General features: G+C 44.2%; 47 protein-coding genes and 2 pseudogenes (1 of these 49 cut by a window edge). 23 read left to right on the forward strand and 26 right to left on the reverse strand.

What is annotated here, in order from left to right; genetic code table 11:
• Positions 1–22 precede the first annotated feature (22 nt).
• Positions 23–346, forward strand: coding sequence for a DUF4144 domain-containing protein (locus tag Q5H80_RS20360; protein ID WP_304569952.1), 324 nt, complete (start codon positions 23–25; stop codon positions 344–346).
• Between the two features lie 442 nt (positions 347–788).
• The gene (locus tag Q5H80_RS20365; protein WP_304569953.1) at positions 789–2,627 is read left to right on the forward strand and encodes a hypothetical protein; all 1,839 of its coding nucleotides are present in this window, start codon (positions 789–791) and stop codon (positions 2,625–2,627) included.
• Between the two features lie 310 nt (positions 2,628–2,937).
• Here Q5H80_RS20365 and Q5H80_RS20370 read toward each other — a convergent pair whose 3' ends face one another.
• A complete protein-coding gene (locus Q5H80_RS20370) occupies positions 2,938–4,266 on the reverse strand; it encodes an anaerobic C4-dicarboxylate transporter (RefSeq protein WP_304569954.1) in 1,329 nt (442 codons plus the stop codon).
• Between the two features lie 411 nt (positions 4,267–4,677).
• On the opposite strand from Q5H80_RS20370, the gene Q5H80_RS20375 reads away from it, so the two are divergent.
• From Q5H80_RS20375 to Q5H80_RS20395, 5 genes are all read left to right on the forward strand, one after another.
• Positions 4,678–5,337 carry an HAD family phosphatase gene (locus tag Q5H80_RS20375; protein WP_304569955.1) on the forward strand — a complete coding sequence of 220 codons (660 nt, stop codon included), beginning with the start codon at positions 4,678–4,680 and terminating at the stop codon, positions 5,335–5,337.
• A gap of 195 nt (positions 5,338–5,532) precedes the next feature.
• Positions 5,533–6,159, forward strand: a complete 627-nt coding sequence (locus Q5H80_RS20380; RefSeq protein WP_304569956.1) for an HD domain-containing protein — start codon at positions 5,533–5,535, stop codon at positions 6,157–6,159.
• A gap of 42 nt (positions 6,160–6,201) precedes the next feature.
• On the forward strand, positions 6,202–6,699 hold the full coding sequence (locus Q5H80_RS20385) for an N-acetyltransferase (protein WP_304569957.1): 498 nt from the start codon (positions 6,202–6,204) through the stop codon (positions 6,697–6,699).
• An 88-nt stretch (positions 6,700–6,787) separates the two neighbouring features.
• Positions 6,788–7,474, forward strand: a complete 687-nt coding sequence (locus tag Q5H80_RS20390) for a DNA-3-methyladenine glycosylase I (protein WP_304569958.1) — start codon at positions 6,788–6,790, stop codon at positions 7,472–7,474.
• Between the two features lie 258 nt (positions 7,475–7,732).
• A complete protein-coding gene (locus tag Q5H80_RS20395) occupies positions 7,733–8,614 on the forward strand; it encodes an AEC family transporter (protein WP_304569959.1) in 882 nt (293 codons plus the stop codon).
• Between the two features lie 17 nt (positions 8,615–8,631).
• Here the strand turns inward: Q5H80_RS20395 and Q5H80_RS20400 are convergent, their stop codons facing one another.
• From Q5H80_RS20400 to Q5H80_RS20410, 3 genes are all read right to left on the reverse strand, one after another.
• On the reverse strand, positions 8,632–9,051 hold the full coding sequence (locus Q5H80_RS20400; protein WP_304569960.1) for a nuclear transport factor 2 family protein: 420 nt from the start codon (positions 9,049–9,051) through the stop codon (positions 8,632–8,634).
• Positions 9,052–9,233: 182 nt separating this feature from the next.
• Positions 9,234–10,487, reverse strand: a complete 1,254-nt coding sequence (locus Q5H80_RS20405; RefSeq protein ID WP_304569961.1) for a hypothetical protein — start codon at positions 10,485–10,487, stop codon at positions 9,234–9,236.
• 19 nt (positions 10,488–10,506) lie between these two features.
• On the reverse strand, positions 10,507–10,722 hold the full coding sequence (locus Q5H80_RS20410) for a hypothetical protein (protein ID WP_304569962.1): 216 nt from the start codon (positions 10,720–10,722) through the stop codon (positions 10,507–10,509).
• A gap of 304 nt (positions 10,723–11,026) precedes the next feature.
• Here Q5H80_RS20410 and Q5H80_RS20415 point away from each other — a divergent pair, with 304 nt between their 5' ends.
• Positions 11,027–11,554: a hypothetical protein gene (locus tag Q5H80_RS20415; RefSeq protein ID WP_304569963.1), complete on the forward strand. Its 528-nt coding sequence runs from the start codon at positions 11,027–11,029 to the stop codon at positions 11,552–11,554.
• A gap of 195 nt (positions 11,555–11,749) precedes the next feature.
• On the opposite strand, the gene Q5H80_RS20420 is transcribed toward Q5H80_RS20415, so the two are convergent.
• The 3 genes from Q5H80_RS20420 to Q5H80_RS20430 form a co-directional block, all read right to left on the reverse strand.
• Positions 11,750–12,268 (reverse strand): hypothetical protein, encoded by a 519-nt coding sequence (locus Q5H80_RS20420; RefSeq protein ID WP_086051367.1) that lies wholly within the window; start codon positions 12,266–12,268, stop codon positions 11,750–11,752.
• Between the two features lie 337 nt (positions 12,269–12,605).
• Positions 12,606–13,007, reverse strand: coding sequence for a hypothetical protein (locus Q5H80_RS20425; RefSeq protein ID WP_304569964.1), 402 nt, complete (start codon positions 13,005–13,007; stop codon positions 12,606–12,608).
• A 28-nt stretch (positions 13,008–13,035) separates the two neighbouring features.
• Positions 13,036–13,518: a MarR family winged helix-turn-helix transcriptional regulator gene (locus tag Q5H80_RS20430; protein ID WP_017103478.1), complete on the reverse strand. Its 483-nt coding sequence runs from the start codon at positions 13,516–13,518 to the stop codon at positions 13,036–13,038.
• A 124-nt stretch (positions 13,519–13,642) separates the two neighbouring features.
• Here Q5H80_RS20430 and Q5H80_RS20435 point away from each other — a divergent pair, with 124 nt between their 5' ends.
• Together Q5H80_RS20435 and Q5H80_RS20440 are read left to right on the forward strand one after the other, a co-directional pair.
• A complete protein-coding gene (locus Q5H80_RS20435; protein WP_304569965.1) occupies positions 13,643–14,548 on the forward strand; it encodes a DMT family transporter in 906 nt (301 codons plus the stop codon).
• A 207-nt stretch (positions 14,549–14,755) separates the two neighbouring features.
• Positions 14,756–16,273, forward strand: coding sequence for a DUF1254 domain-containing protein (locus Q5H80_RS20440; protein ID WP_304569966.1), 1,518 nt, complete (start codon positions 14,756–14,758; stop codon positions 16,271–16,273).
• A gap of 213 nt (positions 16,274–16,486) precedes the next feature.
• Here Q5H80_RS20440 and Q5H80_RS20445 read toward each other — a convergent pair whose 3' ends face one another.
• The gene (locus Q5H80_RS20445; RefSeq protein ID WP_304569967.1) at positions 16,487–17,395 is read right to left on the reverse strand and encodes a LysR family transcriptional regulator; all 909 of its coding nucleotides are present in this window, start codon (positions 17,393–17,395) and stop codon (positions 16,487–16,489) included.
• Positions 17,396–17,766: 371 nt separating this feature from the next.
• Between Q5H80_RS20445 and Q5H80_RS20450 the strand changes: the two genes are divergently transcribed.
• Positions 17,767–18,681, forward strand: coding sequence for a DMT family transporter (locus Q5H80_RS20450; protein WP_304569968.1), 915 nt, complete (start codon positions 17,767–17,769; stop codon positions 18,679–18,681).
• 108 nt (positions 18,682–18,789) lie between these two features.
• Here Q5H80_RS20450 and Q5H80_RS20455 read toward each other — a convergent pair whose 3' ends face one another.
• The 3 genes from Q5H80_RS20455 to Q5H80_RS20465 are packed head-to-tail and all read right to left on the reverse strand — an operon-like array spanning position 18,790 to position 21,401.
• Positions 18,790–19,971 carry an MFS transporter gene (locus Q5H80_RS20455; RefSeq protein WP_304569969.1) on the reverse strand — a complete coding sequence of 394 codons (1,182 nt, stop codon included), beginning with the start codon at positions 19,969–19,971 and terminating at the stop codon, positions 18,790–18,792.
• Positions 19,961–21,106: a phosphotransferase gene (locus Q5H80_RS20460; RefSeq protein WP_304569970.1), complete on the reverse strand. Its 1,146-nt coding sequence runs from the start codon at positions 21,104–21,106 to the stop codon at positions 19,961–19,963. The genes Q5H80_RS20455 and Q5H80_RS20460 overlap by 11 nt, the downstream gene beginning before the upstream one ends.
• A gap of 10 nt (positions 21,107–21,116) precedes the next feature.
• Positions 21,117–21,401 (reverse strand): GNAT family N-acetyltransferase, encoded by a 285-nt coding sequence (locus tag Q5H80_RS20465; protein ID WP_304569971.1) that lies wholly within the window; start codon positions 21,399–21,401, stop codon positions 21,117–21,119.
• A gap of 315 nt (positions 21,402–21,716) precedes the next feature.
• Here Q5H80_RS20465 and Q5H80_RS20470 point away from each other — a divergent pair, with 315 nt between their 5' ends.
• Positions 21,717–22,463: a flagellar brake protein gene (locus Q5H80_RS20470; RefSeq protein ID WP_304569972.1), complete on the forward strand. Its 747-nt coding sequence runs from the start codon at positions 21,717–21,719 to the stop codon at positions 22,461–22,463.
• A 187-nt stretch (positions 22,464–22,650) separates the two neighbouring features.
• Here the strand turns inward: Q5H80_RS20470 and Q5H80_RS20475 are convergent, their stop codons facing one another.
• Entirely contained in the window at positions 22,651–25,011 is a 2,361-nt protein-coding gene (locus tag Q5H80_RS20475) for a Lon protease family protein (RefSeq protein ID WP_304569973.1), read from the reverse strand.
• Positions 25,012–25,251: 240 nt separating this feature from the next.
• Here Q5H80_RS20475 and Q5H80_RS20480 point away from each other — a divergent pair, with 240 nt between their 5' ends.
• Positions 25,252–25,746 carry a hypothetical protein gene (locus tag Q5H80_RS20480; protein WP_009846166.1) on the forward strand — a complete coding sequence of 165 codons (495 nt, stop codon included), beginning with the start codon at positions 25,252–25,254 and terminating at the stop codon, positions 25,744–25,746.
• A 12-nt stretch (positions 25,747–25,758) separates the two neighbouring features.
• Entirely contained in the window at positions 25,759–27,387 is a 1,629-nt protein-coding gene (locus Q5H80_RS20485; RefSeq protein ID WP_304569974.1) for an ABC transporter ATP-binding protein, read from the forward strand.
• Positions 27,388–27,855: 468 nt separating this feature from the next.
• On the opposite strand, the gene Q5H80_RS20490 is transcribed toward Q5H80_RS20485, so the two are convergent.
• The 4 genes from Q5H80_RS20490 to Q5H80_RS20505 form a co-directional block, all read right to left on the reverse strand.
• Positions 27,856–28,938 (reverse strand): DUF2971 domain-containing protein, encoded by a 1,083-nt coding sequence (locus tag Q5H80_RS20490; protein WP_304569975.1) that lies wholly within the window; start codon positions 28,936–28,938, stop codon positions 27,856–27,858.
• Positions 28,939–29,221: 283 nt separating this feature from the next.
• On the reverse strand, positions 29,222–29,941 hold the full coding sequence (locus Q5H80_RS20495) for a hypothetical protein (protein ID WP_304569976.1): 720 nt from the start codon (positions 29,939–29,941) through the stop codon (positions 29,222–29,224).
• 225 nt (positions 29,942–30,166) lie between these two features.
• Positions 30,167–32,215 carry a prolyl oligopeptidase family protein gene (locus Q5H80_RS20500; RefSeq protein WP_304569977.1) on the reverse strand — a complete coding sequence of 683 codons (2,049 nt, stop codon included), beginning with the start codon at positions 32,213–32,215 and terminating at the stop codon, positions 30,167–30,169.
• 11 nt (positions 32,216–32,226) lie between these two features.
• Complete coding sequence (locus Q5H80_RS20505; RefSeq protein WP_304569978.1) at positions 32,227–33,144, reverse strand: LysR family transcriptional regulator; 918 nt, start codon at positions 33,142–33,144, stop codon at positions 32,227–32,229.
• A gap of 247 nt (positions 33,145–33,391) precedes the next feature.
• Between Q5H80_RS20505 and Q5H80_RS20510 the strand changes: the two genes are divergently transcribed.
• From Q5H80_RS20510 to Q5H80_RS20520, 3 genes are all read left to right on the forward strand, one after another.
• Entirely contained in the window at positions 33,392–35,098 is a 1,707-nt protein-coding gene (locus tag Q5H80_RS20510; protein WP_304569979.1) for an L-lactate permease, read from the forward strand.
• 345 nt (positions 35,099–35,443) lie between these two features.
• Positions 35,444–36,583, forward strand: a complete 1,140-nt coding sequence (lldD, locus tag Q5H80_RS20515; protein ID WP_050620158.1) for an FMN-dependent L-lactate dehydrogenase LldD — start codon at positions 35,444–35,446, stop codon at positions 36,581–36,583.
• A gap of 441 nt (positions 36,584–37,024) precedes the next feature.
• A complete protein-coding gene (locus tag Q5H80_RS20520) occupies positions 37,025–39,880 on the forward strand; it encodes an FAD-binding and (Fe-S)-binding domain-containing protein (RefSeq protein ID WP_304569981.1) in 2,856 nt (951 codons plus the stop codon).
• 179 nt (positions 39,881–40,059) lie between these two features.
• Here the strand turns inward: Q5H80_RS20520 and Q5H80_RS20525 are convergent, their stop codons facing one another.
• A complete protein-coding gene (locus Q5H80_RS20525; protein ID WP_304569982.1) occupies positions 40,060–40,302 on the reverse strand; it encodes a hypothetical protein in 243 nt (80 codons plus the stop codon).
• Between the two features lie 24 nt (positions 40,303–40,326).
• A complete protein-coding gene (locus tag Q5H80_RS20530; protein ID WP_086714550.1) occupies positions 40,327–41,196 on the reverse strand; it encodes a GyrI-like domain-containing protein in 870 nt (289 codons plus the stop codon).
• 115 nt (positions 41,197–41,311) lie between these two features.
• Between Q5H80_RS20530 and Q5H80_RS20535 the strand changes: the two genes are divergently transcribed.
• The 4 genes and pseudogenes from Q5H80_RS20535 to Q5H80_RS20550 all read left to right on the forward strand — a co-directional run bounded on the left by Q5H80_RS20535 (position 41,312) and on the right by Q5H80_RS20550 (position 44,779).
• Positions 41,312–42,460 carry a PLP-dependent aminotransferase family protein gene (locus Q5H80_RS20535; protein WP_304569983.1) on the forward strand — a complete coding sequence of 383 codons (1,149 nt, stop codon included), beginning with the start codon at positions 41,312–41,314 and terminating at the stop codon, positions 42,458–42,460.
• Positions 42,461–42,773: 313 nt separating this feature from the next.
• Positions 42,774–43,763: a rhodanese-related sulfurtransferase gene (locus Q5H80_RS20540; RefSeq protein ID WP_304569984.1), complete on the forward strand. Its 990-nt coding sequence runs from the start codon at positions 42,774–42,776 to the stop codon at positions 43,761–43,763.
• 156 nt (positions 43,764–43,919) lie between these two features.
• A complete protein-coding gene (locus tag Q5H80_RS20545; protein ID WP_009846137.1) occupies positions 43,920–44,177 on the forward strand; it encodes a YdcH family protein in 258 nt (85 codons plus the stop codon).
• A 96-nt stretch (positions 44,178–44,273) separates the two neighbouring features.
• Positions 44,274–44,779 (forward strand): annotated as a pseudogene (locus Q5H80_RS20550) (GNAT family N-acetyltransferase).
• A gap of 11 nt (positions 44,780–44,790) precedes the next feature.
• Here the strand turns inward: Q5H80_RS20550 and manA are convergent.
• From manA to Q5H80_RS20585, 7 genes and pseudogenes are all read right to left on the reverse strand, one after another.
• Positions 44,791–45,977: pseudogene (gene manA, locus Q5H80_RS20555) on the reverse strand (mannose-6-phosphate isomerase, class I).
• 234 nt (positions 45,978–46,211) lie between these two features.
• A complete protein-coding gene (locus tag Q5H80_RS20560) occupies positions 46,212–47,552 on the reverse strand; it encodes an MFS transporter (RefSeq protein ID WP_304569986.1) in 1,341 nt (446 codons plus the stop codon).
• A gap of 8 nt (positions 47,553–47,560) precedes the next feature.
• Positions 47,561–49,018 (reverse strand): signal transduction histidine-protein kinase/phosphatase UhpB, encoded by a 1,458-nt coding sequence (uhpB, locus tag Q5H80_RS20565; protein WP_304569987.1) that lies wholly within the window; start codon positions 49,016–49,018, stop codon positions 47,561–47,563.
• 38 nt (positions 49,019–49,056) lie between these two features.
• Positions 49,057–49,665 carry a transcriptional regulator UhpA gene (uhpA, locus tag Q5H80_RS20570; RefSeq protein WP_304569988.1) on the reverse strand — a complete coding sequence of 203 codons (609 nt, stop codon included), beginning with the start codon at positions 49,663–49,665 and terminating at the stop codon, positions 49,057–49,059.
• 202 nt (positions 49,666–49,867) lie between these two features.
• Entirely contained in the window at positions 49,868–51,262 is a 1,395-nt protein-coding gene (gene uhpT, locus Q5H80_RS20575) for a hexose-6-phosphate:phosphate antiporter (RefSeq protein ID WP_009846131.1), read from the reverse strand.
• 365 nt (positions 51,263–51,627) lie between these two features.
• On the reverse strand, positions 51,628–54,543 hold the full coding sequence (locus Q5H80_RS20580) for an alkaline phosphatase family protein (RefSeq protein ID WP_304569990.1): 2,916 nt from the start codon (positions 54,541–54,543) through the stop codon (positions 51,628–51,630).
• A gap of 113 nt (positions 54,544–54,656) precedes the next feature.
• Positions 54,657–54,992, reverse strand: a complete 336-nt coding sequence (locus tag Q5H80_RS20585) for a DUF1840 domain-containing protein (protein WP_304569992.1) — start codon at positions 54,990–54,992, stop codon at positions 54,657–54,659.
• Between the two features lie 334 nt (positions 54,993–55,326).
• Between Q5H80_RS20585 and Q5H80_RS20590 the strand changes: the two genes are divergently transcribed.
• Positions 55,327–56,517, forward strand: coding sequence for a GGDEF domain-containing protein (locus Q5H80_RS20590; protein ID WP_304570741.1), 1,191 nt, complete (start codon positions 55,327–55,329; stop codon positions 56,515–56,517).
• On the opposite strand, the gene Q5H80_RS20595 is transcribed toward Q5H80_RS20590, so the two are convergent.
• Complete coding sequence (locus Q5H80_RS20595) at positions 56,514–56,795, reverse strand: hypothetical protein (RefSeq protein WP_135381936.1); 282 nt, start codon at positions 56,793–56,795, stop codon at positions 56,514–56,516. The two genes, Q5H80_RS20590 and Q5H80_RS20595, sit on opposite strands and share 4 nt — an antisense overlap.
• A gap of 158 nt (positions 56,796–56,953) precedes the next feature.
• On the opposite strand from Q5H80_RS20595, the gene Q5H80_RS20600 reads away from it, so the two are divergent.
• Positions 56,954–57,671: the 5' portion of a pirin family protein gene (locus Q5H80_RS20600; protein ID WP_304569995.1), read on the forward strand. It continues 155 nt past the right edge of the window; the window shows 718 of its 873 coding nt (coding positions 1–718); the start codon lies at positions 56,954–56,956; the stop codon falls past the right edge of the window.

A 57,671-nucleotide genomic window follows, 5' to 3' on the forward strand; every position in this document is an offset into this window, starting at 1 on the left:
CATCCATAATTGAAAGGCAGTAATGATCAGTTGGCCATCTTTGGTAAAACTCGACGGTGACGATGAACTTATTTACGTCGCATCCGAACAAGAATTTCAAGCGGAATGCTCAGAGATGATCTTAGGCGAAGATGATTACCTCATTGATTCTGAAGGCGATAGCTACTCGCTAGAATCAAGATCAAATCAACTGTCTCTCGCGAAACAACCTGAGCAGTATTCAGTTGAAAGCGTGACCAACCTGATTCGAAATCACGAGTTCCAGAAGGCTGAAGTGTGCTTGATGAAGATCCACTTCCTAACTATCGAAGAAGCGATTCAGTCACTCGCCTTTGAGCCTCGTTAATACGTCCAAACAGAACAAATAGAAACAGCGCCAAATTAGGCGCTGTTTCTATTTCTTGCCTCGTTATCACAAAGCTGGATTTATCTTCGTTTAGATAACTTCTTTTGAAGTATCCGTGATGATAAAGTTATCGATATACCCAATAACATTGACCTCATCCTAGGTAATGTCCGGGGGTTTAACCGCTTTATCTAAGCCAATTAAGGTGTGAATGAGTATTGTAGGCGAGATAATCCCCTCTTTTGGCGTACCTACTTGAATTAAGTGGAACTCTACTTTTCTGTATGTACCGAAATTCTAATGACTTCCTAAGGATTACTCTATCCATTGGAGCATGTTTAAGAAGCCATGAGTGCGAGATGTCATCAAAGCAAGACTTTATATCTTCCTCGAAGATCCATTTCGCCGCGCTCACCGATCAACCCTAGTTTAGGAGTTTAAAATGGCAAATCCTTTAGAACTCAATATCGATTATATTTTAAAACCCAACGGCAGCTTTCAGCCGCCAAGCGCCTGTGACATCGAATTTAAAAGATGGACAGGTAATCTTTATATGGCTTTTAAAAGCAATAAGGTAAAAGCGATACCTTACCTGCAGAGAGGTATTGATGCCGTTTATTCTCATCTTGAAGCGATGAAATATAGACACCATAAGAAGCTAAGTAGCAGTTATGGTTTTGGTGCCTCAGATGTGACAAATGATCCGGTGTGGATGGTTCTGTGCAGTCAGATTAGAGTACATTTCAAAAAAATAATAAGAGAAGTTCGCCCAAGTAAAACGCCACTGGAAAATATTCGCTTTAAATGTATTAACCGCACTACCTATAATTTTTTGCTACAGCAGATAAAACTCATTGAATCACTTAGAACAAATATTGTAAGAAACGGTGAGCTAGGACGTATACAGCTTGAAGTGATTGATGCACAACTTGATAGCCTGAAAAGTTTGTACGATCAGAAAGAGAACATTGATAATAAAGTCTGGCAAATTCTCAATGATCAGAACAAACGCACTGCATACACTACAATCCGCCAAAAAGGTAAAGGCGTAAAAACCGGTTATGAAGATAAAGCATCTGCAAAAGACGGTGAGCTGAGTACTACAAATACTCTGGATCTTTTTGCTGAAGCCAAAATTGAAATAAAACGTACTTGGGATTTTAAAAATATAGTCCGTAACCAAGTTTCCGCTAAGGCAACGGGAGGAGGCCGAGTTAAAATAAAAAGTGACTTGCATGCAAACTTCGGCAGCAACGGCGGTGCGGGTTTTATAAAGGGGCGGGCTGGCGCCCCGGAAGTCGGCATAGCAAGCAATGCCGGTGTTGACCAAAAATTAGGGAAAATAACCAATTTTTCAAAGGATGAACTTGCAGGACGTAATGGTTTTGCACCAATGCAGTTGATCCCAGGCATAGATATCGGTGTAAACGCTGAACTGGCGGCAAGGTTTGGTTTAACGCTTGAAGTCACTCATGAACTGAGTATCGGGCAGCTATTTGATCTAAAGAGCGAAGCATCTTTATTTGTCGGTGCGGAAGTTAAAGCGAAGATAGACGGAGCATTCAACAGCAGCAATATCCTCGGGGCTGATGAATTTATTGTCGGGGCCATCGGTGGTAGTGCTTTTATCGGTGCTAAAGCTAAGGGGGCGGCCACAGCTACTTTTAAGGCGCGCAGCATTGATGCTGCACGTTTTAAAATTGAAGCAGGGGTAAGTGCCGGCGCTGGAATAAACGCGGGGGTTGAGGCTGTTGTCCGCGGCGGCGGCGATGTTAAAGTAAGAGCGGCTGCAGGCTTAACAGCAGGTATCGGTACCGATGTAGAGATGGATACTATGGTTAACCCTCTTCTCCTAAAGGTTTTGCTATGGGACAAATTAGCTATTCATTTAACCTCAAAAGCTTATCAAAAACGTAAAAATGAGAAGTTTGACCGTAGTGTCAACATGATTGCACTTGATCGCTGTAAGAATAAAGCCCGCACTTATATGATTTTATTAGATCAAAGCTATAAGTTGCTTGCTGAAGAATTATGGCGAATTTCAGTTATCACAGACTTTACTGAATCTGACATTGATGGAATGAGGGGGACTCTTCCGAATTTGTTCAGACCACCGGAACTTGAAGCCGCCTATTTAAGCTCAACGGATAACAGTGACGACGCATTGACCAATGCCCAGCTAGGGGTTGAAATAGCAGCTAATGCACGCTTTAAAGACAGGAAGAAAACAAAAAAACACGCACAGAAGGGCAGCTTGCTGATCTTAGAACCTCAAGTTTAGCCTTCAAAAATTACGCTTCTGTTGCGAATAGTAAATTGGATATTGCCCGAGAGGGTGAGCTGTAGTTATAGCTGTGGTGGTAATTATAGTTATAGTTATAGTTGTAGCGGTAACAGTCGTTGTAACAGTAACTGGCGAGAGAAGAAGCGATTCAATCACTCGCCTTTGAGCCTCGTTAATATTGGTTATTAATTCGAAACCTAGGTTCATATCAAAACTTCCAAACAGTAAAAACAAAAACAGCGCCAAATCAGGCGCTGTTTTTCGTTTCTGATCTCGTTATCGCTTGATTAAGCGATAAAAAGTAAGCCTAAGCGATGAAAATCTGTGCGAGAGCGTAGCCTAAGCAACATGCACCGACTACACCGATTAAACCAACCGACATGAATGAGTGGTTGAAGTACCACTTACCAATCTTAGTGGTGCCAGAGACATCGAAGTTCACCGTTGCGATGTCTGATGGGTAGTTCGGGATGAAGAAGTAGCCGTACACCGCTGGCATCAAGCCGATTAGCAAGGCTGGGTCTAACCCTAGACCGAGGCCAACAGGTAGCATCATACGTGCAGTAGCAGCTTGAGAGTTCACCACAACCGATACGATGAATAGCGCTAGAGCAAACGTCCACGGGTAGTTGGTCACCATTTCCACGATGCCCGACTTGAACTGAGGCATTGCGTATTGGAAGTAAGTATCCGACATCCATGCAATACCGAAGATAGCAATCGCTGCCACCATACCCGATTTAAATACCACGCCATTTGGCACGTCACGTGGGTCGGTTTTCGTTGCCAGCAAGATGATACCGCCGAAACAGAGCATCATCATTTGGATGATCACCGACATTTTGATTGGCTTGTCGCCGTCTACGATGGTTCTGATCTCAGGTACCATCGCCACGATAACAATCACCACAATCGACAATAGGAAAATCAAAACCGCATTACGAGCCGAAGTTGGAAGTACTTCATCCAAAGATGTCGCAGTGGTGCTCTCAATGCGCTTTTTCCACTCAGGATCTTTTAGACGCACTTGGTATTCAGGATCGTCGTTCAGTTCTTTACCACGTTTCAAGCTATACAGAGAAAGCAAAAGTGTACCGAACAGCGTTGCAGGAACCGTCACCATCAAAATAGAAAGCAGAGTAATAGAGTGTTGGATATCAGAAAGTTGCGCGAGGTAATAGACCACTGCTGCCGAGATTGGAGATGCAGTAATCGCCAGTTGAGACGCAACAGATGCAGCCGCCATTGGGCGTTCAGGACGAATACCATTCTTTAGCGCAACATCGCCGATGATAGGCATGATGGAGTAAACCGCATGGCCAGTGCCCAATAGGAAAGTCATCGAGTAAGTCACGAACGGTGCTATCAAGGTGACGCGTTTCGGGTTCTTTCTTAACACCCTTTCCGCCACTTGCAGCATGTATTTCAAGCCACCAGCAGCTTCAAGAATAGAAGCACAGGTAACAACGGCGAGGATGATCAGCATTACGGTGACAGGTGGAGACGTTGGTGGCATCTTGAAGACAAACACCTCGATAACCAAACCAATACCAGAAACAACACCTAAGCCAATACCGCCATACCGAGACCCGATATAAAGTACGACTAATAAAAATAGAAACTCAAAATACAACATAAGCAACCCTGCTAAAAATGTGGACTAATGATATTTTGTCCCTAAGTTCCGCCATTTACTTATTGCTTGGTCACACTATGATTGCGGACTCTCGCAAATTGTTTTTTCTAAGATTATGGTCACGCTAACTGAACCGTAAGTTTATGAAATGTAATAGGAAGACAGACTCTAAATCTAAATTTGTTATGTACGATAACCATTATTGTGACTGTTAGATCTGTATGGCCTATAACGTGCTAGATTCATAACTTAATGATATTATTTCATTCATAATCAATCATATACAAAGCCCTTCAAAAGCATATTTCCGATCTAACTAAGCATATTCTTACTGAACACTGACTCGCCTATCTCGAGACACTATGTCAAAATACTCGCCCTCACGATGACAACACATAAAGAACCACGGATATGAATTTTCAAGCTGCTATTTTTGATATGGATGGACTGTTACTCGACACCGAGCGACTTTGTATGCAGATTTTTGAAGAAGCATGTCACGCGCAAGATGTTCCGTTCTTGCAAGATGTTTACTTAGGCATCATTGGTTGTAACGCAAAAACCATCGAACAGATTTTTAGAAAGGGCTACGGCGAAGGGTTAGATTACCCGGCGCTGAACACCGAATGGCGCACTCGCTACAATGCGGTTGTTAAGCACCAAGCAATCCCAGTTAAAGATGGTGTTATCGAACTACTTGAATGGCTTAAATCAAACGACATTCCAATCGCGGTAGCGACCTCGACTCAGCTTGATATCGCGAAAAAAAAGCTTGAACTGGCTGGCCTAGATTCTTACTTCGCTTCGTTAAGCACAGGCTGTGAAGTCACCAACGGTAAGCCTCACCCAGAGATCTACTTACTAGCGGCAGAGCGCTTAGGTGTTGAACCTGAAAATTGCCTAGCGTTTGAAGATTCAAACAACGGTATTCGCGCATCTATGGCAGCGAACATGATCAGTTTCCAGATCCCAGATTTGGTAGAACCATGTGACGAAGTGAAAGCACTTGGTCACACGATCAGCCCCTCCCTACATCATGTGTTAGCGCAGCTTCAGCAAGCCGTCGCTTAAGCTCTAATTTCCGTTGATAATGCTTTAATCAACGTAGAAGAGCCTCTCTATTAAACCGACTCACTGAGTCGGTTTTTTTGTTTATATTCCTTTTATAAAAGATAAAACATCGCGCAAGAAACTGTTACAGTCGATATGAAACGATACTAATCGATAAGCAACATTGATAACGTCTACAGATGGAGAAAGGGACGCGTGATTAAAAGATTTGAAAGCCAACTGCTTGATTTTGCTCAGCAAGAGATGACACAGGATGCCGCGCACGACATCAGCCATATCAAGCGAGTAGTCAAAACGGCTGAGGTTTTGTGTACTCAAGAACAGGCTAAGCTTGAGGTCGTTCTTCCTGCCGCTTACCTTCATGATTGTTTCACCTTTCCTAAGAACCACCCAGACAGAGCCCAAAGCTCACAAATGGCAGCTGACAAGGCGGTCTCTTTTCTCAAATCTATCGAGTATCCCGCGTCCTACCTCGACGAGATTCATCACGCCATTGTCACTCACAGTTACAGCGCCAACATCACACCAAAAACCTTGGAAGCTCAGATTGTTCAAGATGCGGATCGCCTAGATTCTCTCGGTGCGATTGGCATTGCTCGCTGCCTATACGTTGGTCAGAGCTTTAACGCAGAGCTCTATAACAACCAAGACCCATTCGCGAAGCAGCGTGACTTGGATGACAAGCATTACAGTGTCGACCATTTCTACGTGAAACTGTTTAAGCTCGCTGAAACCATGAATACAGAATCCGCCAAATTAGAAGCCAACAAGCGCACCGACTACATGCGTGGCTTTCTTGATCAGTTGGGCGGAGAAGTTTAACGGCTTAGAAAAAGAGACACGCGATAAGGAAGAGAGAAATATATGGAAATAAACCGCTTTAAAGCATCCGACGCCGAAGAGATCGTCACTTGGTTTACATCCCAAGAAGACTACATTCTATGGGGCGGACGAACCTTTGGCTGGCCATTGGAAGCCACTTCGATCATCGAACGATCTCAAGAATCACATGTCGAGCTTTACACATTCTCCACGCCTAGCACTAACTCGAATACCAATGGCTTGCTTGGCTTTATGGAGTTTCAACGCATGTCAGACAATGAACTTCGTTTCTGCCGAGTTGCGATTCACCCAAACCAACGAGGCAAAGGATTAGGGCAATTGATGCTTGAAACGGCCTTAGAGGCGGCGAAAGAAATCCCAAATATCACCACCATCACCTTGGCCGTATTTAAGCAAAACCACGGGGCAACGCGCTGCTACGACAAAGCGGGATTTCAGGTAGTCGACAAAGAGCCGAGCGTGAAAGAGTTCAATGGCAAAACCTGGCCCTTGTATCAGATGGAATTAAAGCTAGGCTAATATGTTTTGATCAACAGACTGGTTTCAATTGCCAGATTCAACCCCATATCATTTAGCATTGGCTACACAGATGTAATTTGGAACCTTCATGACCCAAGAAAAATTCGACACCATTTATCAACGTGCGGCTCACCGTAAAGGCGGAGCAGCCGAACTCGAAAAAATTGTTCGTGCGCCCCTTTCCCAAGCCGAGTTATCGCAAATCACCGACGACCGTTGGCTAGCAGCCTTTACCGAAAAGGTATTCCAGTGTGGTATTTCATGGAATGTGGTGAGAAAGAAATGGCCGCAATTTGAAGAAGTGTTTTTTGAATTCAATATCGAAAAAATGCTGATGCTGCCGAATGAAATGTGGGAACAGAAAGCGCAAGACCCGCGCATTATTCGTCACCTTACTAAGGTGATGACCATCCCTGCCAATGCCACCATGATCCACAACGCCAAGCGTGAAGCCGATTCATTCTCGCAAATGGTTGCCGACTGGCCATCAGAACGTATCACTGAACTTTGGGATTACCTAAAAAAACACGGCAAGCGACTTGGTGGTAATACTGGAGCCTACACTCTGCGTCAAATGGGTAAAGACACCTTCATCCTGTCATCCGATGTTGAAGCGCACCTGCGCAGCACCGATGTGGTCGATAGCGGCCGTAACACCAAGCGAGCACAAGTCGCGGCAAGTAAGGCTTTCAACGAGTGGCAGCAGCAATCAGGTCGTAACCTGAGCGAAATTAGCCAGATCGTTGCCTACAGCTGTGGTGATAATCGCGTCTAGTGGTCACCGTAGTTAATTAAAGAACCCATCCAGATTTATCTAGCCTTTAAAGACCAGTTTCTGATGCCACTGGTCTTTTTTGTGCTTCATTCAAAGAAATATAAATTAACCGCTCACAGACAACGATCTTCGGTGACGCCAACTCATTATATTGATAGGTTAATACTTATACATTTCGACTTCATACTTCACTTTAGCGTCTCTCTCGAACATTCGTTTCTCCGCTAAATGGATGTACTAAACCTAGAAAGGAATTCTATGTTCGAACAGGTCATCAGCATTCTGTTTCCCGTTTTTGCTTTAGCCAGTGCTGGCTTTGCGGTCGGTCGTTGGCTCAAGCCCGATTTCAAACCGATCAATCGCATCAACATGGATGTGTGTATCCCTGCGCTAGTGTTTGCATCGCTGACCACCATGCCTCTCGACACTGAGCAATTGCCACTCATAACCGCTTCTTTGGTCGCAGTGTTAGTGCCTGCATTGTTGATGGTTCCGATCTGTAAGATCTTTAAGCTCAATTTCAAAGCTTGGGCTCCGCCACACATGTTCCGTAATAGTGGCAACCTAGCAATTCCTCTATTCACCTATGCCTTTGGCGAGAGCGCATTAGCCCCAGCGGTATTACTATTTGTGGTATCAGCATGTGTCCATATTAGTGTCGGCTTAGCGCTATTGAGCGACGGTAATCCGATCAAACAGATCTTCAAGATGCCGATATTCTTGGCGGCTGCTCTAGCAATGACGCTCAATCTATCTGGGATTGGTGTATGGAATCCAATATATGAAGCCACATCACTGCTTGGGCAAGCTGCTGTTCCTATCATGCTGCTGTCGTTGGGTTCACAAATGGTCAACTTGAGACTGAGCGGATTAAAAGTTGGCTTGTTGTGTACGGCTCAATCCCTATTTACTGGGGCTATCGCTTTTACCATCATCTACTTATTTATCCCATTGCCTACGCTGCATCTTCAGATGATGGTGCTGTTCACCATGCTGCCACCCGCTGTGATGAACTACCTGTTTGCAGAAAGGTTCAATGTAGAGCCACCCAAGGTCGCATCAATGGTTTTATTCGGTAACTTCCTGAGCGTAGTAACACTACCGATATTGCTATCATTTGCGTTATCGTTGTCGACCTGAAGGCCGTAAACCTTTTACTATCGAGTCGGATAAGCCTTCCCTTCCCCCTGAGAAGACGCGGCCGATGAAGCGTGTCTGTGCAGCCACACCCAGCGGTCCGTTTTCTTGAGCATCACGCTCCAACGAACAGGGATAGACAAAAACGACCCACCCGCATTCAAATGGATCGTTAAACATTGTGAAACCACAGCATGTTCCCCCGATATCACAGTATCTGACCAACCCCATTCAAATCTCATCGCTGTGGCTTCAGAAAAATTTCTCAGAAATAGCCGCTTTACTGATTCTGCACCTGAACACAACTCATCTTCACCCGTCCCTATCACTGAAATGTGGCCACTCACATCAAATACACGCATCAGTGCTTCAATATCTTTTGCACAATACGCATCTGCGTAATCATTTAACGTAGCCATAATGTCGTCGAGATCTTTCATTAGACACTCCTTGGTTACCATGAAGTGTAGACCAACGCTTTAAAAGCATTCGATCCAAATCAAGGCTGTCACCTACTCTGTAGTGTCATCAGAAAAGAGGGAGTCACGAAGAGAGTTAGAAGGGAAAAATAAAAAATGGGCAGATAAACTGCCCATTTTTGAATTCAAAAAGTTAGGATTAACTACTTCCAGAATTGAATGCTATTAAAGTCTTTGTATTGCTTCGTCGCCGCATCATATTTTGCTTTCATTGCAGCAAACTCAGCATCCGTTAAATCAGAAGCTGATGTAGAGTCGAGCTCCACTGCCTGAAGAATGTCTGAAGCACTTTTTTGCAAGCTAGCAACCGACACTTTCTTACTGCCATCATTTGTAAGAGTAGAAGTGGTCACTTTCTTTTTACCAGCAATATCAGCCGCTGTTGCTGAGCAATCCTTTCCTCGATTCAATCCAGTGTACCAAGTTACCGTCGTTTTCCCGTCAGCAATTTGCTTAATCGTACAAGCGTCAGGGCTTAGACCTACCAATTTATTAGCATTATTGAAATTGTAGGCAATTAAATCTGACGGTGCTTGTTTAGAGTACATATCCTTCTGTGTGATCTTGTTATCCACCGAGCGAGCTAGACGACTAACAACTGAAGAAAAATAAAAGTCCCCGTTGGCATTTGAAGGTGATACATAATCCTTTATCGCCCAGTGAAACGGTGTCTTCTGCTTTTTCAATTCTACGGTAGAGCCATATTGATATGACAAAGAATTAATAGTTACTTTCTGACCGTCTGAGAAGTCGTTAGCCCATTGATAAGCTCTATAACCGATCTTAGTGCCATCTTCTGGACCTGAATCAACGTAATGCTCAATAGTGTACTTACCAGCTGAATCTTTCTTAACCTTCGCAATATCACCTAACAATTTACCCTTAGATGTATACAAGAACGTATTAGAAACTTCTTGGCCATTGAGACTAATTTTATCAATCGTATATTGAGTATCATTTCCGGTTCCGTAACGTTTAAAGAAAATAAGTTCTTTAGACGTTTTAGCCATTGCTTTATGTACTTTATTCAAATCAAAATTACATGTAGCAACACCATCGGCTTCATAAGCAATCGTAGCGCCATCTTTAGAGATCACGCAGACTTTATTGTTCAATTTAAACTCTTTCGCTTTTGCCAAAAATACATCGGCATGAACGGATTTACCATTAGCGAGATCATCAATAGAAGCTAGAGTTTGTGGAGACGACCCTGGAATAAGAGAGAACGCCTCATCTAAGTTCATAAATTCAATTTTGTTTTGCTGAATTTTATCTACAGCAAACTTAATCGCGGCTTTAGACTTATAGTAACCTTGTAGATTAATATTTTCGTTTGCATGAGCTATCGTTGTAATTGAAGACACGCCTAGCACTAGAGGTAAAAGTATCTTTGTCATATTTATGTTCCTTCTAGTTTTATTTAGACTGACTTGGAGCTTCAAAACCAGTAATTTTTGCCGAAGAAAACTCGACTGCACTCAATTTCTTTACATCAATACTACTTAGCTTGATAGCTGTACGCTGAGCTGTTTGTTTCGAAGCTACGGTACCAGTAGTTTTACCGCCACCACCGCCACCGCCACCGCATGCTGTAAGTGAAGCTAACAAGATTAAACCGACGATTTTCTTCATAATACATTTGTTCCTAAAACTAAATTTAGACCGTTTGTCTGTTTTCAATTAATCCAAGAGAGAATCAGAACACAGAGCGGAACAAAAAAAAATTAAAATCATTGTTGGTTATGACAGTTATGTTTAATATACAAATATCAAGGTAAAAATCTGCGTATCAGCACCCTGAACAGAACGACCAAGATGGACAACAAATACACATTTTCTTTGGATTGGGTTTCGAAGAATTTCATCGCTTTGGCGTGACAAGACATAAAGTACGACCAAACGCCTTACTCCACTATTACTATCTTTTGTAAGTCATATGAAAATAAAAAATGTAATACCTCTACTGCTATGCCTTTTCTCTCATCAAGCAATATCTGCGGCGAATTTCACAACTGACTTTGTAGAGCTTGGGATGCAAGCAAAGCCTATGGGGTTAAGCGTGGATGCTGGACGCGACATCAACGATAGCTTAGCAATTTTAGGTGGCCTTAGTACCAACACAGCCCAAGATGAAAGTAACTTTGATGCGTACATCGGCCCTCAAGTTTATGGTCCAATAACTCAAGCGATCGACTTAAATACACAGCTGCTACTCCATTTCAACAAAAACTCATACGCAGCCGGAGAAACTAAAGCTTATGTCGAATTCAATGCGGGTATTCGAGCGTGGATCACTCAGAGAGTAGAAGCCCACGTACTTGCGGGCTCTAACGGAGAACACTCAATCTTTACGTTTGGAGCTAGGTTCCATGCCACAGATAAAGCCGTGTTTGCAGTTGCTTCCAAAAACAACGGTCTTTACGGCCCTCAATTACAACTTTCGGTTAGATACCAATTTAAGTAGCCACCTTTATAAACAACTTTCCGCTACTGTTGGATCCAACATAAAAATAGCGTCAGTAATTCAATACTGACGCTATTTTTTTCTTCTCTCTAATTCAGACACATCCTATTAGTTATACGCTTGCCTAAAGTTATACGCTTGCCTAGCTATTGAGTTATCCATTGATATAGAAATGAGCAGCGAACATTCAGTGAACTATGAGCATTTATCCAACTTGAGCTCTGCTGTCACCTTAGTAAGACGTAGTGCAATCGCGAAACACACTAAGTAAGGACTCACATACCAAAAGATACTTTCTAGCGGCTGCTTCACCTGCGCTTCTCTGGTTTTTATATATTGGTTTTTCTGCTTTTCATACTGACTCAGCATACCATCCACCCACACCGCATCACTTTCAACTAACGACACGCTAGGCGCAGGAACCGTAAAATCCGATGCATTGGGTAGCAAGGTGAAATCGACATCTTTAAACGTAATCGCCGTATTCAAGTACCACAAACACGCGTCGTGGTGCTGAGCGTGATTATCTAAAGATGGCTGACCTGTACAGGTATCACTTCTCAGCTTATCCAAAGAGAACTGCTGAACAGATTCTAAAATCGCCACCGCTCTGGTTTGTTCGGTTTCAACCCAATCACCCGCCACCTTCGCTCGAATCTCAGACACGGCACCAAGCATTCCGATACCCGCTAAAAACGGCCATAAATAATCCATACGCTTCCATTTTCGCCGGCTCAGGTTGAATCCACACCAAATTGGAATATGTAAGAGGAGCGTTAGTCCAAGTGACAGCAGAACGAAGTTCAAGGAGCTAGAGAGCATGAGCTCGCTATCGAAAAAGTTCTTCATAATGAGAAGCTTGCCTGTATAACCAAGAGAAATTTGATACTAGGTTCGATATAAGAAAAGTGTGTAAGAGGAAAGTAAAAACAGCACTAAGAATTGGTGTTAACGCTGTTTATTTTGGCATATAACCACCGATGGCAGGGCTTAACCACTCGTTACTCAGAAATGGCTCAGTTGTTCACGATACACAAGATGCTAAAGGTTCTTACGCGCCAGACTTGAGGTAGACACCTACTTCTCTTAGCTGTGCTTTAATGTCTAACATTTGGACGTGAGATAGCACTAATTGGATCAAATTGAATATTGCTCCAGCGAACATCAAACCCGCGACATAACCAGACCATGCTTGGTGATCAACTTGATACAGAGTATTGAACGAAAGAACGAAGAAGATGAGACTGGAAAAACCAATAGCATACTCATTACAGTTGTAGACGTATGAATTCGTCGCGTAATCGTATTTGATTTTTACCTTTCCACCCGCTCTGCCTAGCTTAAGATTAAGAACATTTCCGCTAACCTCATATTCCAATCCATTAATTGATACAACGTGCTCAACTTTCTCAAGCATATCTGTTTTTTCCGTATTATTTTGAATACTGTCCATAGTCACACCCTACTCCGTCACCTAAAAATTATTCGTAAGCACTCAACCATGCTTTCAGAAGTTGGTTAGTGTTCTTCTTCTGGCTCGCAGACAATGACTTAACCAGTTTTTTCTGCATTTCGACATGTTCAGTCATCATTTGGTCAATCAGAATAAGACCATCTTTGGTTAGCTGAACACTCACGCTGCGTCTGTCTTCTTTGCTGTGCTCACGACTGATCAGCCCTTTAGCTTCTAATTTATCAAGCCGATTGGTCATTGCACCTGATGTCAGCATCATAGATCCGATCAGTTCTGATGGCGTCAGTTGATAAGGCTTCCCAGAACGTCGCAACGTTGCCAACACATCAAACTCACCAAGTTTCATGTCGTAATTTTTATGAAGCTCGGCAACTTGCGTCTCCATATACTTGGCAATACGCATAATCCGGCCCATCATTGCCATTGGCTCAGTTTCTAATTCAGGCTTTTCCTTTGCCCATTGCTCTACTACGCGGTCGATAGCATCCATTTGCGATCTCGCTCCGTTATTAGTCTGATTAATTCAAACTAGTTTAACATAAAGATACTTTACAACCATATGATCTAGGTATACAGTTCATACAACCAATTATCTTAATGTAAAGATATTTCACATGAACATATTATTAGCAATGATCCCCGCGTTCTTTTGGGGAACAACCTATGCAGTGACGCAATTTACGCTACAGGAATGGCCCCCCTTATTATTGGGTGCTTTGCGTGCGTTGCCTGCTGGTTTGTTATTGCTAGTAGTAAAACCTACAATGCCTCAAAAAGGTGAATGGCAGATCATTTTCACATTGGGTCTTATCAATATTGCGACCTTCTTTAGCTTAATCTTCGTGATGGCGTTGACGTTGCCTTCGGCAATCTCCGGTGTAGGTATGATCTCTGTGCCAGTGTTTGCGATGATCTTCCATTGGGTAGTAAAGAAACAGCGACCGCAATTGATTCAAGCCTTGTCTGGTGTTGGATTAATCACATTGGCATGGATACTGTTTAATCCAAGTCAAATCGCATTAAACCCAATAGGTTTAGGCGCCATGTTCGCTGCAATTATGTGTATCGTTATCGGCAGCAGCATTACCAAGTCACTGGGTAATCGCATGCACTGGTGGAAGGTATTAACGTGGCAACTGATTTTGGGTGGTACGATTTTATCTGTCGCGTCTGGCGTTCATGCACTCATCGACCCACAGCCTTATGTTAACGCTGTGACTCATTTCGATACTCGTAATGCGATGGGTCTATTGTGGGTGATTGGGCTAAATACGGCGCTGGGTTACGGCATGTATGTGTGGCTACTACAGCGTATGTCAGTGGTGGATTTTACCTTCGGTGGCATCGCTAACCCAATTGCGGGAATTGTGACAGGTATGGTGTTGATGGGTGAATCCTTTACCCCACTCCAGTACTCGCTAATGACAGGCATGATAGTGATGTCACTGCTACCGCAACTTATCCTTGCGGTAAGGCAAACCAAAACGGTCAAATCCGTTACGCAAAGCAAAGTGCAGTAATAAACCCACACCGTAATAACCTAACCCAACAAACCCGCCCAGTGCGGGTTTTGTTTTATCTGACTAATCTAAAGCTTATTTTTGCAACTTACTTACTACACCTCAAGCCTTCGATTCAAAGCTCATTGTTGAGCCTGCAACGTATCAAATATGTTTTTTCGACTAACATAAAGTAAGCGTATCGAAACAAAACTTAAAGGTGACACCATGGTTACATCGAAGTTGAAAGCACTTGTGTTAGCGAGCAGTATCTTCATATCAAACCAAGTACTTGCTACGGAAAACTACAATACTGAGATTCCTCCAAGCATCATGACTCCAGATACCGTCCAAACCAGCATCGGTGAATTGAATTTTAAAGATGGTGCACCAACGGAGGAAACCGCACAAAAACTTTATGACAACCTCGATACATTTCGCTCAACAGAGGTGTTTCTCAACGCGATTCCTATGGCATCTGTAGAAGCGCTGCGCCTTGGGCACGTTGAATTAGGTTCAAAGTCATCAAATCAAGTCGTTGTGTTCGATAAACTGATGGATTCCAACCCACTATTCTTAACGGGCAATACCGATACCGTTTATGCCTCTGTCTTCCTCGACTTAGAGAAAGATGGACCAACAGTCATTGAGGTTCCTGAAGGCATGGGCCCGACGACCGTTAATGATGCATTCTTTCGCTTTGTCACCGACTTAGGCATTGTCGGACCCGATAAAGGTAAAGGCGGCAAATACCTAATTCTACCTCCTGGTTATGAAGGCGAAGTGCCGGAAGGTTACTTTGTTTCGCAATCCACCAGCTACACAAACTGGTTTATTGCTCGCGGCTTCTTGAAAGACGGTAACACCGATGCGGCAATGAAAGCCTACAAAGAAAAATTGAAAATCTACCCGCTAGCAAAGAAAGATGACCAACCCAAAATGGAGTTCATTTCAGGCAGTGGCAAAACGTTCAATACCATTCATGCGAACGACGAGCATTTCTACAAAGAGATAAAAACGGTATTGGATAAAGAGCCAATCTCGTTTATCGATCCAGAACTGCGCGGCTTACTATCGAGCATTGGTATTCAAAAGAACAAACCTTTTGCTCCTGACGAACGCATGCAGAAACTGATGAAAGACGGGGTTGCGATTGGTAACGCAACGGCTAGATCTTTATACTTCCAGCCGAGAGACGAAAAAGCCTACATCTATGATGATCGCCTATGGAAAACGGCATTTATTGGTAAAGATTACCAATGGTTAGTAGACAAGGGGGAAGGTGGACGCAACCTAGATGCTCGAACTTATTTCTTCTATATTGCAACAGTAAACACACCTGCGATGGCACTTAAGCTTATCGACAAAGGTTCACAATACGCGCTGATTGATCAGGCGAAAGGCGGTGAATATTTCGATGGTAGCCAAAACTACAAAGTGAATATTCCTGCGAATGTTCCTGCGAAAAACTTCTGGTCCGTAGTGGCTTACGACACGCAAACTCGCTCAGAGCTGCAAACGAGCCAACCATTACCAAGTAAGAATAATCAGCGTGATGACTTTGTCGAAAACAAAGATGGTTCAGTCGATTTGTACTTTGGCCCGAAGCCACCAAAAGGAAAAGAAGCAAACTGGATTGAAACCGTACCGGGTAAAGGCTGGTTTGCGATTCTGAGATTATATGGACCACAAGAAGCGTGGTATGACAAAACATGGAAACCGGGAGATGTGGAACGCGTAGAGTAATCGACTTAGCTCTTAAATCATCTATTTCCGTAAACTAAAAAACGCGCCTTCATTAGGCGCGTTTTTTTGATTCTCTTTAATTGGTTTTCTATCTGGTTCTTAGTTGATAGTTCTTAGTTCTTAGTTCTTAGTTCTTAGTTAATAGTTAATAGTTAATAGTTCTCAACGCTCGGCTATCAAAATATACAATATCGCTCCACCTTTCCAGCTCAATTAAATCGCCTTTAAGCAAGTCGACAACAGTCCTTCAATACGTTTAACAATAGGGTGTTGGTAGCAAGCACGATGGTATTGAATCCCCACATCAAAGAAGATTCCCTCACCTTGGAACACCACTGGGATTTTAGTAAGCCCACTAAGTATCGATGCTTCATTCATATTGAATCCAATAAACACATATTGGCTCACTTGAGCACACTCTAATGCTGAAAATACAGAAGCAACGGTAAGCTTTTGTTCTAGCTTGATACCAGTCCGCTTTCGCAAACGCTCATAGTAAGAGTTACCATCTAAAGCCCCCATCGATACGCGAACCGTATCAAAGTTCTCGAGTTGAGTGAGGTCTATATTTTTATTGTCAGCGAGTGGGTGTGAGTCCGCCACATAAGCAAATAAGGCAAGCGACCCCACTTTCCGTTCAACAAGATTATCATTAAGATCATTCGGATATCCTGATATTCCAACAGCCAGAGTGCCTGCTTTGGGGTACTCAACCCCCTCTAACGACCAGTCCATCATGGATATTCTAGGATAGTAGCCTGTGTTGGACAGCCCTTTCAGCAACGGCACCGTCAACAGAGTGCTAAGAGGATTGGCAGCATGGAACACATACTCGATATTGGCATCCGTCCCCTCAAACGACTGAGAGATTTGCTGTGCTTGCTCTAACTGCTCAAGCGGCTCTTTCACCACCAACATCAACTGAGTGGTAAACAAAGTCGGAGCATAATTTCCCTTTGTCGCAATAAACAACTCATTGGCAAACAAATCACGGCAATCGGCTAAATGTCGGTTGAACGTCGCACGGCTAATATCCAAGGTATGACAAACCTTAGCCTGAGATTGCTGATCATAAAGCAGACCCAAAAAGCGATATAAGTTTAAGTCGATGGTGTTCTTCAAACATCCTCCTAGTGCCATGCTCTACCTATTCAATCAGTATGGCGCTGAACAAAGTAAACCTTCAATACTCAACGCTATATATTTAGCTACGATGTCTACTTAATCACAACACCGAGTTTGAATATCTTACATTGCTGAACTGGTCACTTATCGTTCAACATTAGACCTTACAAAGAATAATGCCTTTTCTTAATCTACATAACATGAATTTATTTTCTAAAAAATAAGCACATTAGAGATTATTTTCCCATAATATATTGCAATTATAGATAAAAAGACAAAAATTTTCTCCGGTGACCTGCTTATACTGTGCCACGTCATTGAGGCGCTACAAGCCTATGATTTAAAATAATTATTAATGAGTAGTCACCATGAATTCGAAGTCGCTAACTATCTTGCTTTTTGTCTCTGTTTGCCTAATTTGGGGAACCACTTGGTTCGCAATGGAAGTGGCATTGCATTCTATCCCACCAATTTTTGCTACTGCATTACGCTTTTTACTCGCAGCACCTCTGCTTGCGGTATTAGCAAAAGTCTTCAACCAGCCACTGCTATTTCCTAAAGGCAAGCGTCAATGGTTGCTGATTGTTGCGCTGATGTACTTTGCGATTCCATTTACTTTGATGATCTATGGCGAGCAATACATCTCTTCTGGTCTAGCGTCGATCATCTTTGCCAATATGCCGGTCGCTGTGATGTTGATGTCAGGCCTATTCCTAGGCCTACGATTGGCTAAGCACCAAATATTTGGTTTGGCTACCGCTGTTGTAAGCCTATGTTTGATCCTCGGTAACGAAATGCAGATGGGTGGCGATGACTACCTAATTGGTACAGTTTGCTTAGGTCTTGCTGTGGCAATACACGCTGTTATGTATGTGTTAGTTCAAAAGCACTGCAAAGGCATCGAAGTACTGACGTACAACGCAGTCCCAAGTCTGATTGCTTCTCTATTCTTGTTCGCCGTTTCGGCGATGGGTGAAAGCGTGAATGTTGAATCCTTCACTTGGGATTCAATCTCAGCAGTAGTTTACCTAGGCTTTGTGGCAAGTGTTGGCGGCATTGTGGCCTACTTTAAACTCGGACAAGTTTCGACGCCATTCCAAGCGTCTATCTGCTTCCTGATTTTCCCTGTAGTTGCACTACTGATCTCTTGCTACATCAATGGAGAAGTACTATCTGAACAGTCACTGGTGATGATGATCCCTCTGCTTTGTGGCATCTTACTTACTAAGGCACCAAAAGGAATCTTCAAGTTACGTGGTGGATTAAAAACCGCAAGAAGCTAATCCTACTGAAAGCTAGCCCTACCGGAAGCTGACTAGATATTTCCATCTAGCACATACAAAAAAGCTCCAATATCAATATTGGAGCTTTTTATTAGTCTTTATCCAGAGTTAGCGCCAGCTAAACATTCGCACTTCATTGCCCTCTTCGGGCTTCTTAGGGATGTTTAAAGACAACGCCAAAGATACCGCCGCCATCGCAGCGCCTATGTAGAACACCGTTGCAGGGGACGATAACCAAATCACCCCAAATACGACCGGAATAACAACCGCTGCAATATGGTTGATGGTGAAAGAGACACCTGCGGTTGATGCCATATCGGCAGGATCAGCGATTTTCTGGAAGTAGGTTTTGATCGCTAATGCGAGTGCAAAGAACAGATGGTCGACAACATACAGCGCCGCCGCCCATTCAGCGCTTTGTACTAAACCATAACCGACAAACACACCAATCAAACCAACATACTCGAAAATCAGCGCCTTCCGCTCTCCAACCACACCGATAAATCGACCAATACGTTTCGCAAATAAGAAGTTAAACAGGTAATTGACTAAGAACAGTAGCGTTACGTCAGCAGCCGAGTAACCAAACTTCTCTACCATCAAAAAGCCAGCAAACACGGTGAAGATCTGTCTTCTCGCGCCACTCATAAAGGTGAGCGCGTAGTAGAGCCAGTAACGCTTTCTCAGCACCAACTTCTTATTTTGCTGAGTCTTGGTTTGAAACTCAGGAAAACCAAAGGTCATCACCAAAACCAGAATAAAACCAATACCGCCAGTAATGCCGTACACCCAAGCAAAATCGAGCTTTAGCTGTTCTAACATCACCCAGATTGAGCCATAAGTAATTAACGAGGCCAACGCGCCAACAGAGATCATTTTACCCAGCATCTCAGGGGCTTCTTCTTTACTCAGCCATTGGAGTGACAAAGACTGCTTGAGCGTTTCAAAATAGTGAAAACCCGTCGACATCAAAATGGTGGTCAGCAGAAGGCCAGTGAGAGAAGGAAACAAACCGGTAATCGCCGTACCGACAGTGAGCATCGCCAGCGATATCAACATGAAGCGTTGTTCGCGAATGAACGCCAACACAAACACCACGGTAAAAGCCAAGAAGCCAGGGATCTCACGAACACTTTGCAATAAACCAATATCCGCACCATCAAAGTTCGCTTTCTCAATAACGAAGTTATTCAGCAGTGCCATCCAGCTCGAAAACGCGATAGGGACAACAATCGAAATCAGTAATAAGAAGTTTTGCGGCGTTTTCCAGCTCGCGGTTTTATCGAACATTGACGGACTCCTGTTCGTCTAATTGGTTAAGCACTCGTAAGGTAAGTTGCTCGGTATACGGGTTGATCTTCCAATGCTCAGGGCTCCAACCTTTAACAAAACGTTGAAAATCAGCCCATGCCACGTAAAACATTGGTCGCCACGCGGCTTCAACATCATCGAAAGAAAGTTGTGGTTGATAGTGCGTGAGTGCCGCTTTCAAGTATCGAAAGTAAGCCTCCAAGATCTCTGCTTCAAGCTGCGCGCAATCTTGCGGCCTAACCGCGCTGCTCATGAACAAGGCCACATCTTTCATCGCACAACCACGCCCAACGTATTGGAAATCAACGGCAGCAGCGCGCTCACTTTCTAAATCAAAGCAGAAGTTGGCGAGCTTGGCGTCACCATGTACCAAGGTTTGATATGGGCTCATCCTTAATAGATTATCAATGTGCTGCGCTTGGCTCTTAAGCGGTAAATCAGCCAATGCGTTTAACTCGTCAGGCCGCGTGTCTAAATGCCAATATGTACCGACTTGCCACAATGAAGCTGAATGTTCTTGGTCTACATTGATGTGCTTTGCGTGAAAGTTAGCGAGCCATTTAAGGCAAGCATCGCGTTGGTTTTGCTCTTCTAGTGTGTAACCAGACGCCAGATAAGGCTGAGTATCTTTGATTGCTAAATCATCAAGAGCAGCAAGTACATCAAACTGAGAGATCAACGGGAAGCCGATGTCCTCTAGGTCTTGCATGATGATAAGCCACTCGTTCTCCTGTAACTCACATTGCAGCCCTACAGGCACAGGACAACGCTCATCCCACTGTTGGGCAAACGACTGATACCACGCGGTCTCAACTTGGTAAGAGTGTACTTTACGCTGATGAGATAGCTTGGTATTCCACCCCTTCGGGTGTTCTGCTTTATCTGGCAATGCGACATGTTTAACAATTACGCTGTTGAATGAAGAACGCCTTTCTTTAGAAAAACCCAAACGGACTAATTCACCATACCCGCCCCATAGGCTTTGAATCACCTGAACATCAAACCCTTGGTGACAACCCAGTGAGGCCGCTATTTTTTGATAGAGCTCTGGCTGATTTTGACTTGAAACCGCTGCTGGTTGAGCGAGATTTTTTGACGATATTGATTGAGACATATACTCGTTGCTATGCTTTATCGGATAGAAGATGTGCCCATTGTGGCTGCCTATTCATGTAATGAATCACATAACTACAAATCGGTACAATTTTAAAACCTGCTTGTTCAATTTCAGGCAGTACCGACTCCATCATCACCTTACCGAAGCCCTTACCTTGAAGCTCATCAGGAATACGTGTCGATGTGATATGTAGTACATCTCCGTCCTTTTGATATTTAACAACCGCGAACTGGTTGGGTTTTAGCTCAACTGTGATCTGATTCGCATCTTGATCCCATTTTGTTGCGTGCATTCTCAACTCCTGAAAATAATTGATACGACAAACAATAAAAATTTGAAGTATTCATTCCTTGTAATAGACTAACTCAAGCTCATACAAATAGAACTAAGTACTTGCAAACAAAGTAAATAACTCTGTGCCACCGGCTTAATAACGAATTAGTAAAGATAAAGGCACCCTATAAATCCACACAAGTGCATTTATCCAATATATGTAATTGCACTTAATTTATGTAATTGCACCTACTAAATCTAGCACGTATTTGCCCCTTATTAGTAAGTTACCAATATAACAAACAGACGCATGTTGGCGCATGGAGAACATATAATGAACGCACCACTGAAGAAGCCTTTGGAGCATAATCAGGCACTTCAAGATCCTCGTAACCGCACCGTTTCTACGTTAAATAGCACCGATGCACTGTCCATGATAGAGCACGGCAGTGAACTGACATTAAATGTATCGACTCCAGTTGGCACTAAGTTTCTCGCCACCACCAAATTTATCGGTACGCACAGTGATAACTGCATTGTGGTAGAAGTTCCAGATGTATCTAACGACGATCTGAGCTTTTTCTTCCAAGAAGGTTTTTGGATGACAGCTCGTGCTTATTCTCTGCGAGGTGAAGGCGCACTTATCCACTTTAAAAGCCAAATTCACCATCGGGTTGGGGATCCCTTCCCTATTCTTGTGCTCTCTACACCAAGCTCGATGCAAGTAACTCAACTGCGTAAAGAGACACGCTACGAGGTGAACTTAGCTTCCAGAATCATCTTCAACGATCAACGAGCAAACTGTGAGATTAGAGACTTATCGAAAAGTGGTTGTCGTTTTGTTACCTCACCGACTTCTCGTGCGATTCAAATTGCCGATCGAGTCTCTATTGAAGTTACACCTGAGAACTACAATGGCCCACTTATACCGCCATTGAAAGGCATCATCTGTAATCTCCAAAAATCAACGCACTACGCTCGATACGGGGTAGAATTTGATGATATTGGCCGCTCTAATGCCAAGCACTTGTTGGCGAAGCTGAAGTTCGATGGCACCAAACTCTGTTTGCGAAATAGGTAAAGTCATTTAGCACATTACATTCACCGAATACCGTAAGCAGACCAGATACAGACGGCTCAATAGCGAGTAAAGTCGCAATCAAAAAAAGCCATCGATTTTTATATCGATGGCTTTTTAGCCTTGGCCATTTATCTAATTTTCAACCACTTATCTAATTGACAAGCTAGCTGGGTCTATAGATATTAGACTATTTACGCAGTGCGTTCAGTTTAGCTTGAGCGATACCAAAGATAGTATCGATTGGGTAACTACCTTCATCACTCGCCTCACCGGCGGCTTTGCCTGTAAACAGCTCAATCGCTTCGGTCACGTGGTCGATAGCCCAAATATTAAACTCGCCCTTTTCAACCGCTTTTACGATGTCATTACGCAGCATCAGGTTGTGAACATTAGAACGTGGGATGATCACCCCTTGCTCATTTGAACGTCCTTTGATTTCGCACACATCAAAGAAGCCTTCAATTTTCTCGTTCACACCACCAATAGGCTGGGACTCACCGAACTGGTTCATAGAGCCGGTAATCGCGATGTCTTGACGGTTCGGCTGCTTAGAGAATGCAGACACCACCGCACAGAACTCGGCCATACTCGCGCTATCACCATCGACGCCACCATACGATTGTTCGAAGGTGATATTGGTAGTAAGCGGTACTTTCGCTGTCTTACCAAATACCGAAGAAAGATAAGCTGATAAGATCATCACCCCTTTCGAGTGAATACTGCCGCCTAAGTCTACGTTTCTTTCGATATCAATCACTTCTCCGTCACCATAAGCGGTGGTTGCAGTGATCCGGTTCGGTGCGCCAAACATATGATCTGTCGTGCTAAGTACAGACAGCGCATTGACCTGCCCAACCGCCTGACCATCCACATGAATCAGCGTTGTACCGTTTGTGAAGGTTTCCATAACGCTGTCTTGGAGTCGCCCGACACGCATCTGTTGGTTAGATAGCGCCTGGTCGACATGCGTAGCACGAATCAGGTTCGACTTCGCCCCTTTCGCCACGTAGTTTGACTCACGAAGCAGGTTAGCAATATGTGCCGAGTGCAGCGACAACTTACTTTGGTCACCCGCCTGACGAGAACTGTGCTCAATGATCCGAGCAATCGCTTTGCGATCACAATGCAGCATGTTGTTGTCATGTACGATACTTGAAATGAAGCGTGCGTAATGCATTTCAGAATCCGCAGTACGCTTCATCTCATCTTCAAAATCGGCCGTCACACGGAACAGTTCACCAAACTCAGCATCGTAGTGTTGCAGTAGCTGATACGTGTGGTAATCACCGAACAGGATGATCTTAACGTCCAATGGAATAGGCTCTGGATCAAGTGATACCGCCCCCGTTAACGTAACCTCTTTTTCTAATGACGTGAAGCTCAATTGACGCGAACGCAGCGCGCGCTTCAAGCCTTCCCACACATAAGGTTGTTCAAGTACTTTCACGGCATCCATCAGTAATACGCCGCCATTGGCTCTATGCAAACTACCAGCGCGAATCAAAGAGAAGTCCGTAAATACGGTGCCTTTGAACGTTGCCGTCTCGACATAACCAAACAAAGAGTGATAATTCGGATTCTCTTCCACCACGATCGGCAGAGTCTCCTCCTTCTGGCTCACTATCACGTTCACCTTGTAGCGACGTGGCATTTTCTTATCCAAAGAGGCGGTCGCAACTTCTGCTTGCTCTGTGCTCTCTTCTAAGAAAATATCTGCGTTGTCGACAATGTCTTTACGCAGTGCTGTCAGGTACTTTTTAATGTCTGGATATTGGCTGTAATCTTGCTTCAGTTGCTTGATGAAGTGGGTAATAACATCTCGCGCCGTATCATCATTCAACTTTTGAACTTTCTCTGTGTACGTCTCTTCAAGCTCTGTCAGTTCACGAGAAATGGTCCGCAGCCCGACTTCCAATCCATCAATGGTTTTATCGAATTGATCTTGCTCTTCTGGCGTGAGTAAGTCGAAGCTCTCTTCAGTATGAAGATCATCGCCATTCATCGCGACAAATTGGTAGTCACCCTGAGTCGTGATCGTCAGGTTGATGCCCTTATCTTTTGCTTCTTGACTGATCGCTTCTAACGCCGCTTGTTGTTTAGCGGCCAACTGATTTTTTAATCGGTCAGCGCGGTTAAAGTACATCTCGTTATCGAATGCGAGTGGCATTGCTTTAAGAAGCTTACGCATCAGCTTTTCAATATCTTGCTTCAAACTGCTGCCAACACCACGAGGCAATTTCAGCACCTTAGGTGTACGAATGTCTTCAAAATTCGCGATATAGCACCAATCAAAAAGCTCCTGTACTTCTTGAGGATGTCGGTTTAGGTAGCGCAAGATCATGGTGCGTTTACCAAGACCATTTCGACCTATCGCATAAATGTTGTAACCCTTTTCCTTGATTGACATCGCGAACTCAACGGCCTTTTGTGCACGTTCTTGCCCGACGATTTCGTCAATTGGAGCCAGTTCTTTGGTCGACTTACATGGTAGCTTATCGAGTTCCGCTACCTTATACAGCTGTTCTGTATTGAGTCTTTGCATCGCCATCGCCGCCTCCTTAGTCCTTCATTACTTGGGTGTAGATAAAATCAGTGTAGATGTAATTACCTATAAATTTAGTGACTTACGCTACACAGCTGTTCAACTGAACAAATAACACTCAATTTACCCCGTTTTTAGCAATAACGAGAGATTTAATTCACCAACTTAGCATGTGAATGATTTTAATTTGCAATTGATAATAAATATCATTAACATTTTAGGATATTTAAAATTAAGGATGTGGACATGGAAATTGAACGCTGCTGGATGCACTACCTAAAAGCTGAACAGTTAATGGAACAAGGTCATTGGCCCGAAGCACAGCGCCTCTATAATGATGTTCTCACCTCTCTTCCTCATCACATCCAAAACGCGGCATACCAAAGTGACATCAAACCCTGCCAGTTTGCTTGCTTAATTTCAGGCCTTAGAGACGCCAGTGTCGCTCAATCAGAGATTCTCAATCGTTTAGGCCAACAGCAACAAGCCTTCGATACCTTGAACCAATCTTATGCATTGATGCAATTTATCTCTCTTGAGGGTACAGAGTTGATTCAACGTACCTTTAGGTTATTGGAAAAGCAGAGCGAAGATTTACTCAATCACCTGATCGCATTTTGCAGTGCTCAGCGCAGCTCACATTGGATGCTCGAACTAGAACAAATTCAACGCGCTCATCACCATTTTGGGCAACTTAAAACCACTTCAGAAGTTCAATCTTCACCTAATGTCTTAAATTGATAAGGATATATCATGTCGGACCGGGCCATTCTTAAAGTTAATAATCTCTCCGTTAAATTCATAACCAATGATGGAATCATTGATGCGGTAAAAAAGATTAACTTTACTCTTAATTCTAGTGAAACCTTGGCCATTGTTGGCGAATCGGGTTCAGGTAAATCTGTCTCTTCCAACGCTTTGATGCGTTTGCTTCCTGACAACGCCATTATTGATGCTCAATCGGAAATCGAATTTGAAGGTCAGTCGATACTCAACAAGACTGAACGAGAGATGCAGTCAATTCGCGGTGACAGGATCGGAATGATCTTTCAAGAGCCAATGACCTCTCTCAACCCATACCTGCGCGTGGGCACACAAGTGGCTGAAGCTATTATGTGTCATCGTAATGTATCGAAATCTCAAGCGAAACAGCGTGTACTCGAACTTTTCGACCTTGTACACCTACCAATGCCAGAACAGGCATACAACAAATACCCACATGAATTTTCAGGCGGCCAGTTGCAACGCATCATGATCGCAATGGCTCTGATCAATGAACCGGACATTCTGATTGCAGACGAACCGACTACGGCTTTAGATGTAACGGTTCAGGCTGAAGTGCTGTCTCTTATCAAAGAGATTCAAAGCAAGATGGGCATGGCGATTTTATTCATTACCCATGATCTCGGTGTAGTAAAACACTTTGCTGACCGTGTTCTAGTGATGTGCAAAGGTGAGCTAGTTGAAGAAGGGATGACTCAAGCCTTATTCGAGAATCCAAGACACGATTACACACGCATGCTAATTAACTCAATTCCGAAAGGCGCGAAGGTTCCTGTAGAAGCATCGGCACCAGAGCTACTGTGCGCCGATGATATCCGTGTTCAATTCTTGGTGAAATCCCACTTCATTAAGAGTAAAAGTCAATATTTCGAAGCCGTAAAAGGCATCTCATTGACCCTAAAACAAGGTGAAACGTTAGGCATTGTTGGTGAATCTGGATCAGGTAAATCAACACTAGGACGCGCACTGATCGGCTTGCTGCCAAGTACCGGACGTATTGTTTACAAAGGCCAAGATGTGAGTTTGTTAACCGATAAAGAACGTCACAAGCTCAAGAAAGATGTACAGATGGTATTCCAAGACCCTTATGGTTCTTTATCACCACGCATGACCGTTGGGGAAATCATCACTGAAGGTTTAACGGTACATCAACCTCATCTATCCAAGAAAGAACGTTTAGAAAGAGCGCGCAAAGCATTGATTGAAGTTCGCTTAGAGCCGAATTCAATAAACCGCTATCCACACGAGTTCTCGGGCGGACAAAGACAACGTATTGCGATTGCTCGCGCGTTGATTCTTGAGCCGTCTTTCATCCTATTGGATGAACCGACTTCAGCACTCGATCGCTCTGTACAACTGACCGTGATTGACCTACTGAAAGACATTCAAGCTAAGCACAATATCGGCTTCCTGTTCATCAGCCATGATCTCTCGGTAGTGAAAGCCTTATCGGATCGTGTATTGGTGATGCAGAAAGGTGAAGTGATGGAAGAAGGGTCTGCAGAAGAGATTTTCAATGCACCGAAAAATGACTACACCAAGAAATTAATCGCAGCGTCATTCGACTTAGAAAACAAATCGAAAAAAAATGCCGCGTAAAGGGAACTAATCAAGATTAACAGCGTCTTATAAGTACATTCTGAATAATCTCGCTACTCAAAATAATTGGAGTTGCAGCTAGGCAACAAATAAGTTCAGCCCTATGAGCATAGGGGATCTATGTGATTTGGGTGAACTTAGGCAGTTAACAACGCTGCGGCTTCAAGTATGAAGAGTAGAATGGGTTTCACTCTAGAATGGATATAGCAAAACTGGTTTGGCCGCCAAAAGAAAAATGTCGCATGGATGCGGCATTTTTCGTTTCTGGCGTATATGAAAAATCAACTCAGTGATTCATGCCGGTGATTATGAAGGTTTGCTAAAATTGACGGACTTTAAACAGGGTAGCTGATAGTCGAGTCACAGCAGCAGAGCGGCTTCGTTCAACTCGCTTTTGGACACAACCTTGCTAGCGATGATCACCGCGGAGAAGCCTCTGAACAAATACAACCCAGCATACCTATGCCTTCAGGACCGATACGGAATTAGAGAATGCTGAAGAGCAATATCGTTAGTGTTGCAATAATCCCATACTCCTGATTTAAATAAACTATCATGGAAATCTTTATCTGACACCTGAGCTCCAAGAGTCAGATTAGTGATAAGAAAATCTAAATTATTTGTAAGGGATGATAACGGAATATATGGACGAGCATCTTTTCCACTACCAAGATAAGAGACTTTGCTATCTACTCTGCCTCTAACATCAGGAAAATGAATCAACCGAAACTCACGTTCTGCCTTAAAGCTAGCGTGCTTAAAGAAACTAGGAACCAAATGTAATGCATACGCCAAGCCTAAAAAAAGGTCATCTACTTTATAATTACCTACTAGTTTCTCAATTTCTAATTCTAACAGGTTACTTAACCTCTGAACCCCATCTTTTGAACCATTGCTAATGCAGAACAATTCATAGATTGTTCTAAACAGGCACTTAATAAAGAAACTTTTTTCCTCCACATCATAAAGTACTTCAACTAGTAGGCAGCTTGGATTGTCCTGAACCTGATTCTCCATTGATAAATGATCAAAACCTAAACAACCACCTTTAGCCTCGTTTCCGTAACCTCTCCACATACTCAGATTATCATTATCTAAAAGTTCATCTTCTAAATGACTACGGCGGTGGGTACAACTGGAAATTGGCTTACTAAAACACGCTACATAACAGAGCCAATCACTATTAAAACAGTTGAAATGCTTCATGACCTCTAGACTTACTGTCTTTAAAGTGTCTTTATCATATTCATATCTAAATAGGTCATCTTCGTTAGGAAAGTCAGTTTTTTTAAAGGTATTGTGTCCCAAAAGGCTAGAATTAACAAAGTTCAAACCATTTTTATGCTCTTGCTCATCATTGCAATGACGAGAATCGAATAACCAAATATCTCCAGACAGTATGATATTCGCGCAAGAGTCTAACGTTGTATATTGGTAGAGAGTACTTCGCTCTTGTTCGGTAATATCGTATGAAGCTCGCCATTCACTTAGAGAGCGAAACGTGTCTTCAATAAATAATTTACCTATCAACTTAACCTTGTCATCAATCATTGAGCCTCCTGTTACCCTAACCATACCAATTGCATATTAGATAACATAAACAACCACTCGATAATGAGTCAACAAGTAATCACCATGTCATTAAACAGAATCGCCCCCCAACAGGCACTAGGGTTAGCAAAAATATTCCATTACATGGCGAGCCTTGTTGTTAATAAAGCTCACTAAAACACTTTGGGGCAAAAGTGATTTGGCTTACATGCCCCGTATGACCTAAAGTAGTAATTAAATTAGCTTTGAAGATTAAAAACGCCCAGTTAAGGGCGTCGTAGAGTTAATCGTAAAGTTCAAAGCCTAAGTCATCAAGAATTGACAATGTCACCGGACCCAAATCATCGCCATTAGCCATTAACTCATTAGGCATTGGAGGAATGGTTCGCCCTTTAGAATCTATACCACGTTCGTCGTCAGTCCCATTAATGTAATCGTATAAATGACCACCATCGGAAAATGGTAAGCATTCATAATCCCTATTATAAATTTCATTGTAGACAGTAACTGCTTTACTCCTTTCCATACAAAAACCTTTACCAGCAATCTCTTTTGAATCGTCTATAAACACGTCACTTGAAGTTCCAACACCAAGAATATGCGCAAATTCATGCAAAATAGTTGGCTTATAGCTTTTAGGGTCAAAATCAGGCTCATGAAGATCTGAGCTAATCCAGATAATGCCTAATGAGGGGATATTGTCTTCATACTCTTCTACTGCCGCTAAGCCGTACTCTTCCACATCATCTGACACAATGATTTCAATGTTAATTGTATGCTGATCTTTTCCATCAACCTTTTTGATTATGCCTAGCCATTTATTAGCGGCTTCAATGTATCGTTCTTTGCCATACTTAAAGTCCAAATCAAAGTTAAGGACAAAAGTTAAGTGATCATTTGATATTACTTCTTGGGAATAGTATTCAGGATAAAACTCAGAATCCTGACTGTAACCAACTGACGATAAACAAGAAAAAATGAGAGCTAAAATTAATTTTTTCATTCGAAACCCTATAATAAAGCCGTCTCGGATGACGGCTAAGTAGTGACGTTTAACTTGGTTGGATATTACAGTATTTGTCGCTTTTCTAACGTAAGCATGCGTAACACCTTAATATCGGTGCACTACAAACTGCTCGACAAATTCAGTGCGAGGTTTACTTTTCCCACAAATAAAAAATGCCACATGAGATATGTGGCATTTTTATTATCTCACAGCTAATTTAGCTCACAATTCAATACCCATATTGAACAGGGTAAACGCATAGATATCGGCGGTTAAATCGATCGCTTTGCTGAGTGGCATTCCGGCGCCATGCCCAGCATTAACATCAATACGAATCATCACAGGCACACCACCTTCATGCTTGTCTTGCAGCTCTGCTATGAACTTATAAGAGTGGGCAGGCACCACGCGGTCATCGTGATCTGCCGTCGTGACCAGAGTTGCTGGATAATCGACGCCACGCACCACATTGTGAACCGGAGAATAACCAAGCATGTATTCGAACATCTCTTTGTTTTGCGCAGATGTTCCGTAATCGTACGCCCACCCCTCACCAGACGTGAAGGTATGGTAACGTAGCATGTCTAGCACCCCAACAGCAGGCAGGGCCACTTGGAATAGCTCTGGCCTTTGAGTCATGCAGGCGCCCACTAGCAGGCCACCATTAGAGCCACCACGAATCGCTAACTTGTCGCTGCTGGTGTAGTTTTCTGCGATTAAGAACTCTGCCGCGGCGATGAAATCATCAAAAACATTCTGCTTTTGCTGCTGAGTACCGGCTTTGTGCCACGCCTTACCGTACTCACCACCACCTCGCAGGTTTGGCACAGCATACACGCCCCCCAGTTCCAGCCAACTGCCCACCGTACCCGAGAAAGAAGGCGTTAGGCTGACATTGAAACCACCATAGGCGTACAACATCGTTGGGTTATTAGCGTCCAGTTTTAATCCCTTTTTATAAGAGATAAGCATCGGAACCTGAGTACCATCTTTCGAGGTATAGAAGACCTGTTTAGATTCAAACTTATCCGATTCAAACGGAGACTCTGAGCGCTGATAGATTTCCGAGCAGCCAGATTCAACATCAAAAGAGAAAATTGTTGGCGGCGTAACATAGTTGGTAAAGGTGTAATAAAGCTGAGTTTGCTCGTTTTTACCACCCAAGCCACTGACCGTCCCCAGCCCAGGCATGTGAAGTTCTCGAACTAGGTTACCTTGGTAATCAAGCTGATCAATTTTAGACACCACATCCACCATGTAGTGCGCAAACAAGTAACCACCACCAGTACTGATGTCTAACGGCTGTGGCTTTTCTGAGATGATATCTCGCCACTGCTCCGTACGTGTATCAAAGCTCACGACCTTGCCGTTCGGTGCATCAAAGTTGGTATATAAGATGAAGACTTCATCTTGGTTATCGATTAGGTAAGTATCACTATCCACATGCTCAATCAGTGTGTTCAGAGATTGTTCTGATGATTTTAAATCGATATAGAACAGTCGGTTACCCGATGTCGATTCTTTCCCAAGAATAATCAAGTATCGATCGTCTTCAGTGGTATAACCGGACACATAACGATGCTGCTCAGCACTCTCCTCACCGAAAACTACCTTGTCGCTCACTTGCTCTGTACCCAGTTCATGGAAGTACAACTTGTGTTGCTCAGTACGAGCAGAGAGCTCACTGCCGTCTGGCTTGTCGTAACTTGAGTAATAAAAGCCACGATTACCTAACCAAGAGATACCGGTAAATTTAGCATCGGTGATTTCCGTTTCGAGCTGCTGCTTAGTCTCAGTATCAATGACAAAGATCTTGCGCCAGTCACTACCGCCCTCAGAAATGCTGTAGGCCACCAAGCTGTAGTCTCTCGAAAACGATACTGAACCGAGTGATGTCGTGCCATCTTCGGAGAAGGTATTTGGATCTAAGAAGACTTCAACTTGCTCACCCTCTTTCTGACGATAGAGAATGCTGTGGTTCTGCAAGCCATCGTTCTTATAGAAGTAGGTGTAATCACCTCGCACAAATGGCTGTGAGCTCTTTTTGTAGTCTTGCGCTTTAGCCAGTCTTTCTCGCAGTTCTGCGCGATATGGGATCTGAGCAAGGTAATCGAATGTAACTTCATTTTGACTCGCCACCCACTGCGCTGTTTCATCACTTCGATCATCTTCTAACCAGCGATAAGGGTCTTCGATTATCTGGCCAAAATAGTCATCGCTGACGATCTGTTTGTTGGTTATTGGATATTGATACTCTTTTAAATAGCTCATCGTGATCCTTATTAAAAATAATGTGAAATCGTCAGGTAACGCGTTCTGATATGTTCAATCAATAACTTAATCTTGTTCGGTGGCTGACGAGTGAACGGGTACACTGCATAGATGCCCAGTTTTTTGCCTACTAAGTCAGGGAAGATGTCCACAAGCTGGCCGTTACGAATGTCGTGATAAACCAGACAACGTGGCACGTACGCGACCCCATGACCGCCCAACGCCGCTTTTCTTAATGCCGTCGCGTTATCGGTAGAGAAAGAGCCAGAAACGCGCACGATGTATTTGTCGTTATCGGTAAAGCCATCTTTACTATGCAAAAATTGCCACTCGCTGGCACCTGTTGTTTGATAGGCGTATTGCAAGCAATTGTGCTCAACCAAATCCTTGGGCTGCATCGGCTTGCCGTTTTTAGCAATATAAGATGGCGAAGCGCACACCACCCATTGTGAATCCAATATATGACGAGCGATCAAGCTGGAATCTTCCAGATAGCCCGTACGAATCACCAAGTCCAAGCCATCTTCTACCAAGTCAACAAATCGGTTATCAAGAGACATATCGACGGTTAAACCTGGGTGCATATTACAAAACTCGGCAACAGCGTCTGCGAGTATCAAATCTCCGGAGATAGTAGGCACTGACATTTTGATATGACCACTGACATTTTCACCAAAGCCTGAAACTGCATCCATAGCCTCTTGAGCCGCCTGCTTCACATTTTTGGCCCCGTGTAACATTGCCTTGCCCGCCTCAGTCAGCGTCAATTTACGCGTGGTTCGATATAATAGCTGCACGCCAATCTCTTCTTCCAAACGCGCAATCCTCTTGCTAACTACCGAATTTGTAAGATTATTTTGCTCTGCCACCTTACTAAAACTGCCCAGTTCTACTACCTGTGAAAACAGGATCAAATCGTCTGCTCGCATTTGATTATGCCAATTTTGGAATTAATTATTTTCATTATTTCCCTATATCAATAAAAAATAAAGGGGTAAATTCACGCCAAATTAACAAAACAATTACAAAAACAGCTTTTGCAATCACATCGGTTACAAATAAAGCGACTCTAATTACAACAATTGAATCCATGAGATTCAGACTACACCTACAAAACTAATGACGTGTTATTCACTTCAAACATGAACGTTTGAAAACAAGTACGAGGAAGTACCCATGAGTGAAACTCTACTAGCTTTATTGGCCTTTTCGCCAATAGTTGTTGCAGCAATTCTGCTGGTTGGCCTTAACTGGCCTGCAAAAAAAGCGATGCCCGTGGCATTTGCGTTAACCGTTGCTATCGCCCTATTCGCATGGGATATGTCTAGCACTCGCGTGCTGGCTTCAGTATTCCAAGGCTTCGGCATTACCGTGTCAGTTCTCTGGATTGTGTTTGGCGCCATCTTCTTATTAAACACTTTGAAACACACCGGAGCTATCACCACCATCCGCAACGGATTCACTGATATATCAGCAGACCGTCGTGTGCAAGCGATCATCATCGCTTGGTGTTTTGGTTCATTCATTGAGGGCGCATCTGGCTTCGGCACACCCGCTGCAATCGCCGCTCCTTTACTTGTTGCAATCGGCTTCCCTGCTATGGCCGCTGTGTTAATGGGCATGATGATTCAATCAACGCCGGTATCATTCGGCGCAGTTGGCACACCAATTATCGTTGGCGTCAACAAAGGTTTGGACACACACAAGATCGGTGAAAGCCTTGTCGCACACGGTTCAACTTGGGACGCTTACCTACAACAAATTACTTCTAGCGTTGCGCTAATTCATGCCAGTGTCGGTGTGATGATGCCGGTTCTGATGGCAATGATGTTGACTCGTTTCTTTGGTAAGAATAAAAGCTGGACTGAAGGTTTAGATATCCTACCTTTCGCTCTATTCGCAGGTGCAGCTTTCACCATCCCTTACGCACTAACCGGTGTATTCCTAGGCCCTGAGTTTCCATCACTGATCGGTGGTTTAGTTGGCCTTGCAGTTGTCGTAACAGCAGCGAAACGTGGCTTCCTAGTTCCAAAATCAAAATGGGACTTTGAATCTGAAGACAAGTGGCCTGCAGAATGGCTAGGTTCTTTGAAAATCGACCTTGATGACAACAATTCAAACGGTAAGCAAAGCCACAAAAAGATGAGCATGGCGATGGCATGGGCACCTTATGTGCTGCTAGCTGTGACTCTGGTTGCGAGCCGTGTGAGCCCTGAGTTCAAAGGCCTGCTTAAGAGCGTTAGCTTATCGTTCAGCAACATCCTTGGTGAAACAGGCGTAAGCACTGCGATTCAACCTTTGTATCTACCTGGCGGCATCTTGGTCTTCGTCGCGCTAGTTGCGGTTCTAATGCAATCTCGCAGCGCTGCTCCACTGGCTAAAGCTTTTGGTGAATCGAGTAAGACACTGATTGGTGCTGGCTTTGTGTTGGTGTTCACCATCCCGATGGTACGTATCTTCATTAACTCTGGTGTGAACGCCGCTGATTTAGCAAGTATGCCAGTAACGACTGCAAACTTTGCAGCTGACCTAGTGGGCAGCGCATTCCCAGCGTTGAGCGCAACGGTTGGTGCATTAGGTGCCTTCATTGCAGGTTCGAACACAGTATCAAACATGATGTTCAGCCAGTTCCAATTCGAAGTTGCACAAACTCTGACTATCTCTAGTGCGGTAGTTGTTGCTCTACAAGCGGTTGGCGCAGCTGCAGGTAACATGATTGCGATTCACAACGTGGTCGCCGCATCAGCAACCGTAGGCTTACTAGGACGCGAAGGTGCAACCTTACGTAAAACGATTATCCCAACGTTCTACTACTTGGTAATGACCGGAATCATCGGCCTAGTGGTTATCTACGGCTTCAAAATGACAGACGCACTGATGTAAATCCATAAGTCGTTACAAAAGCACTTGGCGTTAATACCCAATTCCCCGACTGCAACACCGTCTAATAAGACCGTTGATGAGTTTCGGAATGGATACTAAAACACATCAACACCCTCGGGTATTAACGCCATTTTATTGCTTCTCTGTTCACCGTTTAGTTACTTCACTGTTTATTTGTTTCATAGATTAGTTGCTCCACCGATTAATAACCTAACTGGTTAATTACTTCGCTGATTAATAGCTTTACCGTTTAAGAAAGAACAAACACTTACTTTTCAAGAATTAAAGCAGCCCAAGCCAAGCTCTCATAGAAGAGCAACATCCCAAGAATTTAGGACTGAAATTATGATCATATCCGCATCGACTGATTACCGCGCGGCAGCAAAATCGAAATTGCCACCGTTTCTTTTCCACTACATTGATGGTGGTTCTTACGGAGAACATACCCTACGCCGCAACACCGCCGATCTAGCAGAGATCGCGCTCAAGCAGCGTGTCCTCAATGACATGTCGGACCTAAATTTAGAAACCGAGTTGTTCGGTGAAAAGCTGGCGATGCCGATTGCATTGGCTCCGGTTGGTTTAACGGGCATGTACGCACGACGTGGTGAAGTACAAGCCGCAAAAGCAGCGGACAACAAAGGCATTCCTTTTACGATGTCGACTGTATCGGTATGCCCGATTGAAGAAGTCGCACCTAAGATTGAACGCCCAATGTGGTTCCAACTTTACGTGTTAAAAGATCGCGGCTTCATGAAGAACGTGCTTGAGCGAGCAAAAGCCGCAGGTGTGACAACACTGGTCTTCACCGTTGATATGCCCGTACCCGGAGCTCGTTACCGTGATATGCATTCCGGAATGAGTGGTCCAAATGCAGCAATGCGTCGTGTATTCCAATCTATGCGTCATCCTAGTTGGGCAGTTGATGTTGGCCTACTTGGTAAACCGCACGACCTTGGCAACATCTCTACTTACCGAGGTTCTCCAACCAAACTGGAAGACTACATCGGTTGGTTGGGAGACAATTTCGACCCGTCGATTTCATGGAAAGACCTAGAGTGGATCCGTGATTTCTGGGATGGCCCAATGGTCATCAAAGGCATTCTCGACGAAGAAGATGCGAAAGATGCCGTGAGATTTGGCGCAGACGGTATCGTAGTTTCAAATCACGGTGGTCGTCAGCTTGATGGTGTTTTATCAAGTGCCAAAGCATTGCCTGCGATCGCTGACGCAGTTAAAGGCGACACCAAGATTCTGGTCGACTCTGGTATCCGCACTGGTTTAGATGTGGTTCGTATGATGGCGATGGGTGCGGACTGTACTTTGCTTGGTCGCTCATTCGTCTACGCGTTAGCAGCACAAGGGCAAGCAGGCGTTGAAAACCTACTTGATCTTTACGACAAAGAGATGCGCGTTGCCATGACGCTCACTGGCGCTAAGACAATCAAAGACTTAACTCGTGAATCTTTGGTGGGGCTAGATTAAGCCTCACCGTTTTAGCTATAGATTCAGACTAATGCTTTGGTCTACTTAGACTGAAGTTCAATCGGTGTCACAGCAATTCCACAGCCGTTGTGACACCGTTTAAGCACTGGAAAATAATATAAAAAACTAGGGCGTGTTGATCTTTCGAGCTGATTTTTGCAGCGAGTTGCTGGGTATTTATACAAGGCAGAGGCGTCGATGTGTAGCTAGCCTACATGAGAAGCCGATAACGTAGTAGAAATGGCCAGCAAACGCTGCCCGAAGGGTTCGGCTAAAAGCGTTTTACTCTTTGTTGAGGGGGATTTGCTTAGAGTGCTAGGCTACTTCCCCCTCGCCGCGATTAAAACGCTTTTGACTAGGCGTCCCCATTCGAACAAAATTTAGCCACGAAAGGTCAACACGCCCTAATCAGTGCCAAATAAGAAGCACAAGGAAGCAAAAATGGAGACAACCACATCCCATGAGCGAGTAGTAGACGCACAAGCTTATCAGCAGCTTGAATCGATACTGGCTCAAAAAATAGAAACAGAACGCATTGTCACTCAAGAGGCAAAGCGCTTAGCTTACGGCACCGATGCGAGTTTTTATCGCTTGGTGCCGAAAATGGTTCTAAGGCTCAAGAACTTAGACGAAGTGATATTCACCATTCAAAGCTGTCGCGAACTCGGCATTCATTTTACCTTTCGCGCCGCAGGTACCAGCCTTTCCGGGCAAGCCGTTTCAGACTCGGTACTCATCACACTGACCGATGACTGGCGTGGCCACGAGATCGTAGACAACGGTAATCAGATCATCCTTCAACCGGGTGTAATTGGTGCCGATGCCAACAAATACCTAGCCCCTTTCCAACGTAAAATCGGCCCAGACCCAGCCTCTATCAATACCTGTAAAATCGGTGGTATCGCAGCCAATAACGCCAGTGGCATGTGTTGCGGTACTGCGCAAAACTCGTATCGCACCGTCGAGAGCATGAAAATCGTATTGAGCGATGGTTCCCTACTTGATACGGCTGACAACGCAAGTGTTGAAGCTTTCAAGCAATCACACAAAGAACTGTTTGAAGGCATTGTCGAATTACATCAACAGACAGCTTCAAACCAAGAACTCGCAGACAGAATACGCCACAAGTACCGCCTAAAAAACACCACCGGCTATGCGCTCAACGCATTGGTCGATTATCACGACCCAATCGAAATCATCAAACACCTGATGATTGGCTCAGAAGGCACGCTAGGTTTCATTGCTGAGATTACCTACAACACCGTTATCGAACACCCGAATAAAGCTTCAGCGCTGTTGGTGTTTGCCGACATAGAGCAAGCAAGTAAAGCCGTTACCACACTATCAAAAACGCCGGTTGCTGCGGTTGAATTGATGGATGGCAGAGCACTTCGTTCAGTTGCTGATAAACCGGGCATGCCTGAATTTATGCCTAGCTTGGATTTAGAAGCCGCGGCTATTTTGGTGGAATCACACGCCAGCTCCCAGCAGGACTTAGTTTTACAATGTAAATCAATTTTGGATGCCTTGGCTGATTACACGATTGTTGAATCGGTGCCTTTCACTTCCGAACCGAAGACAGTTGCTACCCTGTGGGGCATCCGAAAAGGCATGTTCCCTGCAGTTGGCGCAGTGCGTGAAGTCGGTACGACCGTTATTATTGAAGACGTTGCCTTTCCTGTCGAAAACCTTGCTAATGGTATTCGAGAACTGCAAGAGCTGTTCGATAAATACGACTACAGTGAAGCGATCATTTTCGGCCACGCCCTTGAAGGCAACCTGCATTTTGTGTTTACCCAAGGCTTCGATAGCCAAGAAGAGATCGACCGTTACGGCGGTTTCATGGACGATGTTGCCGAACTCGTCGCGGTGAAGTACCAAGGCTCTTTGAAAGCAGAACATGGCACTGGCCGTAACATGGCGCCTTATGTGGAATTAGAATGGGGCAAAGACGGCTACGCCTTGATGCAACAGATCAAAGCACTGTTCGACCCTGAAAAGCTGCTCAATCCCGGCGTTATTATTAACGACAATCCAAATTCACACATCACGAATTTGAAACCAATGCCTGCTGCCGATGACCTTGTCGACCGCTGTATTGAGTGTGGATTTTGTGAGCCTGTTTGTCCGTCTCGTACGCTGACTCTATCACCACGCCAACGCATTGTTCTGTACCGAGAACTGCAACGCCGCCGCGCTGCGGGCGAAGAGATCGAAGCCTGTGAACTAGAGAAAACCTTCGAATATCAAGGCATCGATACCTGCGCCGCAACCGGCCTATGTGCCGAGCGTTGCCCCGTTGGCATCAACACCGGTGATTTGATTAAGAAGCTTCGTATTGCCAAGTACGAGAAATTTACGCCAATCGCCAAGTGGACAGCGGATCATTTCTCGACCACCACAAAACTCACCAAGGCTGGCCTCAAAACCAACCAAGTGGCGAGCAAAGTATTAGGCGCAAACACAGTCGGCAAGCTAACCAATGGCTTACGCTCAGTGACTAAAGGCGCGACACCCGTTTGGATGCCAGAAATGCCACAGTCCAACAGTCATACACTGACCTCTTCACCAATGACGGCAGAAAACTCAAGCAATCATAAAAAGGTGGTTTACCTACCTTCGTGTGCTAGCCGAACCATGGGGCAACAAAGCGATGCCGGAGATCAACGCCCACTGACCGAAGTGACCATGTCTCTGCTCAACAAAGCTGGATTCGAGGTTATTCTTCCGAAGAAGCTAGATGACCAATGTTGTGGCATGCCTTACGACAGCAAAGGAATGACCGACTTAGCTCAATCGAAAGCACAGCAACTCGAAGAAGTCTTATGGCAAGCCAGTCGTCAGGGTGAATACCCGGTACTGATGGACACCAGCCCGTGCGCCAAGCGCAGCATTGAACAATTTACCAAACCGTTAGAGGTATTAGAGCCGACAGGGTTTGTGAATCAATACCTGCTTGAGCACCTGACACTTGAGCCGCTGCAAGAAACCGTGATGCTGCATGTGACGTGTAGCTCTCGTCGAATGGGTTTGGAAGGCGCGATGTTGAGCCTTGCTAAAGCCTGTACCGAAGAGGTCATCGTTCCAGAGCATATTCAATGCTGTGGTTGGGCGGGTGATAAAGGTTTTACCACTCCAGAGCTGAATGAAGCGGCGGTACACCCACTCAAAGAACAAGTACCAAGCAACTGCACTCGTGGGTTCAGCAACAGCCGAACCTGTGAGATCGGTTTATCGCACCACAGTGGCATTCCGTATCAGTCAATCTTATACTTGGTGGACGAAGTAGCGCAATAGCCCCAATTTCACTACTTAAAGGGTCGAGCAAATAGCTTAAGCCTAAAACGAAAAATGGCAGCCCAATCAGGCTGCCATTTCTTTATTCGTTTGTTCGAAATATGCTACTTAACTGGATGCTGATGGGCTAACCGTTATTAAACTAGATATTACAAAGCTAGTGGTTACAGATCTAACGGCTAGACAGCTAAGCGCATCAACTCTTCTGGTGAGCAGTGTTCTGCATCAGCGCCTTTGTCGATCAAGTCGATCACTTTGAATTCGCTCATGTCACCAAACTCTTTGGTTAAGTAATCACGGAACGCTTTCTCATTCGGCCATTTGCCTCGCACGATATAGCCCTCTTCTTTGTCAAAATCTTCCGTTTCAAAGAAAGAAAAGTCAGTCATACCAATATTGTGACAATACAAAACGAGATACATAATTTTTCCTCAAAAATGGGGTTACTAATAAAAACTCACTGGCAGATAGAAATCAAGCTCAAACACTTCATCACTATTGAGAAAATGGTTCCGATGATAATGCACATACGCGGGAGTCGAGCGCTGTTTGAAACCAGAGGCAGGTAACCATTTTTCTAATACCATACTGATCTGTGGTAGCAACTCACCGTAGCGGCCATTAAGTCGAAACACAGCATGCAAACCGCCGGGAATCACCATCTGATTGACGACACTGCGATACTTAATCGGTTCATCAATCGCGATGCACGCTACATAGCGACACTGATCCATTTCGACCCAAGCGGGATTGGAGTGGTGCAAGCCAAACTGACTCGAAAAATCACGCTGTTCAGAGTTCGCCCACGCTTTCAATATCAACCACGCATTACGAATAGATCGGTTATAGCCAGTATGTCGAACATAGGCTGCCATTCGGTCTGACACTTCAACAATTTTAGGTTCCGGCAATTCCCGCTGCGCGACGTTTTGATAGCCCGCCGCCACTTCGGGATCTTTCAGGTAAGGTTTTTCTGCAACCTGTAAATCATGCTTGCGCCACTCTCCGGGTGACATGTTAAAGGTTGCCTTGAACGCTCGGCTAAACGAAGACACAGAACTAAAACCACACTTACTGGCAATCTCTACCACCGACGAGCTGGTATCGAACATCAATTGATTAGCTGCATACTCCATTCGAGTGCGTCGAATGTACTGATGCAATGACTCCCCAACCACACTTTTGAACGTGCGATGAAAGTGTTGCTCTGAATACGCAGCAATCTCAGAGAGCGCTTTTGCCGACAAAGGCTGACTGATGTCTTGGTGAATATGGAACAAAACATCATTGATTCGGGATATGTGTTGTCGTGACATCGTTCAAATAGCATAAATGGACATGTTTAAGAGCATAAACGGACACGCCAGTTTTTACAATTGCCGTGTAATATCAAGCGATAGAATAAAAACGATAAACGACGAGACACAACACATGGAAATCGCACAGTCATTACAACAGATTCAATCTTCATACATTCGAGAGATCCTCGCAGCCGCAAGCGATCCAAATGTCATCTCATTGGCCGGTGGTTTACCAGACGAGAAGACATTCCCTATCGATTTAATGAAGCCAACGCTAGAAAACCTAGCGAACATGCCTGAAGTTTTCCAATATGGTTCGACTGCGGGTTACGGCCCGTTGCTTGACCACCTAACACAAAGCTACCAATTGCCAGAGTCACACACGGCAATGATTTGTACCGGTTCTCAGCAAGGTCTAGATTTGATTGCGCGCGCGTATGTTGACCCGGGTGATGTGGTTGTAATGGAAGCGCCAAGCTACTTAGGTGCGATGCAAGTGTTTGGCCTAGTTCAAGCAAACATTGCAACCGTGTCTCAAACTGAATTTGGCCCGAACCTAGATGAACTGGAAACGTGCTTTGCAGAACAAGCGCCAAAAATGTTCTATGCCGTGCCAGATTTCCACAACCCAACAGGTGTATGCTGGGCAACACAAACTCGTCAAAAAGTGGCTGAGCTGTGTATCAAATACAACGTGGCCTTCATTGAAGATGCGCCTTACCGTGAGCTACGTTTCACTGGTACTGAACTGCCGTTGGTTTCTTCGTTCTGCCCTGATAACTCTATCGTTCTTCGTTCATTCTCTAAGATTGCATCACCAGGTCTACGTATTGGCGCGGTAACAGGCAAACGCAGCTACCTTGAGCCACTGATCAAAGTGAAACAAGGCGCGGACTTACACTCAAGTGTACCAATGCAAGCACTGCTTGTTGGTCTTCTAAAACATGAAGACTTCAACGTACACATGGAAAACATTCGCACACTGTACAAGTCTCGTTATGAGGTTCTGTTCTCAGAGCTAGAAAAACAACTGCCTGCAGATTGCGTGTTAAAAGCCGTAGATGGCGGGATGTTCGTTTGGGTTGAGATCCCAGAGTGCGATACCTTCGAACTGGCTAAAACTCTACTATCGAATGGCGTGGCGGTAGTACCAAGCCCTGTATTCTATCCAAAGGCCGGTGAAGCAAAAGCCGCACTGCGCCTAAACTTCACAAACGCTAACCCAGAAGAATTGACTGAAGCGGTGAAACGCTTAGCAGAAGGACTTAACCAAGCGTAATCGCGGCTTAAGTAAAACGAACTAGATATCAAGGCCCTGCTGTATTGTTACAGCAGGGCCTTTTTTGTTGAAGAAGCATGTTGTTACCATCAAAAAATGGTTACGGAAAAAAATCCGTTTCTTAACCGTAAATCCACAACAAATAAGGTGATAAATAACCCTGCACTTGGTTGGTTTTTGTCCTACATCACCTTGGTTATACTGCACCTGATTTTAATAAGCCAACAAGACAGAACTGAGTCGAAATACTAAGTTTTGATCAAAACAGGCAACCGCTCTGGATTTACGTTCCAGCTCGCAGAAAGGAAAAACCATGTCTCAATATGTTGTATGTGCTCTGTATAAATTCGTAGCACTTGATGATTACCAAGAAATTCGCCAACCACTAACTGACGTGTTAGAAGCCAACCAAATCCGCGGTACTTTGTTACTTGCGAGTGAAGGCATCAACGGCACCGTTGCGGGTAAGCGTGAATCTATCGACGCCCTTCTTAAATGGTTCAAACAAGACCCTCGCTTAGCTGATGTGGTTTACAAAGAGTCGTTCAACCCAGAACAACCATTCAACCGCACCAAGGTTAAGCTTAAGAAAGAGATCGTAACTATGGGCGTTGAGGGTATCGACCCACGCCACGTTGTGGGTACTTACGTGAAACCAAACGAGTGGAACGCTCTGATTTCTGATCCAGATGTGATTCTGGTTGATACTCGTAACGACTACGAAGTGGACATCGGCACATTCAAAAATGCGGTAAACCCAAACACAGAAACCTTCCGTGAATTCCCTCAGTACGTTGAAGAAAATCTTGATCCTAAGAAGCACAAGAAAGTCGCGATGTTCTGCACTGGCGGTATTCGTTGTGAAAAATCAACAGCCTACATGAAAGAGCAAGGCTTTGATGAGGTTTACCACCTTGAAGGCGGCATTCTTAAGTACCTAGAAGAAGTGCCAGAAGAAGAGAGCATGTGGGAAGGCGACTGCTACGTATTTGACGGTCGTGTTGCGGTTAACCACCAGCTAGAAAAAAGCGGCTACGATGTGTGTAACGCTTGTCGCTTGCCAATCACAGACGAAGACAAAGCCTCTGAGCACTTCGAGAAAGGCGTAAGCTGCCCTAAGTGTGTTGATAAGCACAACGACGAGCAAAAAGCGCGTTTTCGTGAACGAGAAAAGCAAGTTCAACTGTCGAATGCGCGTGGCGAAACTCACGTAGGTGGCGAAGCTGCTCACCTTATCGAGCAACGTAAGAAAGAAAAGCTAGCACACAAAGAGCAGCAACGCTCTGGTAAGAAAGCGAAGTAGTTTTTAATATTACTAAAATAATAAAGGGCATCAACGAATCCACAATGGAACGTTAATGCCCTTTTTTGATCCTGCTCTCGCTTTGTGTTTAGGAACACATTTATCTTCAAAAATAGGCTCTATACTGAAGTTAATTAGACAAGTGAGGAAGTGCCAATGCTCAATGAAAACCATGCCTTTATCTTAGATTTCCCAGATCTTAAATTAGACATTGTTCAGCTCAACCACGACGACGAAAAATTCAAAGCAGACATGCAGAAATACCACCAACTCGACTACGACATCCGTCAGCTAGAAATCTCTGGCAGCCCTATCGATGACGACAGCATGCACAACCTCAAAGTAGAACGCATGGAGCTAAAAGACTCGCTACACAAACAGCTCACGCGCCACCACGCGCTTAAGATCGTATAGAAAAATCAATCCAAGACTTTATTCTAAGCCATGCACCACGCATGGCTTTTGGGTTTCATAACATCACAAATCTAAGCTAATTCGGCTTCTTCAATTATGTTACTGCTTGCTTATTCAAAAATGTTTGATAAGGAAGCTGAGTGACAATGAAAGAAGAGAATATACAATTCCAACTCGTTTCAAATTCTGAATTCGAAGAACTGTTTGCGTGTGTTAAACAAGGTATTTTCATACACATAGATAGCGTTTTCGGGTGGGACGACGACTTCCAACGTAAGCGACTTTTAAACGATTACCATCCCTCTTGGTTTCATTGGGTATACCTAGGAAAACAAAGGGTTGGACTTGTGTGTTTTAAGCCTTATGACAACGCATACCATGTTCATTTGCTGATCATTTCCCCTCAATATCAAGGCCGTACGCTTGGTAAGGAAGTCATGACTCTCATACATAAGAGAGCCATGGAAGAGCGACGAGAGCATGTCACTCTGTCGAGCTTTAGAAATAACACTCGCGCCATTAGCTTTTATCAGTCACTTGGCTACCGAGTTGTTGATGAAGGAGATGATGATTTTGTGGGGATGGCTCTCTATTTAAACTAGAAGCGACTTCGCTAATTAAACGCTCTCGCCACTCGCCCTTTGCTGCTCAATTCGTAATGGCCAATATAGGCTGGGATAAATACCGATTGCCCTTTGGTGAGGGTTAAGTGCTCGCCTTTCTGACTCATTAGCACTAGATCATCATCTATTGCCATTAAAATTTCAGCGCCACTTGTGATAACTTCTTCTTGATGAGGACGATGAAAGATATTGAAATTGAAGTCACTGACCGGGATATCACAACAATCACATTTACCCAGTTTTGATGGCTCTAACAACAAGCCTTCGAACGGAATTGGTGTGAATTTTGTGCAGACGACTAACTCAGCGACATCAATGTGTTTTGGCGTTAAACCTGCTCGTAGCACGTTGTCTGAATTTGCCATAACCTCAAGCCCGGTACCTTTAATGTAAGCGTGCGGAGTGTTCGCATTCAAATACATCGCTTCACCTGGCTTTAGTGTGATCAAGTTAAGCAACAGAACACAAAACAGACCGATATCGTTCGGGTACTGATGGCTGAGTTCAATGAGCAATGCAAATTCTGTTTGATCTTGGTGAGCCTCTGCGTAAGTCAGAAGTTGCTCTAGTGCTTGATGTTTACGTTGGTCATTAAGCGTTAATAGATCACGGAAAAACGCTTCTAAACCTAGAGAGTCAAGGTGGGTTCCAAACTCTTCAACCAAGCCAGCGAGCACGCTAGAGTCCAACCTTCTGAACAAACCTAATACTTGGTTTAACTCTCGAAAGCCATTCATCGCTTGGTACTCAGTGACGCGTAAACCAATTCAGGCTTGTGATTCGAGTCTTTGTAATTACGATGACCTGCGGTCAGCGGGATCTTTGCTTGCTCCTCTTTCGCAAAGCCTAATTCAGCTTGTCGCTTGTTTGGATGCACCTGAACAGACAGCGCTTTTTCTGCCGCCAAGATTTTAAACAAGAACGGTAGCTCACCAAAATCCTGAGCAATATCGCTTGATAGATAGGCCGGTTTATTCTTGTTAATCAGCTCAGAGAGAGGCACCAAATGTTGGTCAAGCTTAACCATTGAGCAACCTTTTGGATGCGCTCCCATCCAAACTTCCGCTTGCGGCTCTTGTGACTCATTCTTAAAGCCAAACAGTTCACGTATCGAAGAAATACTCCCTCATGCATAATTTTGGATGGCGTTTTCCGTAGTGAGCCCTTTGAACACAATTCAGAGAGCTTATTTCTAATAACGTAAATAATTAGAAAGACTACAGAGAGCAGCTAGAACCCACATGAGATGAGGTCTTAGACACAATAGGAAAAACTCTTAGAAACGGGTGAGAGCGGTGAAAAACGTAAAAAGAGTCACATTTGAATGCTAAGTATAAAAAACGCTGAAGATAGAATAGCTGCACAATAACCAGAGGACCATTAGCAGCTATCTTATTTACGAAGAAATCCCTTAAAAGCCAGAGCGAACCTCTGCATTTTTCTGAGGTGATTGAGCTTGCAGGAAAGGCAGTAGCAACAAGCCAATAACGGCCGCACAAGTAGAGATGGTAATGAAGAACCCACTCCAGCCGTAAATTTCTAGAACGAGCGCTAATGGGTAACCAGAAAGAGCTGCACCCATGTAAGCAAACAAGCCAACAAAGCCTGTCGCCGCCCCGGCAGAGTCTTTATGTGAGCATTCCGCGGCAGCCATACCTATTAGCATTTGAGGGCCAAAAACAAAAAATCCTACACAAAACAGCCCAGCCGCCTGAAACACAAAGTTGGTTAAAGGCATAAGCCATAAAGCGGATACCGAGAGGAAGATACCAATCGCGAACAGGATATTCATGGGACCACGGTTACCACCAAACAGCCTATCCGATCCCCATCCAGCAACAAGTGAACCAACGAAACCGCCAATCTCAAACAGAGACAACGCAGCGTTGGCGTTTATCAAACTATAATCGTGCTCTTCGGTGAGATATAAATTGCCCCAGTCGTTAACTGCCGTTCTTACGATGTAAACCAACACATAGCTAAAGGCGAGCAGCCAAATGTACTTATTGTTGAACACATAGGTTTTCAGGATCTCTCGATAGCTTAACCCTTGTCCATGGCTCTCTTGCGCCAACTCTAGATGGTCACTGCGCCACTTCCCTACCGTCGGAAGTCCCATGGTAGTGGGCTTATCACGTAAGCGCCAGCAAACGATAAAACCAATAAGTACACCAATCACACCCGGCCAGATAAACCCTGCTCGCCAACTGAATTGCAGCGTTAGATAACCCACGAGAATAGGAATTAGCGCTCCACCAACGTTGTGTGCTGTATTCCATATAGCCCAGCGAAAGCCTCTTTCGGAGCGAGAATACCAGGTCGTCAATAACTTGGAACACGATGGCCAGCCCCAACCTTGGAACCATGCATTAAGCACCCAAAGCGATATAAAAGCCACCAACGAACTAGAAAAGCCAAACGCGATATTGATCAAGCCTGTCGCGATCAGGCCAAGTCCCATGAAATAGCGGGGGTTTGAACGGTCCGATATTGTTCCTGAGATAAATTTCGATAAGCCGTAAGAAAGGTAAAAGAGCGTACCAATTAAGCCGATATCACCTTTGTCTAAACCAAGGTCGGTGATCATGGCTGGCGCGGCATAATTAAAGGTTTTACGAGTGAAGTAAAAACCGGCATAGCCGACATACATTCCTATCATGATGTGGAGGCGCCAGTAACGATAACTCTGATTGATCTCATCATCAGTTAGGGCATCACTCTTTGAAGTTTTTGAGCGCAGAAATCCAAACATATTCGTTCTCACACTTTAGGTAATGTAACGCTGATATTGGTACCCGAAGATGAGCTATTAGCGTTGATTGTCATCTTGCCACCGAGCGCCTGAACACGCTCTTGCATACCACGAACCCCCATTCCCTTGAGAAGATCTTGCGCTGTAAAACCAACGCCATTATCTGATATCTGAAGATAAGCCTGATCATCCAAAATCAGTTCAATTTTAATCTCGCTCGCACTGGCGTATTTATGGGCGTTATTTAGGGACTCTTGGCAAAGTCTGAAGAGAGTGACCTTAAGCGTGTCACTCAAACATGAATAATCACCTTGCCAATTTAGCCAGATATCAACGCCGTGATCTGAAAACTCCATTTCCCGAATGAGCTGTTCAACGGAGTCCTTTAGGTCAAGGTCATCCAACATTTTAGGTCTTAGTTTTGTGAGTAGGCGTTTGGTGGTGTCATAAACATTCAAAGACAACGACTCAATCGTGCCCGCACAACGAACACTCATTTCAGCGGCATCAACACGCTTAATAATGTTTGCTTGAGTTCGAATCGCCGTGATGTTCTGACCGATTTCATCGTGTAGCTCACGAGCAATGTCACGACGAACCGATTCTTCAGCCGTGATTAACTGACGTGAAAGATTTTGATTTCTGGAGAGCTCACTGCGCAATTTCGAATTGAGATCTTTTTGCTTTTGAACCGCAAGACCCAGCAATATGCCAGTGATGGTTTGAGCAGAAAGAGACAAGAGTAAATCGGTAATCTCGAGTTTGGATGTTCCGCTGTGAGCTGCGATCAGCGCGACGCTGTTTAATAGAGTCGCCAGTAATGCGCCCTGCCATCCGTAACGAACGGCGAGCAGGATAATGGGGATAGCCATACAGAATGGGGCGAAGCGTCTTAACTCATCAGGCAAACTGGTTTGTATCAAAATACTGGCCACCAGCAACACACTGTATAAAGCGATGTGCCGGATTTTGAACTCTACAACATTATGGATTAGGTAAGAGCTCAGTGGCGCCCACTTATTTTGGAATAGGTAATTCCATACCAGATAACACATCGGCACTAACATCAAACCACCCGTGATGCTCACCAACCACACCATGTAAACAGCCGGAACATGAGAACTCACCACGGCAACATTGATGAGTGCTGTGACCATGATTAAGCTCACCATCACTAACAAGTGACGATTCAGGTCACCAGAATAATAACGTTTGGCAATTAGAGTGGCTGGAATACTTAGTCCACTGGCGATTAGTATCGTCAGCCATTGAGGTTCATCAAGTAGTAGAGCTAGGGCAATCGCGAGCCCCCACTCTGCAATATAGATAGCAGGCCAATAGTGAGTGCGAGTGTGCAGCGTCATTCCTAACCGGAGTGAGAATGGGAAAAGCAGAATGGCTAACTCAGGGTCATTAATGAAATAGAAGGCAATAACCCATAAACAGAACCATGCACAGCCAGCCATAAAAACCCCGCATAAGGAGGTGGCTAGATAAGAACGCACTAGTACTGGTCTTGAGTGAACAATTTAGCTAACTCAACGTTGTTCTTAACATTGAGTTTGTCCATGGCATTGGCACGGTGCACATGTACTGTTTTATGGCTAACCTTCAACTCGACGGCAATAGATTTCACGTCGAGCCCTGTCGCCAATAACTGGCACACTTCGCTTTCCCTGCGGGTGAGCTGATTTAACGAGGCTTTATTCTTCATTGGTGTCGCAAGTTTTATGGCGATATCTGGCGTAAGGTAGCAGCCGCCATTTGCGCTCGTGTGTACGGCCTGAATTAACTCATCAGGGCTACAGCGTTTACTGAGATAACCTTTAGCTCCTAACTCTAATGACTTTTCAACCATCGCCGGAGAGTCATGTACGCTCAACATAATGCTAGCAATGCCAGATGGAATCTCTTCCAATAAGCTCAGGCCACTTTCGTCTTGCATTGAAATATCCAAGATAACGACATCAGGGTGACAACTTGGCAGTCCGAGGCGCGCTTCTGCCGCAGAGTTAAACTCCCCCACGACCGTGATATCAGCTTCAAGACTGAGTAATTGAGCAAAGCCAGAGCGAACAATGACATGGTCATCAACAAGCGCAACATTAATCATGATATTAACCAAAATTAAGAGTAAAAAAGAAAAATAGCCCCAACAGGAGCTATCTAAAATTAAGTTTATTGATAGAGATGATACTGAATCGAACTAACGATTGGTATGATCTCACGAGCTTTAAACCAATAAATCACGTGAGACTATCTACCCGAAACTCTCTTTGCGACAACAAATGCGCGAGAACAAGTATTCAGACAAGCTACGCGTTTTGAGCCGCTAGGTGCATCTTCTTCGCGTGACGAATCTTCTTCTCTTCCGCAATAGCAACGAACAACAGTAAAACAATACAAATGGCAGCAGAAGTATCGAGTGCTGCAAATGTTCCTTTCCAACCTGTTAAGCCGAAAATAGGCGTTCCGTCTGCAATCATGCCTAGGCCAAGTTTGGCAAAACTGTCACCAATTAGGTAAGCAAATGTGCCTTTCACGCCATCAGCCACACTGATTGCTTTCTTAGGAACAAAACCTACCGCAGCAACACCAATCAACAGCTGAGGACCGAATACTAGGAAGCCAAGTACGAATAGTGATGCTAGGTACATGAACTCGCTCGTTGCATGCTGATAAAACTCTAGAGATACAATAATCAGTCCAAGCGATACACAAGCAACTAAAGCACGACGTCCGTTAGCAAGGTCTGATAAATAACCCCACATTAATGTACCGACCAGAGCACCAACTTCAAACAGAGTAAAGCCTGAAATAGCCGTTTCTTTTGATAGACCTAGCTCTTGATACGCATAAACGGTAGACCATTGATCGATACCGATACGAACAATGTACAAAAAGATATTCGCGAAGCAGAGTAACCAGATCACTTTGTTTTTAAGGATATATTCAACAAAGATCTCTTTCTTGGTCATTTGATTCTCTTCAGCAATAGTATCTTCTTCGCTGATTTCTTCATCAAACAACTCTTCAACTGTACCTAAACCGTATGCTTCTGGAGAGTCGTTACCAAAACGCATCCCAATAAAACCAACCACAATCGCGATGATCGATGGGAACACGAACATACCAATTACGTTGCCATCAAAAAAGTAGTTAGCGCCAAACAGCGCTACACCAGCAGCGCCTGCACCACCTACGTTGTGTGACATGTTCCAAAGGCCTAAATACGATCCACGCTTATTACGAGGCGTCCATTTAGTAATCGTCGAATAACTTGAAGGGCCACCGGTACTTTGAAAGAAACCACTCAATGCGTAGAAGGCAACCATCATGAATAAGCTAGCGCTGCCACCACCCAAGCTGAAACTAAAGCCCAACATTGCAAGGCCAGATAGGATAAGCATGAATGGCAAGAACTGCTTGGTGTTTTTGCCATCCGCGTAGTAGGAAACAACCGTTTTACCAATACCGTAAGTAATTGAAAAGCCAAGACCAATAAGACCTAGGTCGGTCATTGATAATCCATAAGTAGAAATCATGTCGTTTTGCGCGACATTGAAGTTCTTACGGATTAAATACATGGTCAAATAGCCAATGAATACGACTAGGTACGATTGTAGGAATGGTTTAAACCACATTTTCCTTCTAGTTTCGACCGGAAGGTCCAGCGTCGGTTTTCTAACCTGATCTAGGAACTTTAACATTGTGAACTCTCTTATTATTGATGAGGTCTGCACGGAACATTACTGACCATGCACTCTTTGCAATTCGATGATGAAATAATAAGGAGTCTAAAAAGCGACCGCATGAGAGAGGGTCTTAGAATAACTAGGAAAAATTCTTAGTTCAGAATTGGGAGTCAAGAAAGCGTGAACAGCATCACTTTATTTAAATGTGTTATGTCGTGAAGAGGTATTGGAAAGGTGTCGCTAGTTAAGGCATTTAGTAGGTGCCCCAAGCAACCTAAACATCGATTGTATTGAGCAGTTGATTGAAGTCTAAAGTGGCTAATAAAAGCCACATTAGATTCGCTTTACGGTATCGTAATCTAAACGATAGATAATAGAGTTTAATTATTCTTAGGCACATCCAACTTATTCAGCAACGACGGAAAACCCCAACCGTTCTCGCCTTCGACAACAGGTTCTCCGGTCAAATACTCAAACAGCGTTGGAGCCAAAGAGCCATTAGCTTCGATTTTCAATTGCTGAGAGTTATCGCCAATTGGCGCTCCCCAGAATCCGATGAAGGCATCTTTCTCTAAGTAATCCTCACCAGCATGACGCCCCGGTACCTTAGTGTTGTAGCCAATTCCCGCTTTAGGGAACAAGTTAACCGTGCCAGCCCTATCTTCAAGGTAGATATTAGCCAGTTGATTTACTGAATCTGGTCGAGGTGTTGGTTGCGTCAATGAAGTCCACTCAGCACTGCTACACCACGTTGTCACATCCGCCTTAACCGCTCGGTTAATACACTTTTCTACTAATTGAGAGTACTGTGAAAAATCAGCTTCGTTTGGTGATGCCAGGTATGGATTTAACCTTTGCGTATTGAGTAAAATTGGCGCTCGGTTGTCTTCCAATGACTCATAGAAAAGCTTGTCACCTTCACGTGTGATCAATTCATCGACCCGTTTTAAATCACGATTGCCAATCACACGAACAGCGCAGCGTTGTTGATCACATGTGCTTTCTCTTACGACCATATAATCAAGACTTTCAGGCAAGCGCTGCGCTATCTGATTAATGATGTCTATGTTCTGACCAGCAGTCGCAGCAATCGGAGACCACTGCGTGAGTTCTTGGTAAACAGGCTGAACCTGCCACCCGTGAGCCGAATTAAAGAAGTCCATCATGAAATTACCACCAGCAGTCGAGGCGACTACCACATCCAATGCCTTCGAGCTTGGGTAGCTTAAGGCATTGGTGATTTTAGGCCCTTCCCCTTCGTCTGAAGATATCTTCTTAACCACAATGGGATATTCGAGCTCTGCTTGTAAACCTTCAAATACCTGCTTTTCGGGATTGAGCGCGTAGAACACCGGCGTTAAACCATGATCCCCTGCCATGCCCCATAGCGTTTTATCGTAAACGCCTGCACTGCGGTAGGTCGCTTCAATCTGGCGAATCCAATAGTCCAGTCGGTTGAGCTCTCCAGTCGGCATCAGAATTTCGTCACTAAAAGGACCGGTAAAGTGCGCGAAGTGATCCGGCCATGGGTTATACACCAAGGTGTAGTCTGGCATCCCTTTTCCATCTAACTCGGCAAACTGAGTGATCGACTGTTTAACCTGAGCTCTCTTTGAAAACTTAGTGAAAAAATCAAAGCCAGATATAGACTGATACGCTTCAATATCTTCAATCAAGGCTTGACGCTTTTCTTGCAAAACCACTTCGACTTCTGAACGTTCTTGAAGCTCTTTCACGCAACGTTTCTCACCATAATCACGCAGTGACTCACCCAAGCCTAGGTTCACTAACCCATCGTAAGTAGTGTGAGCATTCCAATCATATTGAGCGTTACAGTTCAGCGTTTTTAGGTAATCAAGGCGATCAAACATGGTCTGAACCTTGTTGCTTGCCACCAACACGTCCAGCTGTAGAGCATCATTACCGAAGAAGTAATAAGCTCGGTCGATCTCTCGATCGACAAAATGAAAATTAGGGATACCCGTACCACCTTGACCCGACACTTTTGCGCCCGTTTTAATGATAGGTAGGTTACGTACGCTGATTGTTGGAGTAGAAGAGATCCCCACTCGGCTTATATTATTTCGATTCTCTTGATAGAGATTTTTGAAGAAAGGTAAATAGTGTGGGTCACGGTAGGTTTGTTCAGACAGAACTTCCATGAACCTCACCTGCTGTTGGTGTTCAGGTTCAATCACTTTTTCTAGCTGAGGTTTATATTGCGTTCGGTTTTTATGGTTCTGATAAGTAACCGAAATGAAAGGTGAATCTTCATCGACCAACCCCTCGAGCAATCCTTGCTGTAAACCATCGACCGTCACCTGGACCGCAAAACGTTTGTGTTGTTGGGAATCTAAGAATTGAATGAGCGCGTCAGGCTGGTCACTGAACGCTTGCTGCATCCAATCATCGAGTGCAGCTGCGCGTTCTTCTTTAAACACAAATTGTCGGTAAGCTTTGAGCAAATTTAAGCGCACAAAATCGATGAGCGTAATGGTGAGGGCTTGCGCTTTATTGTTCGGCTTGTCGGCGTTTTCTGGTTTGCCATCTTCTGCAATCGCCAACATTGCAGACTTCATATCGCCGTCATCCATTCCCAATGCCGCTTTACCAATCAAATCAACGATGATCGGTTGAATCTGAGCGATGATCGCTAGATCTTCAGGGCTATTGGTTAAGTATGTGTAATTCGCAGGGAGCGTATCCATATCCTGCCAAACACCAATTTCGAATAACGCATCGTAGATAACCACCATGTTGGCAATGAACTGTTCATCGATACGAATACCTTCATGATGTCCCGTTGCTTCAGTCGAGGTATCTGGCTCGTGATGCTCTGAGGCTGGCTTATCTCCAACATGATAGAGGCTATGTTCAAAGCCCTTTAGCGCCTGCTTATCATAAACCGTCGACAAGTAAGATTTGAACACATCTTCACTGCCCAAGCCTGAATAGCGATCGTAATAGCTATAGAGAAAATAACCCAAAGGAATTGAGTACGTCGGGTTGGATAACTGAGCAACGACTCTGGCTTTTGTTTTGACATCTAAAGGAAGTGCGAGAATATACGCATCTAATGTAACGCCACCAATCGTGAAAAGAGCTGCATCACGAGTGAGTTTGGCAGAATAACTTAGGCTTGAAAGCACCTGATTTTTCAACACTTCACTGGAGCTAAACACGCCACCAATGACAGGCGTTGTTGATATATCAGCGGCACTCGGAGCTGACGCAACCGCCAACGATAAGACACTGAATAAACTGGCGTAACTGCGAACGTGAGAATAAGAGCTCATCAAATTTCCTTTAGATCAACACACTTCTATAAATGCGACTTATTGTTTCAGTTTGCATTTATTAGTCAACCTATGAAAACGTTTGTTTTCTGATTCGAAGAGCTCGAATACTCTTACAATCGCTTACCGCTGCCGTCTTCCCACATCACTTCGCATTCGTCTTTAATGGCCGCTTTCAATAGTTCAACTAACGGAAAAGCTCGGCTACCGATATTAACAGGCGCTTCAACAACCTCTTCATTATCGTCATCAGCATTTTCTTGCTCTACCAGCTTACTCTGTTCAGAGGCGATCGCAGCACGCAAATTGCTTAACGCTTGAGAAACCTCTGAAGCATCAATTGCTCCTGGGATCGTGCCACTATGTCCAAGCATCTTAATGAACTGAAGACCGACTTCACCAAACATCGTGACGCTAGCATGAGCTTTGCAACTAAAGGTAATTAACATTATGAGCCTCTATCAAATTTAGGTATCTATAAACATTAGCTATCTACAAACTATGTTGAGTAACGCATTGGAAAGCAAGTAGATAACAGCCAAATCAATTCTTGCAACTCGAACTTTAATTGTCTCACTCTCGGACATTTCCGCACCGTTAGTGACACCCGTCACTATTTATTATGAGCCACTTATTATTTAAATATGAAATCTTGATAGTTGTCACAATAAAAAGACCACTAACACTCTGCTATCACTTTTATTTAATCTACTATTAACACCAATTATCGAAATCTTTGGCACAAATCACATGAAAAGGCTAGTCGGCAGACACCTAGAAGAAATGGCGGACATACGATCCACTCGCAAGCAAAAAATTGTCCACTCCTTTTCACTGGCTGCCGCTGCGTTATTCACATTCTACACTTGGGCTTACTTCCAAGGTCAGCATTACACGCTATCAATTTTCGAACTGTGTTTTGCACTTATCGCTATCTCCAATGCATTTTACGTAAAAAAAGTCATTACCCCTGAGTATTCAGAATTGATTCTAAGTGGTGTTCTGCTAATTCAAGGGATCATCCTATTCTTGTACAGTCACGCCATTCCCGAGCGGACACTCTGGCTCTACCCGATTTTGGCTGCCGTCATTTTCATAAACGATTTCAGAATTGGTATTATATTCAGTACCTCATTTTGTGTATTTATCAGCACCTTGATTACAGCGATGCCTAGCAGCTTTTCTTTACCTTTTAGCAGCTCACATCGGTTTATTCTTAGCTTATTTACAATGAGCTTGGTATGTCACACATCAGCTTATTACTACACAAAAGCCGTCAGTTATATTCAACGCCTATACAAAGAGGGGATTGAAGATCTGGCCTATAGAGACCAACTAACTGGCTTGGCAAACCGTTGGAGCTTTGAACGTTGGGCGACAGAAAAACTTGCGACAGTGGATAGTGAACGCTCACTGACTGCATTAGTTTTTTTGGACATAGATGACTTTAAAGGCATTAATGATAGCTACGGGCATGACGTCGGAGACCGTGTCTTACAGCATTTTGCGAATCGTTTAAGCAACAACATCCGAACCAGAGACAGGGTAAGTCATGAATACGATTATTCGATAGCACGCTTTGCTGGAGACGAGTTTGTTCTAATGCTCTACGATATACCAACTCGTAAAGATCTAGATGGTATTTTAGATAGGATTTGTGGACTATTCGAAAGTGGTTGCCAGACAAATGAGAGAATCAAGGAATTAACACTCAGTGTTGGGGTTTCGTTGTACCCGCAAGATGCTCAAGAATTACATGAGCTGACGAGATGTGCTGATAAAGCGATGTATGTTGCCAAACATTCAGGAAAAAACCGATACGCTTATTATCACGATAATCCCGTATCGACCTTGATAGAAGAGCTACCGACGAACCTAGCCTTCTCAGAATCGGAATCATCTGAGCTTGAAGGTTGTCTTGAAGCGAAGGTCGAAGGGAGCAATGTTACGTTATTAAAAACGCGTCCACGCTAGCCTGCCATATACATGGCCCATAAACTCACTAAGCCAATAACAATAATCCAAACAACTTGTCGTACTAAGTTTCGATTTTCGTTCTTAGATTTAGCAACGGTTTTATAAGCGGCTTGCTTGGCCGAGTGTATAAAATGCCCATCTGCCTGGTGCTTTCTAACACGGCGCTTAACCGCTTTATTCGCAACCTCTGTAAAACGCTGACCTTGCTCCGTTGTAAAATCGTTATCAAAACCCATCCGACCTTGCCTTTCGCCATGTTTTTGCTGTACTGCCATAGCGGCCTCCTTGGCGGTCTGCTCTCTATTTTAGTATAGACATAATTTCATATTCTTACCTGTTCAAAATTTTCGAATAAGTCACTCAACACTGTGCCATCTTCTTTTTAAATCAAATTACATAAACTACAGCTATTCAAGTTTATGAGGATTTCAAAATGACGAGTGTAAGAGCAGTAGATCATGTGGTTGCAGCACACGCCACCTCCGATGGTGATGGCGTAAAAATACAAAGACTCGCTGGTTTCAATAACACGCGTTTCTCTCCATTTTTGATGATTGATGAACTTAAGTCGGATGAAAGCAAAGATTATGTTGGCGGCTTTCCTCCACATCCTCACCGTGGGATAGAAACACTCACTTACATGCTACAAGGTCACTTCCAGCACAAAGACCACATGGGGAATGTTGGAGAGCTTCGCAGTGGTGGTGCACAGTGGATGGCCGCGGGTCGTGGTGTGATTCACAGTGAAATGCCAATGATGGAAGAAGGTGCACTGCATGGATTTCAGATTTGGATAAACCAACCTGCAACACACAAAATGCAGCCAGCGCAATATCACGACTTCCAAAGTGAAAGCGTTACAGAGCACCAAAGTGAGCAAAGTGGCTTATTGAGAGTGATAGCCGGTGGATTCGAACTTCATAACCCAACTAGTGGTGACTCAGAAGCTTTGCAGGTGCAAGGCCCATTACAGAAAACAGGTGTGCCGTTAAGCGTGGCGGATTGGCGGGCTCATTCTGGGCGAAAAGTGACGTTAGGAACGAATATTAATCACAATGCCATGACTTACGTGTACCGAGGCAGTATTAAGATCGGCGACAAAGTCATCAACCAAGGTCAGCTTGCCCTGCTCACCAAAGCTGAATGGCTTT

Origin of the sequence: Vibrio sp. SNU_ST1 (assembly GCF_030563405.1) — a bacterium.
In the GTDB taxonomy this organism is placed as follows: domain Bacteria; phylum Pseudomonadota; class Gammaproteobacteria; order Enterobacterales; family Vibrionaceae; genus Vibrio.

Excerpts from the sequence above, each read along its gene's own strand:
- Q5H80_RS20365 (WP_304569953.1), top strand. The coding sequence starts at position 789 with ATGGCAAATCCTTTAGAACTCAATATCGATTATATTTTAAAACCCAAC.
- uhpT (WP_009846131.1), bottom strand. The coding sequence starts at position 51,262 with ATGTTAAAGTTCCTAGATCAGGTTAGAAAACCGACGCTGGACCTTCCG.
- lldD (WP_050620158.1), top strand. The coding sequence starts at position 35,444 with ATGATCATATCCGCATCGACTGATTACCGCGCGGCAGCAAAATCGAAA.
- Q5H80_RS20590 (WP_304570741.1), top strand. The coding sequence starts at position 55,327 with ATGGCGGACATACGATCCACTCGCAAGCAAAAAATTGTCCACTCCTTT.
- Q5H80_RS20585 (WP_304569992.1), bottom strand. The coding sequence starts at position 54,992 with ATGTTAATTACCTTTAGTTGCAAAGCTCATGCTAGCGTCACGATGTTT.
- Q5H80_RS20580 (WP_304569990.1), bottom strand. The coding sequence starts at position 54,543 with ATGAGCTCTTATTCTCACGTTCGCAGTTACGCCAGTTTATTCAGTGTC.
- Q5H80_RS20430 (WP_017103478.1), bottom strand. The coding sequence starts at position 13,518 with ATGGATGCTATCGACCGCGTAGTAGAGCAATGGGCAAAGGAAAAGCCT.
- Q5H80_RS20415 (WP_304569963.1), top strand. The coding sequence starts at position 11,027 with ATGAAAATAAAAAATGTAATACCTCTACTGCTATGCCTTTTCTCTCAT.
- Q5H80_RS20440 (WP_304569966.1), top strand. The coding sequence starts at position 14,756 with ATGGTTACATCGAAGTTGAAAGCACTTGTGTTAGCGAGCAGTATCTTC.
- uhpA (WP_304569988.1), bottom strand. The coding sequence starts at position 49,665 with ATGATTAATGTTGCGCTTGTTGATGACCATGTCATTGTTCGCTCTGGC.
- Q5H80_RS20540 (WP_304569984.1), top strand. The coding sequence starts at position 42,774 with ATGTCTCAATATGTTGTATGTGCTCTGTATAAATTCGTAGCACTTGAT.
- Q5H80_RS20460 (WP_304569970.1), bottom strand. The coding sequence starts at position 21,106 with ATGTCTCAATCAATATCGTCAAAAAATCTCGCTCAACCAGCAGCGGTT.
- Q5H80_RS20530 (WP_086714550.1), bottom strand. The coding sequence starts at position 41,196 with ATGTCACGACAACACATATCCCGAATCAATGATGTTTTGTTCCATATT.
- Q5H80_RS20545 (WP_009846137.1), top strand. The coding sequence starts at position 43,920 with ATGCTCAATGAAAACCATGCCTTTATCTTAGATTTCCCAGATCTTAAA.
- Q5H80_RS20510 (WP_304569979.1), top strand. The coding sequence starts at position 33,392 with ATGAGTGAAACTCTACTAGCTTTATTGGCCTTTTCGCCAATAGTTGTT.
- Q5H80_RS20450 (WP_304569968.1), top strand. The coding sequence starts at position 17,767 with ATGAATTCGAAGTCGCTAACTATCTTGCTTTTTGTCTCTGTTTGCCTA.
- Q5H80_RS20520 (WP_304569981.1), top strand. The coding sequence starts at position 37,025 with ATGGAGACAACCACATCCCATGAGCGAGTAGTAGACGCACAAGCTTAT.
- Q5H80_RS20405 (WP_304569961.1), bottom strand. The coding sequence starts at position 10,487 with ATGACAAAGATACTTTTACCTCTAGTGCTAGGCGTGTCTTCAATTACA.
- Q5H80_RS20495 (WP_304569976.1), bottom strand. The coding sequence starts at position 29,941 with ATGAAAAAATTAATTTTAGCTCTCATTTTTTCTTGTTTATCGTCAGTT.
- Q5H80_RS20470 (WP_304569972.1), top strand. The coding sequence starts at position 21,717 with ATGAACGCACCACTGAAGAAGCCTTTGGAGCATAATCAGGCACTTCAA.
- Q5H80_RS20410 (WP_304569962.1), bottom strand. The coding sequence starts at position 10,722 with ATGAAGAAAATCGTCGGTTTAATCTTGTTAGCTTCACTTACAGCATGC.
- Q5H80_RS20505 (WP_304569978.1), bottom strand. The coding sequence starts at position 33,144 with ATGCGAGCAGACGATTTGATCCTGTTTTCACAGGTAGTAGAACTGGGC.
- Q5H80_RS20435 (WP_304569965.1), top strand. The coding sequence starts at position 13,643 with ATGAACATATTATTAGCAATGATCCCCGCGTTCTTTTGGGGAACAACC.
- uhpB (WP_304569987.1), bottom strand. The coding sequence starts at position 49,018 with ATGGCTGGCTGTGCATGGTTCTGTTTATGGGTTATTGCCTTCTATTTC.
- Q5H80_RS20525 (WP_304569982.1), bottom strand. The coding sequence starts at position 40,302 with ATGTATCTCGTTTTGTATTGTCACAATATTGGTATGACTGACTTTTCT.
- Q5H80_RS20420 (WP_086051367.1), bottom strand. The coding sequence starts at position 12,268 with ATGGATTATTTATGGCCGTTTTTAGCGGGTATCGGAATGCTTGGTGCC.
- Q5H80_RS20390 (WP_304569958.1), top strand. The coding sequence starts at position 6,788 with ATGACCCAAGAAAAATTCGACACCATTTATCAACGTGCGGCTCACCGT.
- Q5H80_RS20425 (WP_304569964.1), bottom strand. The coding sequence starts at position 13,007 with ATGGACAGTATTCAAAATAATACGGAAAAAACAGATATGCTTGAGAAA.
- Q5H80_RS20465 (WP_304569971.1), bottom strand. The coding sequence starts at position 21,401 with ATGCACGCAACAAAATGGGATCAAGATGCGAATCAGATCACAGTTGAG.
- Q5H80_RS20560 (WP_304569986.1), bottom strand. The coding sequence starts at position 47,552 with ATGTTTGGATTTCTGCGCTCAAAAACTTCAAAGAGTGATGCCCTAACT.
- Q5H80_RS20395 (WP_304569959.1), top strand. The coding sequence starts at position 7,733 with ATGTTCGAACAGGTCATCAGCATTCTGTTTCCCGTTTTTGCTTTAGCC.
- Q5H80_RS20370 (WP_304569954.1), bottom strand. The coding sequence starts at position 4,266 with ATGTTGTATTTTGAGTTTCTATTTTTATTAGTCGTACTTTATATCGGG.
- Q5H80_RS20485 (WP_304569974.1), top strand. The coding sequence starts at position 25,759 with ATGTCGGACCGGGCCATTCTTAAAGTTAATAATCTCTCCGTTAAATTC.
- Q5H80_RS20480 (WP_009846166.1), top strand. The coding sequence starts at position 25,252 with ATGGAAATTGAACGCTGCTGGATGCACTACCTAAAAGCTGAACAGTTA.
- Q5H80_RS20455 (WP_304569969.1), bottom strand. The coding sequence starts at position 19,971 with ATGTTCGATAAAACCGCGAGCTGGAAAACGCCGCAAAACTTCTTATTA.
- Q5H80_RS20535 (WP_304569983.1), top strand. The coding sequence starts at position 41,312 with ATGGAAATCGCACAGTCATTACAACAGATTCAATCTTCATACATTCGA.
- Q5H80_RS20400 (WP_304569960.1), bottom strand. The coding sequence starts at position 9,051 with ATGAAAGATCTCGACGACATTATGGCTACGTTAAATGATTACGCAGAT.
- Q5H80_RS20375 (WP_304569955.1), top strand. The coding sequence starts at position 4,678 with ATGAATTTTCAAGCTGCTATTTTTGATATGGATGGACTGTTACTCGAC.
- Q5H80_RS20595 (WP_135381936.1), bottom strand. The coding sequence starts at position 56,795 with ATGGCAGTACAGCAAAAACATGGCGAAAGGCAAGGTCGGATGGGTTTT.
- Q5H80_RS20500 (WP_304569977.1), bottom strand. The coding sequence starts at position 32,215 with ATGAGCTATTTAAAAGAGTATCAATATCCAATAACCAACAAACAGATC.
- Q5H80_RS20385 (WP_304569957.1), top strand. The coding sequence starts at position 6,202 with ATGGAAATAAACCGCTTTAAAGCATCCGACGCCGAAGAGATCGTCACT.
- Q5H80_RS20490 (WP_304569975.1), bottom strand. The coding sequence starts at position 28,938 with ATGATTGATGACAAGGTTAAGTTGATAGGTAAATTATTTATTGAAGAC.
- Q5H80_RS20475 (WP_304569973.1), bottom strand. The coding sequence starts at position 25,011 with ATGGCGATGCAAAGACTCAATACAGAACAGCTGTATAAGGTAGCGGAA.
- Q5H80_RS20360 (WP_304569952.1), top strand. The coding sequence starts at position 23 with ATGATCAGTTGGCCATCTTTGGTAAAACTCGACGGTGACGATGAACTT.